Origin of the sequence: Vibrio sp. J1-1 (genome assembly GCF_021728395.1) — a bacterium.
In the GTDB taxonomy this organism is placed as follows: domain Bacteria; phylum Pseudomonadota; class Gammaproteobacteria; order Enterobacterales; family Vibrionaceae; genus Vibrio.
The window spans coordinates 173,015-213,913 of sequence record NZ_JAKKCM010000008.1; the positions used below are offsets into that span (position 1 = coordinate 173,015).

At 43.5% G+C, this 40,899-nt stretch carries 30 protein-coding genes and 1 pseudogene (1 of these 31 running past the window's edge); 14 read left to right on the plus strand and 17 right to left on the minus strand.

Features of this window, described 5'->3' with window-relative positions:
• The 10 genes from rlmKL to L3V31_RS14720 form a co-directional block, all read right to left on the minus strand.
• A protein-coding gene (gene rlmKL / locus L3V31_RS14675) for a bifunctional 23S rRNA (guanine(2069)-N(7))-methyltransferase RlmK/23S rRNA (guanine(2445)-N(2))-methyltransferase RlmL (RefSeq protein WP_237316873.1) crosses the window boundary here: on the minus strand, window positions 1–1,795 show its 5' portion. It extends 329 nt beyond the left edge of the window; 1,795 of the gene's 2,124 nt are visible here — the first part of the coding sequence; it begins with the start codon at window positions 1,793–1,795; its stop codon lies beyond the left edge, outside the window.
• Window positions 1,796–2,292: 497 nt separating this feature from the next.
• Window positions 2,293–2,835: a cell division protein ZapC gene (locus L3V31_RS14680; RefSeq protein ID WP_237316876.1), complete on the minus strand. Its 543-nt coding sequence runs from the start codon at window positions 2,833–2,835 to the stop codon at window positions 2,293–2,295.
• A gap of 166 nt (window positions 2,836–3,001) precedes the next feature.
• Window positions 3,002–4,012: a quinone-dependent dihydroorotate dehydrogenase gene (gene pyrD / locus L3V31_RS14685; RefSeq protein WP_237316878.1), complete on the minus strand. Its 1,011-nt coding sequence runs from the start codon at window positions 4,010–4,012 to the stop codon at window positions 3,002–3,004.
• Window positions 4,013–4,323: 311 nt separating this feature from the next.
• Window positions 4,324–9,165: an NAD-glutamate dehydrogenase gene (locus L3V31_RS14690; protein WP_237316879.1), complete on the minus strand. Its 4,842-nt coding sequence runs from the start codon at window positions 9,163–9,165 to the stop codon at window positions 4,324–4,326.
• Between the two features lie 201 nt (window positions 9,166–9,366).
• On the minus strand, window positions 9,367–9,585 hold the full coding sequence (locus tag L3V31_RS14695) for a DUF2835 domain-containing protein (RefSeq protein ID WP_237316881.1): 219 nt from the start codon (window positions 9,583–9,585) through the stop codon (window positions 9,367–9,369).
• Between the two features lie 60 nt (window positions 9,586–9,645).
• Window positions 9,646–12,252, minus strand: coding sequence for an aminopeptidase N (gene pepN, locus L3V31_RS14700; protein ID WP_237316885.1), 2,607 nt, complete (start codon window positions 12,250–12,252; stop codon window positions 9,646–9,648).
• Between the two features lie 229 nt (window positions 12,253–12,481).
• Entirely contained in the window at window positions 12,482–13,153 is a 672-nt protein-coding gene (locus tag L3V31_RS14705; RefSeq protein ID WP_237316887.1) for a hypothetical protein, read from the minus strand.
• Window positions 13,154–13,348: 195 nt separating this feature from the next.
• Window positions 13,349–15,355 carry a carboxy terminal-processing peptidase gene (prc, locus tag L3V31_RS14710; protein ID WP_237316888.1) on the minus strand — a complete coding sequence of 669 codons (2,007 nt, stop codon included), beginning with the start codon at window positions 15,353–15,355 and terminating at the stop codon, window positions 13,349–13,351.
• A 17-nt stretch (window positions 15,356–15,372) separates the two neighbouring features.
• On the minus strand, window positions 15,373–15,999 hold the full coding sequence (gene proQ, locus L3V31_RS14715) for an RNA chaperone ProQ (RefSeq protein ID WP_237316890.1): 627 nt from the start codon (window positions 15,997–15,999) through the stop codon (window positions 15,373–15,375).
• Between the two features lie 97 nt (window positions 16,000–16,096).
• On the minus strand, window positions 16,097–16,570 hold the full coding sequence (locus L3V31_RS14720; protein WP_237316891.1) for a GAF domain-containing protein: 474 nt from the start codon (window positions 16,568–16,570) through the stop codon (window positions 16,097–16,099).
• A 93-nt stretch (window positions 16,571–16,663) separates the two neighbouring features.
• Between L3V31_RS14720 and L3V31_RS14725 the strand changes: the two genes are divergently transcribed.
• The 4 genes from L3V31_RS14725 to rsmF all read left to right on the plus strand — a co-directional run bounded on the left by L3V31_RS14725 (window position 16,664) and on the right by rsmF (window position 23,955).
• The gene (locus L3V31_RS14725; protein WP_237316893.1) at window positions 16,664–18,460 is read left to right on the plus strand and encodes an ABC transporter ATP-binding protein; all 1,797 of its coding nucleotides are present in this window, start codon (window positions 16,664–16,666) and stop codon (window positions 18,458–18,460) included.
• A gap of 27 nt (window positions 18,461–18,487) precedes the next feature.
• Complete coding sequence (locus L3V31_RS14730) at window positions 18,488–19,735, plus strand: paraquat-inducible protein A (protein ID WP_237316895.1); 1,248 nt, start codon at window positions 18,488–18,490, stop codon at window positions 19,733–19,735.
• Window positions 19,728–22,376, plus strand: coding sequence for an MlaD family protein (locus L3V31_RS14735; protein WP_237316897.1), 2,649 nt, complete (start codon window positions 19,728–19,730; stop codon window positions 22,374–22,376). Before L3V31_RS14730 ends, L3V31_RS14735 begins: the two co-directional genes overlap by 8 nt.
• A 142-nt stretch (window positions 22,377–22,518) precedes the next feature.
• On the plus strand, window positions 22,519–23,955 hold the full coding sequence (gene rsmF, locus L3V31_RS14740; protein WP_237316899.1) for a 16S rRNA (cytosine(1407)-C(5))-methyltransferase RsmF: 1,437 nt from the start codon (window positions 22,519–22,521) through the stop codon (window positions 23,953–23,955).
• A 319-nt stretch (window positions 23,956–24,274) separates the two neighbouring features.
• On the opposite strand, the gene L3V31_RS14745 is transcribed toward rsmF, so the two are convergent.
• Entirely contained in the window at window positions 24,275–25,108 is an 834-nt protein-coding gene (locus L3V31_RS14745; protein WP_237316901.1) for a S1-like domain-containing RNA-binding protein, read from the minus strand.
• 184 nt (window positions 25,109–25,292) lie between these two features.
• Here L3V31_RS14745 and L3V31_RS14750 point away from each other — a divergent pair, with 184 nt between their 5' ends.
• Window positions 25,293–26,645: a hypothetical protein gene (locus L3V31_RS14750; protein ID WP_237316903.1), complete on the plus strand. Its 1,353-nt coding sequence runs from the start codon at window positions 25,293–25,295 to the stop codon at window positions 26,643–26,645.
• A gap of 16 nt (window positions 26,646–26,661) precedes the next feature.
• On the opposite strand, the gene L3V31_RS14755 is transcribed toward L3V31_RS14750, so the two are convergent.
• A complete protein-coding gene (locus L3V31_RS14755; RefSeq protein WP_065296860.1) occupies window positions 26,662–27,159 on the minus strand; it encodes a DUF4442 domain-containing protein in 498 nt (165 codons plus the stop codon).
• A 421-nt stretch (window positions 27,160–27,580) separates the two neighbouring features.
• Between L3V31_RS14755 and L3V31_RS14760 the strand changes: the two genes are divergently transcribed.
• Window positions 27,581–28,633 (plus strand): 3-deoxy-7-phosphoheptulonate synthase, encoded by a 1,053-nt coding sequence (locus L3V31_RS14760; protein WP_237316905.1) that lies wholly within the window; start codon window positions 27,581–27,583, stop codon window positions 28,631–28,633.
• 28 nt (window positions 28,634–28,661) lie between these two features.
• Window positions 28,662–29,144, plus strand: a complete 483-nt coding sequence (locus tag L3V31_RS14765) for a YajQ family cyclic di-GMP-binding protein (RefSeq protein ID WP_237316907.1) — start codon at window positions 28,662–28,664, stop codon at window positions 29,142–29,144.
• Between the two features lie 103 nt (window positions 29,145–29,247).
• Here the strand turns inward: L3V31_RS14765 and L3V31_RS14770 are convergent, their stop codons facing one another.
• Together L3V31_RS14770 and L3V31_RS14775 are read right to left on the minus strand one after the other, a co-directional pair.
• Window positions 29,248–30,168 (minus strand): bifunctional precorrin-2 dehydrogenase/sirohydrochlorin ferrochelatase, encoded by a 921-nt coding sequence (locus L3V31_RS14770; RefSeq protein WP_237316910.1) that lies wholly within the window; start codon window positions 30,166–30,168, stop codon window positions 29,248–29,250.
• A gap of 28 nt (window positions 30,169–30,196) precedes the next feature.
• Window positions 30,197–30,400, minus strand: a complete 204-nt coding sequence (locus L3V31_RS14775; protein ID WP_237316911.1) for a hypothetical protein — start codon at window positions 30,398–30,400, stop codon at window positions 30,197–30,199.
• A 228-nt stretch (window positions 30,401–30,628) separates the two neighbouring features.
• Between L3V31_RS14775 and L3V31_RS14780 the strand changes: the two genes are divergently transcribed.
• From L3V31_RS14780 to L3V31_RS14800, 5 genes are all read left to right on the plus strand, one after another.
• Window positions 30,629–31,657 carry an amino acid ABC transporter substrate-binding protein gene (locus L3V31_RS14780; RefSeq protein ID WP_237316913.1) on the plus strand — a complete coding sequence of 343 codons (1,029 nt, stop codon included), beginning with the start codon at window positions 30,629–30,631 and terminating at the stop codon, window positions 31,655–31,657.
• 228 nt (window positions 31,658–31,885) lie between these two features.
• Window positions 31,886–33,091 carry an amino acid ABC transporter permease gene (locus L3V31_RS14785; protein ID WP_237316915.1) on the plus strand — a complete coding sequence of 402 codons (1,206 nt, stop codon included), beginning with the start codon at window positions 31,886–31,888 and terminating at the stop codon, window positions 33,089–33,091.
• A 1-nt stretch (window position 33,092) separates the two neighbouring features.
• Window positions 33,093–34,190 (plus strand): amino acid ABC transporter permease, encoded by a 1,098-nt coding sequence (locus L3V31_RS14790; protein ID WP_237316917.1) that lies wholly within the window; start codon window positions 33,093–33,095, stop codon window positions 34,188–34,190.
• A gap of 23 nt (window positions 34,191–34,213) precedes the next feature.
• Entirely contained in the window at window positions 34,214–34,963 is a 750-nt protein-coding gene (locus L3V31_RS14795; RefSeq protein WP_237316919.1) for an amino acid ABC transporter ATP-binding protein, read from the plus strand.
• Between the two features lie 249 nt (window positions 34,964–35,212).
• On the plus strand, window positions 35,213–35,875 hold the full coding sequence (locus L3V31_RS14800; RefSeq protein ID WP_237316921.1) for a Bax inhibitor-1/YccA family protein: 663 nt from the start codon (window positions 35,213–35,215) through the stop codon (window positions 35,873–35,875).
• A 75-nt stretch (window positions 35,876–35,950) separates the two neighbouring features.
• Here the strand turns inward: L3V31_RS14800 and L3V31_RS14805 are convergent, their stop codons facing one another.
• Window positions 35,951–36,325: a chromosome partitioning protein ParB gene (locus L3V31_RS14805; protein ID WP_237316923.1), complete on the minus strand. Its 375-nt coding sequence runs from the start codon at window positions 36,323–36,325 to the stop codon at window positions 35,951–35,953.
• A 369-nt stretch (window positions 36,326–36,694) separates the two neighbouring features.
• Between L3V31_RS14805 and L3V31_RS14810 the strand changes: the two genes are divergently transcribed.
• Window positions 36,695–37,024, plus strand: coding sequence for a TusE/DsrC/DsvC family sulfur relay protein (locus tag L3V31_RS14810; RefSeq protein WP_065299691.1), 330 nt, complete (start codon window positions 36,695–36,697; stop codon window positions 37,022–37,024).
• On the opposite strand, the gene yccX is transcribed toward L3V31_RS14810, so the two are convergent.
• On the minus strand, window positions 37,025–37,297 hold the full coding sequence (gene yccX, locus L3V31_RS14815; RefSeq protein ID WP_237316989.1) for an acylphosphatase: 273 nt from the start codon (window positions 37,295–37,297) through the stop codon (window positions 37,025–37,027).
• 273 nt (window positions 37,298–37,570) lie between these two features.
• Here yccX and L3V31_RS14820 point away from each other — a divergent pair, with 273 nt between their 5' ends.
• The gene (locus tag L3V31_RS14820) at window positions 37,571–38,764 is read left to right on the plus strand and encodes a class I SAM-dependent methyltransferase (protein WP_237316925.1); all 1,194 of its coding nucleotides are present in this window, start codon (window positions 37,571–37,573) and stop codon (window positions 38,762–38,764) included.
• 66 nt (window positions 38,765–38,830) lie between these two features.
• On the opposite strand, the pseudogene L3V31_RS14825 reads toward L3V31_RS14820, so the two are convergent.
• Window positions 38,831–40,899 (minus strand): annotated as a pseudogene (locus L3V31_RS14825) (calcium-binding protein); the annotation flags it as partial.

Here is a 40,899-nt window from a genome sequence, read left to right on the forward strand (position 1 = left end):
GCTCGTAGCGATGCTGGCGCCCTACACAGCCGTTAAGCTGCATATTGTCTTTCGCCCAGTTCAGGTATGTGTTGGACATATCAACCGTTGTGGTTGAACGAGCTCCACCCACAGCAGCGTGGACGGTTGCACTACCTGTGTATGCAAACAAGTTTAAGAAATCTTTCCCTTTTGCCATTTCACCAATACGACGACGTGTGATCTTATGATCAAGGAAAAGACCCGTATCAAGATAATCGTGAAGATTTACGATCAGCTTCACACCATACTCATGAACTTCTAGCGTTTCAGATACTTGTCCCAGTTTCTGGTATTGATTGCGGCCTTTTTGCTTCTCACGAACTTTGAGTACGACTTTGTTCGCTTCCACACCCGTTACCTGAATGGTCGCACGGATAATGTCGGTTAGACGACGTTTGGCTTTTTCTTCTGGAATATTCTTAGGTGCTGCGTACTCCTGAATAACAATTTGAGCGCCATATACGTCAATTGCAACATTGTATTCAGGAAGATCGGCATCGTAGATACGGTAGCAATCTAGCTCCTCTTTACGAGCCCACTTACCAATTTTGCCGATGTTCTTTTTCAGGCGGTTAGAGAAATCTGGTGCGATTTGTACATTGGTATCCGCGCCTTTTACTTCATCAACACTGCGTTCTGTAATGCTGTAATTTTTCTGGTGACACTGTAACGCACCGTTATTCAACTTGAACTGTTTATCTGCACGCATGCGAAGGCAACTAAGCAATTCATCCGAGCTAGAGAAAATCGATGCTTTGCAGCCACCGAACTCAGACTTAAGTTGTCCACCAAATGCAGTATAAAGAGCAATCAAACCAGGCTCAGTACCCAAACGCTCACCATACGGAGGGTTGGAAACAATAACGCCATGCTCAAATCCTGCTGGACGAGTAATCGTTGCAGCATCACCTTGTGCAAACTCAATAAGCTCTTCAACACCTGCTCTGCGAGCGTTATCTTGAGCGACTTTCAATACTTTAGGGTCGTTATCAAAGCCGAAAAACTTTGCGTCAACATTTTTGACACCTCGACGAGCCTGAACATTAGCCTCAGATTTGATCTCAGCCCAAGTCTCAGGTTCGAAATCTTCTAATGACTCAAAACCCCATTGCTTACGCTTAACACCAGGCGCCATATTCGCAGCCATCATCGCCGCTTCGATAAGCAGCGTACCTGAGCCACACATAGGATCGAGTAACGGCTGGTGGCCATCCCAACCACAACGCATGATAATCGCGGAAGCTAATGTTTCACGAAGAGGTGCGCGACCTGATTCAGGACGGTAGCCACGCTGATGAAGCCCACTACCCACCATATCCACACCCAGCAGTGCTTTGTCTTTGTGCAAGCGAACGTGAACACGAATATCCGGACGTTCTTTACTGATGTTTGGACGAGGTAATCCTTTCTTTTCAAAGCAATCGACGATGCCATCTTTTACTTTCATCGCACCATATTGGCTATTGCGAATTTCACGGTTTGTGCCGTTAAAGTCGACAACGAAACGCTTTGAACTATGGAATTGATTCACCCAGTTAATGGCCATTGTAGAAAGGTACAAGTCCATATCATCGTTACAGGTGAATTCAGATAAAACACGTACAAATCGAGACGCCAAACGGCTCCACAAACAACAGCGATAAACTTGTTCGTTTGTCGCTTTAAATTTTACGCCTGCCTGTACTGGTTTCGCATTTTCGATGCCTAGTTTAGTCAGTTCTTCAACAAGCAAATTTTCCATGCCATTTGAAGTTACCGCGAGATATTGATTCATAGTGTTCTTTCGCTGATAAAAAATGGCTTCAATTATACCTGACTTTACGATCAATGCCTCGTTTTTAAAGGTATTTTCCCTTCCGTTAGCACAAACACTCACCAGTTAAGTGATCTGAAAGTTCCTACATTTTGCATTTTAATCAACTTTCATCTTGTCTTCCTTTCAACCATTAAGCGGTTCACACAGCGATAGTGAATACTTATTTACTCTTAAATTGGTATATACCAGGAAATGAATAGCGTTGTTATTTAATTACATTTTATCGAGATAGGGGAATAAATAGGTAAATGTTAAGCGCCAAGTTGCCTAACATTAAGAGAAACTAAGTTAAAAAAAGTGGGATAAAGGTGACCTACCTCATGATTAAGTGCACGAAAAATGTACAGTTACAGAGGTGTTTATGTGAAAAAAGTGAAGTGTTCGGATAAAAAAAATCGACCTGAAGTGGTCGATTAAGGCAAACAAAGGAACGAAATAAAGAAATGAAATCAGATTTAGCCAACCATTGCCATTGGTGCCATCACAAACAGGTGGCTTGCACACGCCATACGGTCATGCATCACTTTAATCGGTTGACCAAACGGTAGGGACTTGCTCCCATCAAGAACAAACTCTTCTTGCCCGACGTAAAGGCACAGGCTAGAGGTTTCACCAGGCTCTAGAACAATGAAGACACCTTCAGAGTATTGGTTGGTTAGGAAGACCATATCCCCTTCTTCTGGCTCGTATCCAGAAGACTGAGCATCGAAAAACCAACTTTTAGGTTGAACTGGCTTATGGAAGCGTTTCGCAGCTACGCAGTATAGGGTTAGCTCTGCCTGACGGTATTCACTGATGTCTAAACAGCGGATACGTTCATTAAAAGTCTGAAACGCGCTGGCATCATCGACAGTAAATTCGTTGTTTGAGAAGGCGCAGTTGACTAACAGCTTTCGGGTTAGATTGGTTTGGAAAATCATTTCCTCACCTAAATCCAGCATTAAGCAAGCTTTATGCTCGTCATAATACCAATTCCATTTGTCGCTGGGTTTAAGCATTGTTCCGTTCTCTCTTGACTAGTTAAATCAGTGGTAAAGAGGTAAGACGCTTAATTACCTACTCATGATTTTTAAATTTTACAAACGAACGGATAAAAAAAAAGAGGAAACAAGGTCCTCTTTTTTTGTAATAATCAATGTAAACTCAGCGAGTTGTTAAAGCATTTTACAGATTTCTAACAATATCTCGTAATAAGCCTGGACCGTGGTAAATAAAACCGGTATACACTTGAACCAACTGTGCTCCGGCCATCATCTTCTCTTTTGCCGCAACATAAGAATCGATACCACCCACGCCAATGATCGGAAGTTTGTCGCCAAGTGCTTCATGAAGTTTACGAACCACTTCGGTAGAACGAGACTGTACCGGACGACCACTTAAGCCCCCCACTTCATTCGCGTGTTTCATCCCTTCAACAACGGTTCGATCCAACGTTGTGTTCGTCGCAATCACACCATCGATGTTGTTTTTAATCAGCGATTCACAAATCTGAACGATTTCATCATCACTCAAGTCTGGCGCGATCTTCAGTGCCAACGGTACGTATTTATCGTGTTTTTCTGCTAGCTCAGCTTGTTTTGCTTTTAACTCAGCAAGCAACTCATCCAGTGCCTCACCATATTGGAGAGAACGTAATCCCGGAGTGTTTGGAGAAGAGATATTCACCGCAATGTAACCTGCGTATTCGTATACTTTTTCCATACAAATCAGGTAGTCTTCTGCGCCTTTCTCAATCGGTGTGTCTTTGTTTTTACCGATATTGATACCAAGTACACAGTCGAACTTCGCTTTCTTCACATTCTCAACCAAGTGATCAACACCAAGGTTGTTAAAGCCCATACGGTTGATGATGCCCTCTGCTTCCACTAAACGGAACAGACGCGGTTTATCATTACCAGGTTGCGGACGTGGCGTTACGGTACCGACTTCAACGAAACCAAAACCCATCGCATCAAACGCTTCGATACATTCGCCGTTTTTGTCTAAACCAGCAGCTAGACCTACAGGGTTACGGAACGTTAGTCCCATGCAATCTACTGGACGGTTTGGTAATTGTTGACGATAGAAAAGATCGAGAGGTGTGCCGTTAAAGCGTTGGAAATTCTTAATTGCAAGATCATGTGCCTTTTCGGCATCAAGTTGGAAAAAGCCAGTTCTGGCTAGACGGTAAAGCATTGTGCCTCCGAAAGAAAAAAGCCCCGTGTAAACGGGTCAATATTATTTACTGTTTTTAATCGTAATTCAATGAAAATGAACGAATTAAGTAAAATCATATTTCTCAAAATTAATTATTATTTAAAAACAGCCAGTTAAATTAGTTATTTGAGTGCAAAAATCATAATTATTTATGAAAAAGCAATCGATTTCAGCACATATAAAGTTAAATTAATAGTTACAGCGTAACCTTAGTTTTAGTAAGTTCTAGTAATCAGATACAAAAAAGCCCCGTATCTCTACAGGGCTTTGTCTAAAACGCTAACTCTCTCCTACTCGCTTGGTGAGCAGTTTAAGTTAAGTAATACTAATTCGCGTAACGCAACCGAGAATTTAGCAAACTCGTGTACTGAGCCAACTTTAAACTCGTTTAGGATACTTTCCCAACGTTGCAGTGAAGGCTCATTGGATTCCATCCAGTTATCAAGCGCTTCAATTACATCAAACTCTTCTGACGCACAGTTGCAATTCAGAACCTGAGCGGTTAACTGACGTTGCTGCCAATCTAAGTCTTCACGGAACGCAGCTCGAGCCAATGCTTGCCAGTTGTTGTCTGCAGCTTGGTTGTTGATTTGCTTCAAGAACCAGTGTAGCGATAGACGATCACCTAAGTTGAAGTACAACTTAGACGTTTGTTCAACCGTTTTGCCTGTTTCACTTGCCACTGCAGAAATATCCAGTGCAGATTGCAGACTTGATAAGCGAGCAACTTGATGAGCAAGTTTCTCTTCAACCCCTCTTTCCATCCAAACTTGTGCAAGTTCGTTGTGTTCTTCAACTTCTGACTCAACAAGCATGCTATCTAGTGTTTCGCTGATAACATTCACATCTTGTTTGTAAAGATTGATCAATTCGCCCACGCTGCATTTGACGCTACGATTGCGCAGTAGCCAACGTGCAATTCGACGTAGTGCGCGACGAACGTAGAACATGATTTCGTATTGTGCTTGCGCTGTAGCTACGTTATCCAGCTCACGAGTCTGTTTAAGAATCGATTCTAGCTCAAAGATTTCGCGTGCTGCACTATATGCATTTGCGATATCAACAACACTCGCACCGGTCTCTTCTTGCAAGCGCGTAACGAAGTTACAGCCCATCTCGTTAACCATTTGGTTAGCCAGTGCAGTTGCGATAATTTCAGCACGTAGCGGATGGTTCACCATTTGATCTTTATAGTTACGGCGTAACTGACTCGGGAAGTACGCAACGAGCTGCTTCGCATGGAACTCATCATTGGCGATTTCGTCAGTTACAAGCTGCTGTTTCAATACCATTTTGCCGTAAGCAACCAAAACAGAAAGCTCTGGACGTGTCAGACCCAAGCCCTGCTTTTCACGCTCTAGAAGCGTTTCGTCATCAGGGATGTATTCAAGCGCACGATCCAGGAATCCAGCTTTCTCCATAGTATGGATAAATCGAATCTGTTCTTTAACGATACCAACACCTTGCTGCTCAGTAACAGAGATTGACTCTGATTGGCAGTAAGCATCATCAAGAACGATTTCACCAACTTCGTCTTCCATAGACTCTAAGATCTGGTTACGTTGTTTAACAGTAAGATCACCGTTTGAAACCAAACCATTGAGGAAGATCTTGATGTTTACTTCGTTATCCGAACAGTCAACACCACCTACGTTGTCAACAAAGTCGGTGTTCACGCGGCCACCGTTGAGTGCGAATTCGATACGACCTTGTTGAGTCATACCCAAGTTACCGCCTTCACCAACAACCTTCGCTCTCAAATCACGACCGTCGATACGAAGCATGTCGTTTGCACGGTCGCCAACGTCAGTATGCGTCTCATTAGAAGCTTTAACGTAAGTACCGATACCACCATTCCATAGAAGATCCACTTTCATTTTCAGGATCATCTTGATCAGTTCGTTTGGCGCAAGAGAGGCTTTCTTAGTACCCAGCATTTTCTGAATTTCAGGTGTTAACTGGATTGATTTCGCACGACGAGAGAAGATACCGCCACCTTTGGAGATCAACTCTTTGTTGTAATCTTCCCAACTTGATCTTGGTAGATTAAACAAACGGTTACGCTCTTCCCAGCTTGATGCTGAATCTGGATTTGGATCAATGAATATGTGTAGGTGGTTAAATGCAGCTTGCAGACGAATATGCTTAGAAAGCAGCATACCATTACCAAACACGTCCCCTGCCATGTCACCCACACCAATTGCTGTAAAGTCAGTGGTTTGACAATCGATTCCCATTTCACGGAAATGACGTTTTACTGATTCCCAACCACCTTTCGCAGTGATACCCATCGCTTTGTGATCGTAACCGTTAGAACCACCAGAGGCGAATGCATCACCCAGCCAGAAATTGTACTCGTCAGAAACGGAGTTCGCTAAGTCTGAGAATGTTGCTGTACCTTTATCTGCTGCAACAACCAAATATGGGTCGTCTTCATCGTGACGTACAACACTTTGCGGATGAACCACTTCACCTTCAATGATGTTGTCTGATACATCAAGCAATGCACGAATAAAGCGTTTGTAACAACGTTGACCTTCAGCGAAGATCTCATCACGTGTGGTCAGAGATGGTTGACGTTTACAAACAAAACCACCTTTCGCACCAACAGGAACGATAACGGTATTCTTAACTTGTTGTGCTTTGACTAGACCTAGAATTTCAGTACGGAAATCTTCTTGGCGATCTGACCAGCGCAAGCCGCCACGAGCCACTTTACCACCGCGTAAGTGCACACCTTCGATGTCCGGCGCATAAACGAAGATTTCAAATGCTGGTACCGGTTGTGGAATCTCTGGAATTTCACTCGGTTTCATCTTCAATGACAACCAAGGCTTAGGCAGTTTGTTTTCGCCTGTTTGGTAGTAGTTAGTCCGTAGCGTCGCCATGATCATGTCCATGTAACGACGGATGATACGATCATCATCTAAACTTTCTACACGATCCAATTGCTCAGTCAGTTTCTTGATAAGATCGTTCTGACCCTTCTCGCTACCTTTGTGCTTAGGATCGAAACGCTTGGTAAACAGCGTAACTAGACCTGTTGCTAAGTCTGGGTAGTGGCTTAACGTATCTTCAATGTACTGCTGACTGAAAGGGAAACCAACTTGACGCATGTAACGTGCATAAGCACGAAGAATTGAGATTTCACGGCCAGTCAGGGATGCACCTAATACCAATCGGTTAAAGCCATCACTCTCTAAATTTCCAGACCAAATTGCTGCAAATGCTTGTTGGAATCGATCGCGCGCTTCACGAAGATCCACCGTTTTCTCACTCTTATGTAACATTGAGAAATCAAGGATCCAGAATGTCTGACCGTTCGTTTTCTCGATCTCATAAGGTGATTCACCGATCACGCGTAGACCCAAGTTTTCTAACATTGGCATTACGTCAGAAAGATGGATCGGCTCGTCTCGGTGGTAAAGCTTCAAGCGTACCGCTTTTGAATCTGCTGCTTCTTCCTGAGGGCGGTAGAACAACATCCCTAGTTTGTTGTCGTCGCTTAATGCTTCCAAACGCTCAATGTCTGCAACTGCAGAGCTTGGCATCATGTCTTCTTTATATGAACGCGGGAACGCACTCATGTATTCTTTTGAAAGTGGAAGACCTTTGCTTTCACCAAAGTTAGCGATGATGGATTCTTTCAGTCTGTCGTCCCAAGAGGTGGAAACTTCCATTAGGTTTTGCTCGATCTTTTTCACGTCTACGTCAATGTTGTTATTGTCTACACGAACAATGTAATGCGTTCTAGCCAAAGGACTTTCTGAGAAGTAAGTGGTGAATTCAACTTCTTGCTCGCAGCCGAAGTATTGCTTGAAAATACGTTGAGTCTGGCGACGCAATTCTGTGTTATAGCGGTCTTTTGTTACGTAGACCATGCAGCTAAAGAAGCGGCCAAACGGGTCTTTACGTACAAACAGACGTATTAAGTCGCGATCTTGCATTTGCACTACGCCCATACCGACTTCTAGCAACTCTTCTTCGTTTGCTTGCAGCAATTCATCACGCGGGTAGTTTTCTAAAATATTGTGCAGTGCTTTATAAGAGTATGAGCCGTGACGGTAACCACTTGCGGTAAGGATACGATCCACTTTTTCACGGATCAGAGGAATGCTTTGAACCGCTTGGTTGTATACCGCAGAGGTGTAAAGGCCAGTGAAGCGGTGTTCACCAATGACTTTGCCATTTTCATCAAACTTCTTGATGCCGATATAGTCCGTATAAGCAGGACGGTGAATACGACATGGTCGATTGCCTTTTGTCATGATCAGGGCGTACGGCTTTCTCGCTTCTAGTCTCGCTGAATCAGACAGTTCGGACAGTTTCACGCTGCGAACTCGCTTGTCGTCCGCAAACAGACCCAGACCTTTCTCTGTGGCAGGGTTTAGTTCTGTATCACCATTGTTTTCGACGAGGTCATACTCTTTGTAACCCATGAAGGTGAAGTTGTGCTCACCTAGCCAACGCAAAAATGCAATGGTTTCATCCATACGATCCTTTTGGATCGTCACGCGTTCTTTATTCTGCTCGAGTTCATCAGTAACGACTTTTAGTTTGTCGACCATCTTTTTCCAATCACCGACCACTAGGCGAGTATCAGAAAGGATGTCTAATAGCTCAGCTTTAAGTGCCTGCATCTCTTCTTTGCTAGTGAGACGGTCAACTTCGATATGGAACAAAGACTGAAGAACGCCACCTTCACCATTTACATCGGTGACATGGCCTTTTTTGTCTCGTTGTAACTGAGTTGGGTTGTTCAGCATCAGATGAGCAACCAAGTCTAGGCGCGCTAATGCCATCTTGATTGAATCCACTAAGAATGGACTGTCAGGAACAACAATTTCTACGATTGTGTGAGTTGATTGCCAACCTTGACGGCTGACAGTCGGGTTAAAGACTTGTACGGAAACGTCTTCAGGTTTTTTTTCGTTGATATGATGCCAAAGGCTGATTACGGCACCATAGAGATCGGATTCATTTCGCTGGATCAGGTCGTCATCGGAAATATTACTAAATAAGTGTTGAGCAAGTTTTGTTACAAGCGTCTGGTGAGAAAGCTCGAGTTTGTCTTGAATTAGTTGGTACACTTTTTCAAGCAGAACCGGCACTACATTTTCACGCGCGGTCATATTCACACTCCACAGAATAATTGTTGTTTTGTAGGGGGACTTAGTAAAGGGAAAACTTCCCTGAAACTAAGCATTGGTAATGCATACGACCCATTGTAAAAGGATAATTACAAATGTTTAACAACTATTAGTGGTGGTATGAGGTGAAATGTCTGATTCTGTGACTAAGATACCTATTTAAACACCTAGAAATACCTTACCTCACAGAGTTTCCAACTTAATAAACTTGTTATTTTGGTCAGTTGTTAGCCTAAACTGCCCTCTAATGCCTAATTGGGTAAGAAATGGTCTGAATTTAGCCGCTGGCAACTGAAGTCTTAAACCATTGTGAGTGACAACTTGGATCGCGTTTGAAACACCAGAATAATGTGAAAGAAATGTTTGATATGGGATATTGAGTGAAAAATAGTAGTACTTCATTAGATAAAAACGTAAGTATAAAAAAGGGTGGCCTCTCAGACCACCCTATTGGTTTGATGACTATTCGTCTAGTGCCTTAGTGACTTTTTCAAACAAGTCGTTGGCAAGATTATCCATCGCTTTGAGCTTTTCTAGCTCTGTACGAATTAGCGTTTGGCGACTTTCATCGTACTTACGGAACTTGAGTAAAGGATCAATCAGACGAGAAGCCACTTGCGGGTTGGTGTCATTCAACTGACGAAGAATCTCACCCGAAAACAGATAACCACTACCTGACTTATTATGGAAATGTACAGGGTTGGCACTCAAGAACGAACCAATCAAGCTACGAATGCGGTTCGGGTTTTTCAAACTGAATGCTTCGTGTGACATGGTCGCTTTCACTTTCTCAAGTGCATCTGCTGCCGGGTTGCTACCTTGCAGTACAAACCACTTGTCCATAACCAAACCATCGTGTTTCCACTTATCGCTGTAATCCGCCATTAGTGATTCACGACATTCAAGCTGTGCATTATTCGCAGCAGTCATAGCAGCAATGGTATCTGTCATGTTGTTCGCTGATTCATATTGCGCCTGAACAAGTTGGTTGCCCTTTTCAGTATGTGCCAGGAACTGAAGACACTGATTACGCAACGCACGCTTACCAATAGCATCATGCTCAATAGAATAATCTGCTTGCTTTAACGTATGGTAGGTTGCACTCAGTTCATCTTCTAATTCTTTAGAAAGTGACAGTGTAATGTTATTTAATACCGTATCAACTGCATCGATATCAATCTGTTGGTACCAACCAGTAATTTCATTAATCGAAGGTAGTGATAGCACTTGCGCAATGAAGGCAGGCTCAAGGTTCTCATCGAGCAACACGCCACGGAACGCGTCGATCAGCCCTTCAGAAAGTTCTACTTGCTCACCCGCTTGAACGTTAACTACATTTTGACGGATGTATTTCGCCAGTAACATTTGGCTTGCATCCCAACGAGCAAAATCATTCGTCGCATGTTTCATCAGGAAGATCAGCTCTTCATCACTGTAATCGTATTCTAGTTTTACCGGAGCCGAAAACTCACGTAGCAATGATGGCACTGGTTTAACATCGACATTCTCAAACACAAAAGTCTGTTTGTCTTGTTTGATATCCAATACATTGTGGACAGACTCACCATTGATAATTAATGGAATCACCTGACCTTTGTCATCGTACAGTTCAATATCAAATGGAATATGCAGAGCTTGCTTTTCCGATTGATCATGCGTTGCCTGAGTAAACTGCTCAACAATTAACGTGTAAGTTTTCGCATCAGCATTGTACTCGCTGTTTACACGTAATGTTGGGGTACCCGATTGGCTGTACCATAGGCGGAATTGTTGCAGGTCAACACCTGTTGCATCTTCCATCGCCGACACAAAATCTTCACATGTCGCAGCGGTACCATCATGACGCTCAAAGTAAAGCTTCATGCCTTTTTGGAAACCTTCCTCACCTAGCAATGTGTGATACATGCGAATGACTTCACTGCCTTTCTCATAAACAGTGAGCGTGTAGAAGTTGTTCATCTCGATAACTTTATCTGGACGAATTGGGTGCGACATTGGGCTTGCGTCTTCAGCAAACTGAGGACCACGAATAATACGAACGTTATCAATGCGATTAACAGCGCGAGAACCTAAATCCGACGAGAACTCTTGATCACGGAAAACCGTTAAACCTTCTTTTAGGCTTAACTGGAACCAATCTCGACAAGTTACGCGGTTACCTGTCCAGTTGTGGAAGTACTCGTGACCAATTACGGCTTCAATACCCAGATAATCGCGGTCTGTCGCAGTTTGGTCATTGGCTAAAACGAACTTCGAGTTAAAGATGTTCAGGCCTTTGTTTTCCATCGCACCCATATTAAAGAAATCAACAGCCACGATCATGTAAATGTCTAGATCATACTCAAGGCCAAAGCGTTCTTCGTCCCACTTCATTGAATTGATCAGTGACGTCATGGCATGAGGCGCACGATCTAAATTGCCTTTATCAACAAAGATCTCTAACTCGACATTGCGACCAGACATTGTGGTGTAGTTATCACGCAGTACATCAAAATCACCAGCCACCAGTGCAAACAAATACGCTGGTTTTGGGTGTGGATCTTGCCATTGCACCCAGTGGCGGCCATTTTCTGTGTCGCCTTCTGCAATACGGTTACCGTTGCTGAGCAAGTAAGGGGAAGTCTCTTTGTCGGCAATCACTTTGGTGGTGTATTTTGCCAATACGTCTGGGCGATCTAGGTAGTACGTGATACGACGGAAACCTTCCGCTTCACACTGAGTACAGAAAGCACCACCTGACTTGTATAACCCTTCAAGTGCTGTATTCGCTTCAGGGTCAATCTTGGTAATGATCTCAAGTTCAAATTCAGCTGGTAGGTCAGAAAGAACCAGAGAGGTGTCTTCCACTTCATGATGAGCCCAGTCTTCGCCATTCACTTTGACAGAACGAAGCTCCAACCCTTCACCATCTAATTCCAATGTTGTTAGTTTACCTTTTTGAATGACTTTTGATACCGCGGTAACAATAGTGTCGTTATCAAATAGATCAAACGTGAGATCAATGTCGGTAATAGTATGAGATGGCGCTTTATAATCTTTGCGATATTTAGCTTGGGGAGCTTGAGACATGTCCATAAATCCTTGTCTGTCGGAAAATAAAAACCACTTCTTTTAAAGACTAAAACGTCGAAGTGGTATCACTATATAAGCTATTAGTAGTGCTTGTGGTATCAAAATACAAGCCTTTACACCAAAAAATAGAGCTAATAGTGTACTAGCTCTACTTTATGGTTAACGTTCATACAACATAACTTGAGTTCACTAGGGTTACGTCACAGTGAACATTTATAGATGTTTATTATTGTGTAACCCGATTTAAAACCGCGTACATATCACCATTTGAGTCTTCTATCGTCAATTCGTTTTTATTGAGTTTATACCTAGTACCATGCTCACCGTTTTCATACAAAAGAACTAAATACTCATCTTCGGTATAAAAGACACCTTGTTTTATAGACTCTTTCCCGGCCTCATTTGAAACACGGAATAGAAAAACGAAGTCTGGTTGGAGAATCAGGTCCATGTGATTGATATTGCTTGCAGCCAGGCCATCGCCGGATACATAGGAGCTAGACCACATGCCTGCAAGTGCATTGGATAGACCTTTAATAAAGGTGACACCATTGAGGTCTAGTGTGTTGTGGTTATTCCGGTACGCATAGATTTGGGGCTCATCAGTATTTAGGCCGAGAACAATGGTATCTTCATTAACATTGTACATCCCTTCCCAGTGATCAACGGAATAGTCCTTCTTCTGGATATCAATGGAGAACATGTAGTCAGACCCCAAAGACAGTTTGATGGCGCGAAAGTTTTCCGTAGACTCGCCTGAGTTCTGATTCAGCAAATACCAATCCCCTATTAAGAACGGGGTGTCAAAATGACTTAATTCTTCTTCTCTTTCTCTGGTGTTGTCTGCGCTGAACACACTAAAGCAAAAAAAACTAAGTAAAATAAAGAACCACTTCATACTGGCATCCTTATCGTTTTCTTTTAGCTTAGGCTTTAGTCCTCTGTTTCGCGAAATATTTGAGGTTCATCACGTAAATTGTTGGTACGAAAAAAGCGCATATTTATCTCAATATGGCAGGGAAATACAGATAAAAAGATATAAAAAAAGAGCGAGTCATAAGGACTCGCTCTTGTAGTACTGAATGTTTAGTCGTTATGACTGATTGGTTGGTTTTAACATATCAATCATAATTGAGACAGATTCATCGAGATAAACGTCTGGGGCTTCGTAGTCCTTAGGCACATCATCTAACGACTTAAATACCTTTTTACCAAGCAATGCCTGACGTTCATTAATGCGCTCCAGACGAAGCTTGTCTTCAGAGTCTTGCTCCGCTTTGCGCACTTTTTCATTTAGCGACAAAAGGTTGTTGTCTTTGTCTTGACGATACTTCTCAATGTCTTCGTTGATGAATCGGAACTCCATTTCATCCGAGATGCGCTTGTTGTGTAGCTTTGTCAAACTCTCTACCAATGTATCGTTATTCGGATACATGGTGTAACTCGCTTTATCAATGCTATCCCAAGGTAGCGCATTCTCTTCAACACTTTCACCGGTTTCAGAAGCTTCGATTGGCGTTGGATAAGCGATATCCGGCGCTACTCCACGATTCTGAGTACTTCCACCATCAATACGGTAGAACTTCTGAATGGTGTATTGAACATACCCTAGCTCTTTATCAAAAAGGTCATAGATATGGTTCAACGAACGGTGCTGCTGAACAGTACCCTTACCAAATGAATTCTCACCAAGAATGATAGCGCGATTATAATCTTGCATTGCGGCGGCAAAGATTTCTGAAGCAGAGGCACTATAACGGTTAATTAACACCGTTAAAGGACCATCGTAACTGATTTGTCCATCAGTATCGGCATTGACCTTGATACGACCATAGCTATCGCGAACTTGTACGACCGGACCTTCTTTGATGAACAGACCCGTTAGCGCCGTTGCTTCTGTTAAAGCACCGCCACCGTTGTTACGCAAGTCGACAATAACGCCGTCCACATTCTTAGTTTTGAACTCCGCCAGTAATTTGTCAGTATCTTTAGACAAACCGACGTAAAAACTCGGCACTTCTAAAACGCCAATTTTCTTGCCGTCCTTCTCGATGACTTCTGACTTAACCGCCCGGTCTTCCAAACGTACTTTGTCACGAACAATAGTGACAATGTAACTCTTTGCTCCAGCACCTTCTGGCAAGATCTGAAGGTTAACCTTTGTTCCTTTTGGACCTTTGATTAACTGCACAACATCGTCTAAACGCCAGCCAATAATATCGACAATTTCTTCGCCATCTTGACCAACACCAATAATACGGTCACCTTCACCAAGCTGCTTACTGTTTGAAGCTGGGCCGCCAACAACGAGCGAACGAATAACGGTGTAATCATCCGTCATTTGTAGAACGGCACCAATACCTTCCAGTGAAAGGTTCATTTCTGATTGGAACTGCTCCGCGTTGCGAGGAGAAAGATAGCTAGTATGAGGATCAACTTGTCTTGCGAAGGCATTCATATAAAGCTGAAATGCGTCTTCGTTATTGGTTTGAGTGATTCGCTTCATCGCATTGTTATAACGCTTATCTAAAACTTCTTTTATTTCTGGCCACTCTTTGCCAGTCAGTTTCAGATTGAGCGCGTCATACTTAACACGTTTACGCCATAACTCATTAATTTCCGACTCATTTTTCGGCCATGCAGCTTCTGAACGATCAAGTTCGATCTCGTCGTCGTTATCAAATTTGATTTCTTTGTCGAGCAAGGTCAACGCATAAGCAAAACGTTCGAAACGTTTCTGCATGGACAGATTATAGACATCGAATGCGATCTGGTTATTGCCAGCTTTAAGCTGATCATCCAGTTCTAAAGACCATTCTTTGAAGGAGTCTATATCGGCTTGAGTGAAAATATTTCTATTATAATCAAGCATTTCCACATAGCGTTCGAAAATCGCTTTAGAGAAATCGTCATCGAGACTGAAATGCTTGTAATGAGAGCGGGTGAATCGAGAGGTGACTCGCTTGCTGGCTGTTTCGTGCTGAACTTCTGGAGTGAGCACCGGCAAGTCATCTTTGTGTAGTTTGGCTTCTAGAGCCTGAGCTGATGCTGCTAGCAATAAGCTAGCAGCGATCAGGGTCACTTTTGAACGGCAATTCATGCGTAGGAGTATCTCCCTTATGCGCGCAAGTGCTCCGCTTTTACAACCATTTGTAGGCCGTTAGCAAGTTGAACACGTACATCATCCTTATTGATTTCAACAATGGTCGCAGCCATGTTTCCTTTACCCATGTTCACATTTATTGCGTTGCCTACTGTGATTTCGTCAGCATTTAGCGCGCGTGTTTCTACAGGCTGAGTTGGTTTCTGTGCTTTTGGTTTATTAGTACGACGAGGCTGTTGAGGCTTTTTAGCCGCTGGTTTTGCTTTCGCCTTACCCTCTTCACGAGCTTTCTGTGCTTGTTCTTTACGACGAGCTTGAACTTTCGCTTTGCTTTCTGCAAGTGTTGCTTTAGCGTGTTCTACGTGTTCTTCTTCTAGCTCACCACATGGATTGCCATCCAGATCAACACGTACCGCACCTGGTTTTACACCATGTAGATAACGCCATGATGAAGTGTACTGTCTTAACGCTGCACGAAGCTGAGTTTTGCTTACTTTTTCGTCTTCATTTAGACGTTCCGCAAGATCTTGAAAAATACCAATTTTCAGAGGTTTTGCTTCACCTTCTAAAGTAAAGCACTTAGGGAAACATTCAGCAATATATGCGATAACTTCTTTGCTGTTTTTTAACTTTTCAGTCATGAGGGTTCCTGGTTTGAGCGGCTTTCCGCAGAGCATTAAGAAAAATATTCTCGTATTATAGTGACATGCCAAGGAAAAACCACACTCATGGACGAATTTATGCGTTGTTCGCGTGTGAATTAAGCAGCTTTTCTACTTCTGACATAAAATGAGTAAGCCCTGCTTCATCTGTTTCATTAAATCGACCAATACTTGGACTATCGATATCTAACACTCCTGCCACTTTTCCATCAATAGTAAACGGAATCACGATTTCCGAATTACTTGCCGCATCACAAGCAATATGGCCTTCAAACGCGTGAACGTCGTATACTCTTTGTATAGTGTTAGTTTTTGCTGCGGTACCACAGACACCTCGCCCCATTGGGATGCGAACACAAGCTGGCTTACCTTGGAACGGCCCTAAAACCAGTTCGTCCCCTTTAGTCAGGTAAAAGCCTGCCCAGTTGAGATCTTCTAGCTCCATAAATAGAAGCGAGCTCAGGTTTGCCAAGTTGGCAATAAAGTCTGGCTCTGACTCAATGAGTGCAGTGGCTTGCTTGGTTAGTCTTTGATACTGTTCTATGTTCATATTAACTTCCTACTTACTTTATAACGCTTCCATTCTTATGGGATAACGCTAAAATGCTGACCTACTTTATAATAGGACTTATTCTCAATTACAATGATTAAGAAAGATGACACTATTAGCCGTTCTTGGTTGATAACACAAGTAAAAAAGCACAAGTCCAAGCTAATCCTGGCGAACTTGATTGCTGTTTTGGCGACCTTGATTAGTGTTCCAATCCCTCTTCTCATGCCGTTAATGGTGGATGAAGTCTTATTGGATCAACCAGCCAATGGCATAGCCGCAATGAATGCTACTCTTCCAGAAGCGTGGCACACACCTATTGGCTATATTTTCTTTACGCTTTTTTTAGTCGTGCTCATGCGAGCTGCGAGCCAAGCACTCAACATCGTTCAAAGTCGTCAATTCACGCTGATATCGAAGACCATCACCTTCGAAATGCGCAGCAAGATGATCGACAAATTAGGCAGAATCAGTATCCGTCAGTACGAGACCAAAGGCAGTGGCGGTATCAACGCTCACCTGATTACTGATATTGAAACCATTGATCAATTTATCGGCTCAACTCTGGCGAAGTTTGTTATTAGTTTACTGACCGTAATAGGAACTGCAATCGTTCTTCTTTGGTTAGACTGGCGATTGGGCTTATTTATCTTGTTGGTTAATCCGGTCGTTATCTATTTTTCGCGCAAACTCGGCAGCATGGTCAAGCACCTAAAGCGTAAAGAAAACCACTCTTTCGAGCTGTTTCAAACACGTCTGGTCGAAACGTTAGATGGTATTTATCAGCTGCGAGCCGCCAATAAAGAACGAGAATTCCTCCAACAACTGAAAAATAGTGCCGATCAAGTCCGTGTCAATGCTGATAAGTATGCTTGGCAATCTGAAGCGGCTGGTCGTGTGTCTTTCTTACTTTTTTTAATTGGCTTTGAATTATTCCGTGCAGTGGCAATGTTGATGGTTCTATTTAGTGACCTGACCATCGGCCAAATGTTTGCAGTGTTTGGCTACTTGTGGTTCATGTTGTCCCCTGTTCAGGAGCTACTTGGTATCCAGTTCTCCTGGTACAGTGCCAAAGCGGCATTAAAGCGCATTAACGATCTACTTACTCTAGAAGAAGAAAACAGGCCGCCTTCAAAAGTAAATCCTTTTACTGATGATAGAGAGGTAGATGTAAAAGTAGAGAATGTGAACTTCTCTTACAACAATGAACACAATGTACTGGAACACCTCTCTTTGCATATTCCTGCGGGTAAAAAGGTGGCTTTGGTGGGCGCCAGTGGTGGTGGTAAATCGACATTGATTCAGCTACTGATAGGAGTTTATCATCAAAATTCAGGACAGATTCGTTACAATGATGAGCTCACAGACGAGATAGGCTTTGAAGTAATCCGCGATAAAATTGCCGTGGTATTACAGCAACCTATATTATTTAACGATACCTTAAGGCATAATCTGACTCTCGGGGGTAACTTCGATGAGATGTCATTGTGGCGTGCGCTAGATGTCGCTCAGCTACAAGATGTCATTTCTCAGTTAAACCACGGGTTAGATACACAAATTGGCCGCAATGGTATTCGATTGTCAGGCGGGCAACGCCAGCGTCTCGCGATAGCCAGAATGGTATTGAGTAACCCTCAATTTGTTATTTTGGATGAAGCAACGTCCGCGTTAGATACAGCGACAGAAGCTGCTCTGCACAAGGCGTTAACAGAATTCTTGCGAAGCCGAACAACGTTAATTGTCGCGCATCGTCTGTCTGCTGTGAAACAAGCCGATTTGATCTATGTGCTTGAAGATGGAAAAGTAACACAAACCGGGACCCATGGAGAGTTAGTTGAGCAGGAAGGCTTATATCAAACCTTATATGGTGGCATTCAGTCCCACGCTTAAAACAGTCTGTTTAGAGAGGTCGTTGTGATGACCTCTCTATCTAAGCACGCCATGAAACCTAACCGAGTCCGCTTGTGCCAGGGTTGCGAACTTCCTGTCGATCTCGTCGAGTTGCCTCAAGGTAGGCATGCTTACTGCCCTCGTTGCGGTACACAATTGTATCGTGGTGGACAACACAGTTTGTCGGGTAACTTAGCCATCGCCGTAACCTGTATTCTTTTATTTATTCCTTCCCACTTTTTTAATTTCATCAGTATCAGGCTGTTTGGTGTCATGATTCCCGCGACTTTACCATCGGGAATGATTACCTTAATGGAAGAAGGCTTCGTACTTCTATCACTGCTGATACTATTCTGTAGCTCTATAGCGCCGCTTACCGTCTGTGTATCGGTAGTCACCGCTCATATTTCAATCCATAAGCGTTGGTTTAATGGGCTACGAGTTTCTCTTTGGCTTATTCAGCACCTCAAACATTGGGTAATGCTCGATGTGTTTCTGGTCAGTATCGCCGTGGCCTGTTTCAAACTGCAGGACTATTCGGATATTTTTGTTGGCCCCGGTTTAATTGGCCTTGCTTTACTGCAAGTATTTACCGTCCTGCTTGTTTCTAGAATCAGCGTGCGTCGCTACTGGGAAGTTTGGCAACCAGAGGTCACTTACTCGTTTGAACACAAAGATGTGCACTGCCATGAATGTCACTTGTCGCAACCTGAGAATGACTCTTGCCGTCGCTGCCAACACGAGCTCTACCATCGTAAACCGCATTCAATTCAAAAAACATGGGCTTACCTGATAGCCTCAACCGTGGCGATTTTCCCTGCGAACCTTATTCCTATTTCAATTTTGATAACCAACGGCCAGCGGCTTGAAGACACGATTTTTTCCGGTGTTGCGTCATTGATTAACAGCGGTATGTACGGCATCGCTGCAATTATTTTTGTCGCCAGTATTGTTGTGCCTGTGATCAAAATTCTCAGCCTCGCCTACATCATGCTGTGCATCAAATTCAAACGTTCAGTGTTCAAGCGTCAACGAATGATGATTTACTTCGCAGTAAAGTGGATCGGTAAATGGTCTGTCATGGATTTGTTTGTTATTTCAATCATGATGACCTTGATCGATCGTGGTCAGATACTCGACTTCACACCGGGGCTTGGCGCTGTCGCCTTCGGTTTAGTCGTGGTGTTTACTATGTTAGCAGCAGACAGTATCGACCCAAGGTTAATCTGGGACCAGCCCCAAAAACAATCAGAAAAAGAGTCAATGAATGAGTGATCAGAACAGTTCTCAAACGTCATACGTGCCAGACATTAAGAGGAGTAAAGGCATATCTCCCCTGTGGCTGCTGCCGATTTTGACAATGGTTTTAGCCGGCTGGTTGGTGGTGAAGTCGATTCACGATGCAGGTCAGCGCATTCAAATCTACTTTTCCGACGCGGCAGGTTTAGTCGCAGGCAGAACCACCATCCGTTATCAAGGTATGGAAATCGGTATGGTTCGCGACATTAATCTGACCGAAGATTTGGGTAGCATTTACGTTGATGCCGATATCTATCCTGAAGCCATCAAACTGCTCAATGAGAACACGCGTTTTTGGCTTGTAAAACCAACCGCTAGCCTCAGTGGTATCTCCGGCTTAGACGCGCTCGTTTCAGGTAACTACATTTCTATTCAACCAGGCGATAGTGACGAGTTAGAAACCGTTTTCCATGCCCTAGACACTGTTCCGACGGATCTGCGCGTGACTCAAGGTTTGAACATTAAGCTGACAAGCCGGGATTTGGGTGGCGTCTCGATTGGCTCACAAATCGTTTATAAGAAAATCCCTATTGGTGCGGTATACAGCTATCAGTTGGATGATGATGCGAAATCCATCACAATTCAGGCAAACATTCAGGAACAGTATCGCCATATCATTAATGATCGCAGCCGTTTCTGGAACGTAAGTGGCATTGGAGCAAACATTGGTTTTAGTGGTGTCGACGTTCGTTTAGAGAGCATGAGCGCCCTCATTGGAGGCGCTATCGCGGTGGATTCGCCTGATGATGGTGAACCTGTAGGTGAAAATACTCAGTTCCGTTTATACAAAGACTTGAAAACAGCTGGACGAGGGATTGCAGTTAAAATTGTACTACCAGATGATAACAAAATTAGTGCTGCGGGTGCCCCTATCATGTATCGCGGGCTCGAAATTGGTCAGGTGACCGACTTAAACCTTTCTGAAGGCCGTGAAGTAATCATAGCCTCTGCAGCTATACAACCAGCATTCAGTGACATGCTTACAACCGGAACTCGATTTGTTCTTGAAGAGGCAAAGGTTTCTCTTTCCGGTTTCGAAAATATCTCTAACCTGGTGCGCGGTAATTATCTGACGATTGTTCCCGGTGAAGGCGAACGCTCTCGTCAGTTCACCGCTATCCGTAAAAATGTATTCAATCAACAACAAGAAAAATCGATAGCGATTAGGCTTATTTCTGATAATTCATTTGGTTTGGACAGTGGCGCGAATGTGCTCTATAAAGGCATTGTGGTTGGCTCAATTATTAAGGTTGGGTTAGTCGAAGAAGGTCAGCAAGCACAACATGAAGTATACATGGATGTACTCATTGACCACGAATACAAGCACTTAATTAAATCAAACAACCGCTTCTACGTCACAGGCAGTGCTTCGGCTGAGCTAACCGAATCTGGACTCAGCGTAACCGTACCGCCAGCGAAACAATTGCTTACCGGCTCGATCAGCTTTGTCAGTGCAGGCGCAACGAGCATTCAGAAAGAATATCAACTGTTCCAAAGTGAATCGTTGGCAGAATTGGCGCAATACAACCGCCGTGGCTCTCAAATTCTTACCCTATTCGCACCTGAATTACCTTCGGTTTCAAAAGGCAGCCCTCTACTCTACCGTAACCTTCCAGTAGGTAGCGTCTCGGATTTCCATTTGGTTGATGGCGGCGTGGTTATTCACGTGAGTATTGAAAACCGCTTTGCTCACCTTTTAACCTCTCAAACTGTGTTCTGGAACCGTTCAGGTATTGAGATTGATGCATCCCTAGCAGGCGTGAGTGTTAAAGCTCATCCTTTAAAATCGGTCATCCAAGGTGGCATTGCCTTTGATTCTGTTCCAGGCGTTGAAAACAAAATCGGTGAACGCTGGAAGCTATACGAAGACCAAAAAACAGCACGTAAATTCGGCCGTGTTATATCTCTGACAACAGACGGTACCCAAGAAGTCGTGAAAGGAATGCCTGTCACATACCAAGGTGTGACTGTGGGTGAAGTAACTCTTGTCGTACCGAACTTCCGACGCAATTTGGTGGAAGTAACGGCGCGTATATTACCAGAGTACGTATCTGACATTGCCGTAGAAGGTTCTCGTTTTTGGCTTACTGAGCCTGAAATTGGTCTTGGCGGGGTAAAAAACCTTGGCGCGCTGGTTTCAAAATCCATCAGTGTGAACCCCGGCAAAGGTAACGGAGCCTTTAGTTTCAAGTTAGAAAAACAGTTTGATCAAGTCCATGGTGTGATGTTCACGCTTCAAAGTGAACAACGCGGCTCAGTACAAGCAGGAACTCCTATTTTGTATCGTCAAATGGAAGTTGGTCAGGTGACCGATGTCCGCTTGGGAGAGTTCGCCGATCGCATTGTCACAACAATCAAACTAAAACCGGAGTATGCATACCTTGTGCGTCAGAACAGTGTGTTTTGGAATGTGTCTGGTGTCGATGTCTCGATAGGTCTTACCGGTGCCAATATCAAAGCTGGAACCATTGATAGTATTGTGCGTGGCGGGATCGCCTTTTCAACGCCTGAACAATCACAAATACTGCCTGCCGCCAAAAATGGCCAGACCTTCTTCCTCTACCCTCACGCAGAAGAGAGTTGGCTACAGTGGCGAACGGCAATTCCTAAGCCATAGCTATAATTCCGATGCCATAGTTATAAGGTTATCAAAAGAGCAGCACTGGCTGCTCTTTTTTAATCCCCACGTCCGGTCGCTATTCGTTTCTGCGTCGCTTTCGTATATTATTTGCGACAAATTCTGCTAACGAGATTCCACATTGCATCCTAATGTATACATCCCAGACGCGTTTCTGGAAAAAATCCAAACTATCCTACCTGCTGGTCTTAACATGGAAGACTTTATTTCTTCCTGTCAAAAGCCATTACGTAAAAGCATTCGCGTCAACACACTAAAGATAAGTGTCGAATCATTTATCCAACGAGCAGAAGAGAAAGGCTGGAAACTTTCACCAGTGCCTTGGTGTGAGAGTGGTTTTTGGATTGATGCAGATGAATCACAGGTACCGTTGGGAAACACTGCAGAGCACATGTCTGGATTATTCTACATTCAGGAAGCGAGCTCGATGATGCCAGTATCTGCCCTATTCATGAACGATGAAGCTTATCATGCTGTTCTTGATACCGCAGCTGCTCCGGGATCAAAAACGACACAAATCGCAGCGCTGATGAACAATGAAGGCGTACTGGTTGCTAATGAATACGCAGCGAGCCGTGTGAAAGTACTGCATGCAAATATTGAACGATGTGGTGTGCGTAACACCGCGCTCAGTAACTTTGATGGTCGAGTGTTCGGAGGCTGGTTGCCAGAACAGTTCGATGCCGTTTTGCTGGACGCACCTTGTTCCGGAGAAGGTACTCTGCGTAAAGACGAAGACGCAATGAAAAACTGGTCACAACAATCAGTATTAGACATTGCGGATACGCAAAAAGATTTAATTGAAAGTGCCTTTCACGCATTAAAACCCGGTGGTGTACTGGTTTATTCAACCTGCACGCTAAGCACGGAAGAAAACCAGCAAGTCTGTCAACACCTAAAAAACACCTTTGGTGAAGCTGTTGAGTTTGAGAGCCTGGAAAATCTATTTGAAGATGCTAAAGCCGCTCTTACTGAAGATGGTTTTTTACATATCTTCCCTCAGGTGTACGATTGTGAGGGCTTCTTCGTCGCACGTATTCGTAAGCACTGTTCAGTGGAAGCGCCGAAGGTGAAAAAGCGCATGGGCAAATTCCCATTTACCAAAGCGTCGAAAAAAGAATCGACTGAGATTGCTCATCAGCTTCACAAAGCATTAGACATTGAGCTCCCAGATGACAGTGAGGTTTGGCTACGCGATAAAGACGTTTGGTTATTCCCGAATGCACTTGAGCCAATGATTGGTGAACTGCGCTTCTCACGAATGGGGATAAAAATCGCCGAAGCACACAAAAACGGATACCGTTGGCAACATCAGGTTGCTACTGCTCTGGCAACAGGTAAAGAAAGTAATGCTATCGAACTGACAATAGATGAAGCTCGCGAGTGGTATATGGGACGTGACGTTCGCCCACAAAATATTCCTGAAGGTACCAAAATCGGTAAAGGCGAAGTTTTTGTCAAATATCAAGGTGCCATCATTGGCTTAGGAAAATGGGTCAGTAACCGAATAAAAAATGGTCTTCCAAGAGAATTAGTACGAGATAAAAACTTATTTTAATATTTTTGCTATAGCGATAACTTAACGATAAATAAAAGAAAAGCCATCGTAAACTCGATGGCTTTTTTTATTATGAGTATGAAAGCCGCCCAGCGCTCTAGCGTTCCGAGTGGCCTGTACTAAACTAAATATATCAACTCAGAGCATTATTACTGCGTCTTCCATATAACTGCACAAATAAGCGCTCAAAAATAAGCGAATAATAAGGTTTTAGCGTAGGCTCCTCGGAGCCATTTCCCCTAGGCCCAAAAAATGGAAGCGTTTGGGCCGCTTTTTTTCTCATTTCGAAAAGTTATATTGTAAGTACACTGCCGCCTCGCTATGCCAGGCGAATACCGTCTTTTTCGATAACGATTTTACCTTGCTTGAACAGACCACCAATGGTTTTTTTGTACGTACCTTTACTGGTGCGAAACGCTTCAAAAATCGCTTCTGGAGAAGATTTATCATTAAGAGGAAGAAAACCGCCCTTCTTCTCTAACTGCTCCATGATCTTGCTTGAAAGGTCATCCATCTTAGCGACCCCCACTTTTTGTAACGCCAGATCAATTTTGCCATCTTCACGAATTTGCTTAATAAAACCTTTCAGCTGTTTGCCAATATACAATTTGCCGAAAACATCTGAAGGAAAAATCATACCCCAGTGTTTACCGTTTACGATCGCTTTGTAGCCAAGCTGACTGCGCTCAGCAATGATCAAATCGACTTGCTGGTTAATTTCGTAGTTGGCTGGTGTTTTATCCAGCCACTTGTTGAACTTCGTCGTGCCAACAATTCGACCCGACGCTTTATCGGTATACACGTAAACCAAGATCGTTTGACCGGCAGAAAAACGCGTGCGCTGTTCGCTGAATGGAATGAGCAAATCTTTTTCTTTGATACCCCAATTAACGAAAGCACCCGTATTGCTGACACCTTCGATCTTCATCAGGCCCCATTCACCCACTTGAGCAATTGGTGTTTCAATGGTCGCAGCCAGTTGGCTTTCTGAATCAAAGTACAAAAACACGTCGATTTTATCACCAATTTCTGTGCCCTCTGGGACATGTTTGTTTGGCAGCAAAACAGAACCGTAATCATCACCATCCAGAAATACGCCAAAATCAGCCTTTTTAATGACTTCTAGGCTGTTAATTTGACCAATTTTAATCATTGATTTTGTCTCTTTTTAAATTTACCTGGAATTATACCTAAACTAACAAGAAAATCAGAGAGAAAAGCACATCGCTCTGTTATGCTGTTATTGTCTACCCCAATCATTCTCTTAGCAATCTGGTACTTATATAAACCGCACAATTTTCGGGGTAAGAATGCTTTAGCAAAGTCAGGAGCTTTTTTTGGTCACCCTTGATAAACAAGACTCAATCACATTAAAAATCAGCCATGAGCTAGCAAAAAGTAAAAGTGTCGACCTTGATATTTACTTCTTTGTCCCTGGTGAGCTTGGCTTAAACGCCGACATCATCAGTGAATCAGAGTTCTACTACACGTCTATCACACAACAGCGCTCCTATTACAGTAAGGAGATTCTGCTTCCTTTGGTTCACAGCCGACTAGCAAAACGAGGACATCTCTCAAATCAACAATACCGCGTGAGCTTGAGTTTATTCGCCTATCAATACGTCATCGCACTAGATAAAGCCGTTGCCAGTCTGAATAAACTAGAGAGTAACTCCGCAACGGAAGATGAAGTAGATGAAGTTATCGAATTGGCTATCGCGATTTTAAAACGCCTGCGACGCAGTATTCCTTTTGAAGAAAACCTAAAACGCTACTACGTTAACATCGATAACTATTTGTCTTGGTACACAGAGCAGAAATTCTTGTCACTCGTTGCTCATTTACCGCGAGAAGGCGATTACAGTACGATAAAAAAACGGCTGATTACCCTGTGTGAAAAAGAGCAAGCGCACCGTAAGTTAAATAAATATAACTCACCCAACGTCGTCGAAGATGTGACGCGGCTCTCCAACAAAATGCGCCTGTTGAGACGTCTTATTGAACACCCTATCGTCTTACGTGAGCAGACGGTCTCGATGGGGAAAAATATTAAGCGGGCAATAAAAGGCATTGCAACAGGTTTAGTGATGGTAGTCGTGACATCGACTGTGATCCTCGCACGAGACTACCTAGGAGAGATTTCAGCATCCTTCATTATTGCGATGTCCTTCATCTATGCCTTACGCGAAATTTTTAAAGATGATCTTCGCGATGCCATGTGGCGCTGGATACGCAAAGGAAAGCCCAAATGGCGTAAGAAGTACATTGACCCGACCACCAAAAAAGTCGTCGGTAAAAAGTTAGAGTGGCTTGACTATAGAACGCTATCTAGCCTGCCTGACAAGATTCAACAGATCCGTAAAAAACGCGTCGTCCAGCGAGAAGAGAAGATTCTTCACTATCAGGAAAAGACGGAAATGGCGACATCGATGTTTTTAAGTGGCTATGAGCAAACGCGCGAAACCCTGAACATTAGCTTAAGACCCATTATTAGATTAATGGACAAAGGGTCAAACCGCGTATATCGCTTAAACGAAGGGCAAGTCACCAAAGAATCGGTTGAGAAACGTCACCTCATCAATGTGATCGTCAAAGAAAACAACCACACTGATGAACCCGTTTACTATCGTTGGAAAGTGGTATTAAACCGGTCAAAGATAGTGTCGATTGAAAAAATCGAATTGAACTAGCGAAAATAGTTAACGATTAAGCAGCCTTCTTTTTTTGTTGTGCTGCTTTTTTAATAGAAAGCGTCAGGTAAAACTCTGCCATTGGCTCGTCGCCATGAAGAGACGGACAAAGTGCAGTAATTTTCACATCACGATTGATACGCTCACCTGTCTCTAACGTGTAATCCAGCATTTCGTCGATTAAAGGACCATCATCACAAACAAAATGAACATCGGCTTCTGGTCGTTTTAAAAACTCCGCCTTTACGCCTTTAAAGGCCAGAGAAATCGGCTCTCCTTTCTCCTGAGCTTTACTCATCGCTAAAAAAGCCCCCGCAACATCTGCCCCAACCGCTAACGCACCGAAATACATGCTGTTAAGGTGGTTTTTTGTTCTTTTTCGGAGTGGGATTTTCACTTCAACATGCTTATCGTCAATATCAATGATTTTGGGACGACAAAGCCAGATCAATGGAACTTTAGTGAAACCGAATACTTTCAAGTAGAGGTTTGCGCGACGTACTGCAGATAACATTTTGGTCTCCTTACCAACCTAATCTGACCAGTTAATCAACTATACACATGGATGTCAAAGATATGTTAACTAATTATAGATCTGTATACTAAAATCAACGTCATAAACAGTCCAATAGTGACACTGTCACTCGGTCGAGCTATCGTTTCTATACTGGTTAATTTCACCTGACTTTATCGATAATTAAGACATTGAGGACTATTGCTGTTTTCCCGCTTTGTTCACCACCGCAATGATCAGTGGCGAATAATGACGTAACTATCTCGTGATAGTATGCTTTCAGGTTGTTATAAAAAAGTAAGAACCGTATAACCGTTTCATGCTATTTGGGATTTAGAGGCGAAGAATCCCGCGAAACAGTTTATTCCTGCCAGTAATTCCGTTATCTTTACCCCTTCGCAACAGAGAATAAAGCTATAAGATGCCTATAAAAACAGATGAATTGAGAACCCAGCCTTTGGGTCCAATGCCTACCCCAGCGGAGCTAGGTAGTGAATATCCTATAACGGATGACGTTGCAGACCGTATTGCTCAATCTCGCCGTCAGATTGAAAAAATCTTAACGGGGGAAGATAAGCGTCTTCTTGCGATCGTTGGCCCTTGTTCTGTCCATGACACAGAAGCCGCGATTGACTATGCAACGCGCCTAAGCGCAATCCAGGATAAGTACAAAGATGAGCTATTTATTGTCATGCGTACTTACTTTGAAAAACCGCGTACAGTTGTGGGTTGGAAAGGCTTAATTACCGACCCAAACCTTGACGGTTCTTATGCGTTAGAAGCTGGCCTTCATAAAGCGCGTAAACTGCTACTGGATATCAACAAGCTTGGTCTTGCCACCGCTACTGAGTTTCTTGATATGATTACCGGTCAATACATTGCGGACCTAATTACTTGGGGCGCTATCGGTGCGCGTACCACTGAATCTCAAATTCACAGAGAAATGGCATCTGCACTTTCGTGCCCAGTTGGCTTTAAGAATGGTACCAACGGTAATGTGAAAATAGCGATTGATGCGATTCGTGCATCTAAAGCATCACACTACTTCTACTCTCCAGATAAGCATGGTCGTATGACGGTTTATCGCACAAGTGGTAATCCATTCGGTCATATTATTTTACGTGGGGGCGAAAAAGGTCCAAACTTTGACGAAGCTTCAATTAAGCAAGCTTGTGACGCGCTAGCCGAATTTGATCTACCGCAACGCCTAATTGTCGATTTCAGTCATGCTAATTGCCAAAAGCAACACAGAAAGCAGCTAGATGTTGCTAAAGATATCTGCCAACAAATACAGGCTGGCAGTACACGCGTTGCAGGCATTATGGCCGAGAGCTTCATCATTGAAGGCAACCAGCCAATGACCGACATCAATAACCTGACATACGGGCAATCAATCACTGACCCATGTCTGAGTTGGGAAGACACAGTGACTATGCTAGATATGCTGGCAGACGCTGTAAAATCCTCTAAGTAATTAATAACAAGATAATCAAGGAATCTTCATGCCATCGTTTGATATTGTTTCAGAAATCGATACGGTTGAACTACGTAACGCCGTTGATAACGCTAACCGTGAATTGTCTACTCGTTTCGATTTCCGCAATGTAAATGCGAGCTTTGAGCTAGTAGAAGAAAATGTGAAAGTGTCCGCTGAAGGTGAATTTCAGCTTAAACAGATGCGTGAAATTTTACGCGGTCACCTAGCAAAACGTAATATCGATGCCAATGCTATGGATTCTCAAAAACCTGAAGCAACGGGCAGAAACTGGCATCAGAACATCGTGTTCCACCAAGGTATCGATACGCCAACCGCGAAAAAGCTGGTTAAGTTAATCAAAGACGCGAAGCTGAAAGTACAAGCTTCAATCCAAGGCGATAAAGTACGTGTTACGGGTAAAAAACGTGATGACTTACAGGCAACCATGGCAGCTATTCGTGAAGCAGAGCTAGGTCTACCTTTTCAGTTCAATAACTTCCGTGATTAGTGCTCATTAATGATTAAAACCTTGCGTAATAATCATTAACACTGCAAATACTAAACGCCGACGAGTGATCGTCGGCGTTTCTGTTTGTGCTAATGAGGGGCTTTTAGATCACGAGATCTTGTCCCTGCAACAGCAAGAACTCACTGGTGCCTTCTGGGATAAACACACAGACACGTAAGTTTTCTTGTTTTGCCTTCGCAAGCATGTCTGATAACTGAGCGGCGTTTTTGAACGACTCCCTTTCTGCGTCTCTTCTCACTAACTCCATTGCGTCTGATTGACATTTTGTTGAGTACAACGCCAGCTCCGCTTGTTGCATGTAGCGAACCGCTTTTATTGGCAACATCTCAACATCTTTACCGACGTGAATCCAAGTGCAACTGCCCTTTTCTTCAATTGGATCTTCCATGGCTGCTTTGTAGATATTTTCTAAATCTCGATTATCACGCGCGTTTTCAACGTCAGGATTCGAAAAGAATTGCTCCCAAAATTTACGACGTAAATCGACACTTGGTAACGCCTCTTTAATAGAGTTACGTTTTGAATTCGCAAACTCAGCCATCAGACCCATATTCTGTGGAAGGATCATCTCTAACTTCTCACGAATATTGCGAATCAAAACAGGTGACGCACCACCACTCGAAATGGCGATCTGAATACGTCCACGATTGATCATCGAAGGAGTAATGAAGTCGCAGTAAGGCTTGTCATCAACCACATTCACTAAGATTCCCTGTGCCTTAGCGTCTTTGTAAACTTGATGATTCAAATCTGGATTATCCGTTGTCGCCCAAACCTGAATAAAGCCCTTTGTGACAATGTCACTTGAGTAGAAACGCTGAATCCATCTGAGTTGATGCTCTTTCGCCAATTTAGCGAGAAAGTCAACTAAGGTAGGCGAAACGACTGTGATATCCGCCCCTGCCTTGATTAAGGCCTCAACTTTTCGGCTCGCGACTTCACCGCCGCCAACAACGAGAACTGGTTTATTGATTAAGTCTAAGAACAGAGGAAAATATCGCATCTCAACCTTTGATTACATTAATTAACTATTAAAACCATGCTACCAAAAATGGGGCATGGTCATCACCTTGTTTTGTTGACACAAATAATTTTTGTTCGAATTTTAACTGCACATAGCCGAGGTCAGCTAATGATAGTTTTAATAACGACGTTTTATTCTCTATTTGCGCCTGTTTGTTCGTTGAATGTTCTGATGCACCAACTTGAGCACCAGTTGCACTATTTACAAACAATTAACATTTCGTCATTCTAAAACCTGAGGAATTTTGTAGGTTCTCTTAAAATTCCATTTAAATTATATAATTGAGAATTCACAGATCCTTTTCTACGCTTATATTTGATTGGTTACTCGATTACCGTTTCTTCGAAAATCAATCACGTAGAACATAACACAACACAAAATTGGACACGCTAATTTTAAGTCACATTGATTTAACATGGATCATACAGGAAGGACACAAATGGCAAATAAACTAACAATTCTTGCTTCCGTCGTAGCGGCTTCTACTGCAATGATGGCAACATCAGCACAAGCTGCAGACTCTACTTTGGACAAAGTAACAAAACAAGGTTTTCTTACTTGTGGCGTAAGTACTGGTCTTCCGGGCTTCTCAAACCCAAACTCAAAAGGTGAATGGGAAGGTATCGACGTAGAATATTGCCAAGCACTGGCTGCAGCCGTTCTTGGGGACAAAACGAAAGTGAAATACGTACCTCTAACTGCAAAAGAACGTTTCACTGCACTCCAATCTGGTGAAATCGATGTCCTTTCGCGTAACACCACCTGGACGCTCCACCGCGATACCGCTCTTGGCCTAAACTTCGTTGGCGTTAACTACTATGATGGCCAAGGTTTCATGGTGAAAAAAGAGCTTGGCCTATCAAGTGCTAAGGAACTTGATGGCGCATCTGTTTGTGTACAATCAGGTACCACTACCGAGCTAAACCTTGCAGACTACTTCCGTAATAGTGGCATGAGCTACAAGCCAGTCGTATTTGATACAGCCGCTCAAACTTCAAAAGGTTTCGATTCAGGTCGATGTGACGCGTTAACAACGGACCAGTCTGGTCTGTACGCGCTGCGTTTGAACCTGCAAGACCCTTCATCGGCAGCCGTTCTTCCTGAAATTATTTCAAAAGAGCCATTAGGTCCTGTTGTGCGTCAGGGTGATGATCAGTGGTTTAACATTGCCAAGTGGACACTATCCGCAATGATTAATGCGGAAGAGTACGGCATTACCTCTAAAAATGCGGATGAGATGTTGAAATCTAAAGATCCAAACGTCAAGCGTATCCTTGGTGTAGACGGTCCTCAGGGCAAAGGCTTAGGTATTCGTGATGATTGGGGCTACCAAATCGTTAAACAAGTGGGTAACTATGGTGAGAGCTTCGAGCGCACTGTAGGTAAAGGGTCGCCTCTTGAAATCTCTCGTGGTGTGAATGCACTATGGAACGCGGGTGGATTCATGTACGCATCACCAATCCGATAGAAACGAGTAATCAGGGCGACTCTACGTCGCCCTTTTTCGTGACTATAGATCTGGATGAGTAAGGAATGCTCATTAGCTGGTGAAAGCTACGCCCAGTACGAGATGGATTTTGGCAAAAATTTAACGCTAATGATCTATAAAGTGCAGAAGCTCAAGGCTTAGCTCGTAGCAAAAAGTACTTACTCATACAGACGGATATCTATAACTAAGGTTTGAGGTTAACGCTGTATGGAACCGACTAAAGATGCATCGCTAAGTACGATGTCCAAACCAAGTGGAAGTAAAAGCCTGATTTATAACCCTGCTTTTCGTTCTGCTATTTTTCAGATAATTGCTGTAGCTGCATTGGTATTTTTCTTTTATACCATCATCAACAACGCATTAAATAACTTAGACGCCCGAGGCATTGCTACGGGTTTTGATTTTCTTAATCAGGAAGCTGGCTTTGGTATCGGTCTGACGCTGATCGATTATAATGAAACCTATTCTTATGGCCGAACCTTTGTCATTGGTTTACTAAACACCGCACTGGTCTCAGTTTTAGGTATTATCCTGGCAACTGTGATTGGTTTTACAATGGGTATTGCTCGTCTCTCGTCTAACTGGCTAGTAAGCCGCTTAGCGGCGGTATACATTGAGACGTTTCGAAATATTCCCCTTCTTCTTCAAATCTTCTTTTGGTATTTCGCCGTTTTGCAGGCACTACCTTCAACAAGACAAAGTATCAGTCTTGGCGAAGCTATCTTCCTGAACGTAAGAGGACTCTATCTCCCTGCTCCAGTATTGGAAAACGGCAGTAGTGTTGTTATCGCTGCGTTTATTATCGGGCTCGTTGCGACTATCTGTATTTCTATATGGGCGAAGAACAAGCAACGTCTAACTGGTCAGCAAACACCTATGGGAAGAATTGCACTAGGTTTAGTGGTTGCTTTACCTTTGGTCGTTTATTTCCTTGTTGGTATGCCTATCTCTCTGGAATATCCAGCGTTGAAAGGCTTTAACTTCCAAGGTGGGGTCAGCATCATTCCTGAGCTAGCGGCTCTGCTGGTCGCGTTAAGCGTTTATACTGCAACATTTATCGCTGAGATCGTGCGTTCGGGTATTAACGCTGTGAGTCATGGTCAGACCGAAGCGGCCATGTCACTGGGCCTGCCACGAGCCAAAACGCTAAAACTTGTGGTCATTCCTCAAGCGCTGCGAATCATCATCCCTCCATTAACCAGTCAATATTTGAACTTAACCAAAAACTCTTCATTGGCAATGGCAATAGGCTATCCGGATCTCGTGTCTGTGTTTGCTGGCACAACGCTAAACCAGACAGGTCAAGCCATTGAGATTATCGCGATGACAATGGGCGTTTACTTAGCGTTAAGTTTAATTACTTCCGCGTTAATGAACCTATACAACCGTAAAGTAGCACTGGTGGAGAGATAATATGAGCACACATCAATTTCAGCCTGATCTCCCACCGCCAGCGAATATGGTCGGTGTGGTAGGTTGGATGCGTAAAAACCTATTCAATGGACCAGTAAATTCCATTGTTACCATTATTCTCGCCTACTTAGCGTTTACAGCTTTATGGAACATCATCGATTGGGCGTTCATTAACGCGGATTGGGTAGGAACAACACGTGATGCTTGTAGCCGCGAAGGCGCGTGCTGGGTATTCATCAGCGTACGTTGGGATCAGTTCATGTATGGCTTCTACCCTGAGGCTGAACTGTGGCGCCCTCGCCTGTTTTACATCTCGCTGGCCATCCTGACCGCGCTTGTTGCCTATGAGAAAACACCAAAGCGCATGTGGATTTGGCTGTTTTTAGTCAATGTTTACCCATTCCTGATTGCGGGTCTTCTTTACGGTGGTGTGTTTGGACTTGAAGTTGTTGACACACATAAATGGGGTGGCTTACTGGTAACCTTAATCATCGCACTTGTCGGTATTGTTGTCTCACTACCGATTGGTGTTGTCTTAGCACTAGGCCGTCGCTCTGAGATGCCAATTATTCGCAGCATGTGTACTGTCTACATCGAAGTATGGCGTGGTGTACCGCTCATCACTGTCTTGTTCATGGCGTCGGTGATGTTGCCACTGTTTATGTCAGAGGGTTCGGAGACAGACAAACTCATCCGTGCACTTATCGGTGTGGTGATGTTTGCCGCAGCCTACATGGCAGAGGTGATTCGTGGTGGTTTACAAGCGATTCCAAAAGGGCAATACGAAGCAGCAGATGCACTTGGTTTAAGCTACTGGAAGAAAACAGGGTTAATTATTTTACCTCAGGCACTGAAGATCACGATTCCTTCTATCGTGAATACCTTCATCGGCCTGTTTAAAGATACCAGTCTGGTACTGATCATCGGTATGTTTGACGTACTGGGCATTGGGCAAGCAGCAAACACCGACCCTGAGTGGCTCGGCTTTGCGACGGAAAGTTATGTATTTGTCGCGTTAGTGTTTTGGGTATTTTGTTTCGGCATGTCACGTTATTCGATATGGCTCGAAAACAAACTGCATACCGGTCACAAACGATAATTCATTAAGATCAAGGACGTATTATGACGCAACAACAAGACTACATGATCCAGTTGAAGGACATGAACAAATGGTATGGTGAGTTTCACGTACTAAAAAACATCAACTTAAACGTTAAAAAAGGTGAAAAAATCGTTATTTGTGGGCCTTCAGGTTCAGGTAAATCGACCATGATTCGCTGCATTAACCGTCTGGAAGAACACCAAGCGGGTAAAATTTTCGTTTCCGGTACCGAGCTTACTGAAGACTTGAAAAACATTGAGGCTGTTCGTCGTGAAGTTGGTATGTGTTTCCAGCACTTCAACCTGTTCCCTCACCTGACGGTTTTAGAGAACTGTACGCTTGCTCCTATTTGGGTTAAGAAAATGCCTAAAGACGAAGCAGAAGCTATTGCAATGAAGTATCTGGAACGCGTTAAGATCCCTGACCAAGCGGATAAATACCCAGGCCAACTCTCTGGTGGCCAGCAACAACGTGTCGCAATCGCTCGTTCTCTGTGCATGAACCCAAGAGTGATGTTGTTTGATGAGCCAACATCCGCTCTCGACCCAGAAATGGTGCGCGAGGTGCTGGATGTTATGGTTGAATTAGCAGAAGAAGGCATGACCATGCTGTGCGTAACGCACGAGATGGGATTTGCAAAAGAGGTAGCTGACCGAGTGATCTTTATGGATGCTGGTGAAATCATCGAAGAAAATAATCCGAAGGACTTCTTCGAGAACCCGCAATCTGATCGTACACAAAACTTCTTATCGCAAATTCTACATCATTAATTGTTGCGTTAAACCCATTCAAAAGGCACTGGCTTCAATAGGAACTGTGCCTTTTTCAATACTTGGTCAGTTATGGTAATGTAATCACATTCGCTATTTCTGGCAGTAATATTGTGTTACAAGTTCTCGCATACATAACATCTTATTTCTATTATTATTTTGTCATAGCGATACATGGTTAGGGCTTGATTTTTTGAACTTTCAACCCCATAAATGTACTTATAAGAAAGTCTCTTATCGAGGAAGAATATGAACAGTCCAATGTTTACCCGCACTTCAACACAAGAAAGTGCTCTACAAACCAATAAAGTATTGCGTAATACTTACGCCCTACTTTCTATGACGCTTCTTTGGTCAGCCGTTGTGGCTGGCGTATCGATGGCGTTTAACCTACCACGTCCGGGCATCATCCTTATGTTGGTTGGTTTCTATGGTCTGCTTTTCTTAACTGAAAAGAACCGTGACAACAGCCTTGGATTGGTTTTCACCTTCCTGTTCACTGGTTTCTTGGGTTACACAATTGGTCCAATCCTGAACATGTACATCGGTGCAGGTATGGGTGACGTTGTACTGACCGCTCTAGGTGGTACGGCGCTATCATTTATGGCAGCGTCAGCATACGCATTAACGACTAAGCGTGACCTATCTATGATGGGTGGCCTGATGTTGTCTCTGTTTGTGGTCCTTGTCGTCGGTATGATTGCAAGCATCTTCATTCAGTCAACGATTCTACACTTGGCAATGAGCAGCTTGTTCATCGTGTTCTCAACCATGGCAATTCTGATGACGACTCAAGGCATCATCCGTGGTGGTGAAACGAACTACATCTCTGCGACAGTGACGCTATACGTATCAATCTACAACATCTTCATCAGCCTACTAAGCATTCTAGGCATCATGAATGACGACTAATCAGTCAGATTGAATAGAATCTAAAAAGCCCGAAGGTACACACCTTCGGGCTTTTTGTTTATTCACGTCTTGCTATTACACTTGCTCTAATTCGAGCTCGACGACTTCATCCGCTTCAGGGTTTTGCCTAAAGCGCCTTACTTGAATAGTCTGCTCACCCATCATGATCTTTTTAGCGATTCGGTGCATACCATCAAACACTCTATAATCGCTGGTCAATATGACGGGATATGACAAATCAGCTTCATTTATTCGCTTGCAATGCAAGGCAATTTCACGACACGTTGGTAGTGGCCCATTAACGTTAAACCATGTCACTTCATCTGGCCCATTAATTTGGTCAATTGGAATCTCTTCTACTGGCAACGATTCTGCTAGCTGCCAAATTCTTTCTATAAACCAAGTTGATTTCACGCTGTCATTGATTTCAATGTACCTTTGTTTCGACATAACTGACTCCCTGTCATCATTATTCACTTAATTTCATCAAAGATAATACTCAATCAGAGCAAGCACAACATTGTAACTCACTCAATTTCAACAGAAACTGCCAGTACTCTCCGATTTACACGAGTCAGAACAGCAGAGAAAACGAACCAAAAATGAATATCCATGCAAATACATCTGTATTTACCCCGAGAATTTTCTAACACACTGAATGAATACCTAATATTTTGAATAAACAAATAAAAAGCAGTCTAAGTCCGAATTTGTATGCTTTTACTTCGCTTGGAAGAATGGTGAGATTATTTAGTTGAGAAGTTCCACGCCTGTACGCTAATCTATAAACATCAAAGATTACTTAACGGATAGAACGTTATGTTCGTTTACAACGGCAAAGAAATTGAAACCGATGCTCAGGGTTACTTGTTGGACCATACTCAATGGGAAGAAGGCATGATTGAGTTATTGGCAGAAGAAGAAGGCATTGAGCTAACCGACGCGCATTTAGAAGTCGTCCACTTTGTTCGCGACTTTTACGAAGAGTTCAACACCTCCCCAGCAGTAAGAATGTTGGTTAAGGCGATGGAAAAAGCGCACGGACCAGAAAAAGGCAATAGCAAATACCTGTTTAAGCTCTTCAAAAAAGGGCCTGCAAAACAAGCGACCAAGTTGGCTGGCCTCCCTAAACCAGCGAAATGCCTATAATCATAAAATTTTGAAGCCGCGGTATGGTTTATACGAAGCGTTTTCATGTGATACGCTCTCGACAGTTGCCGTCCGTGGCCCCTCTTTCAACCACTCAGTAAACTCATCAATTTGCGTTTCAGTCCCACAGGCGACTACTTCTACATCACCATTGTTTAGGTTTTTAGCGTATCCAGTCAAACCTAGCTTCAATCCCTGATGTGAGGTTTGATACCGAAATCCCACGCCTTGAACAACACCTTTTACTACATACTTTTCACACTTTAGATTCATCGTCATTTCGCTTCTTCTAATGGCTGTTATAGACCCATCGAGCCTTCATAAGCGTAGTGGGTTCTAGAACAATTATGGAAGAAAATCTGACAGGCGGGATTGATAAGTCTCTCATTCACTTAAATTTCAAATAGAGTTAGCTCAATTTTATCTACGCACCATTGAGTGACACGGTAACATAAAACAAAACCAACTGAATCCCAATGGTTATTGCTTTTACCAGCAACATCCCGGACAATACGCCCCTTTCAAAATTCAACAAGAGCTAAAGAAATGACAGCTGCTATCTATTTGGTTAAAGGTCGTGAGAAATCGGTTAAGCGTAAGCACCCATGGATCTTCTCCCGAGGCATCAATAAAGTTGAGGGCGAACCCGCGCTTGGCGAAACCGTTGATGTATTCACTCACGACGGTAAATGGTTAGCAAAAGCGGCATACTCACCGGAATCTCAAATCCGAGCTCGTATTTGGAGTTTTGAAAAAGAAGAGATTAATAAAGCGTTTTTCGTTAAACGTTTTAAAGATGCACAGCTTCTGCGCGAAGATATAATCGAGCGAGATGGATTAACGGGCTACCGCTTAATTGCAGCGGAGTCTGACGGCTTACCGGGCGTGACTATCGACCGCTACCAAAACTTCTTCGTTTGTCAGCTACTGAGCGCTGGTGCGGAGTACAACAAACAAGCAATTGTTGCTGCCCTTGTAGAATGCTTCCCAGATTGTAATGTTTACGAACGTTCTGATGTGGCGGTACGTAAAAAAGAAGGTTTGAAAGAAACCACTGGCGTTCTACATGGTGAAGAGCCACCAAAATCTGTGGTTATTGAAGAAAACGGCGTCAAGATCAGTGTAGATATTGTTGGTGGCCACAAAACGGGGTTCTATCTGGACCAACGCGATAGCCGTCAGCAAGCGATGAAATACATGAAAGATAAAGAAGTCCTAAACTGCTTCTCTTATACCGGCGGCTTTGGGCTTTATGCGCTTAAAGGTGGAGCGAAGCGTGTTATTAACGCGGACGTTTCTCAGCCTGCTCTGGACACGGCTAAATTTAACGCCGAATTGAACGAGTTCGACATCTCTAAGAAGCGTGCTGTGTTCTTAAATGCAGACGTCTTTAAGTTGCTGCGTGAGTACCGTGACCAAGGTACTAAATTTGATGTGGTGATAATGGACCCACCAAAATTTGCCGAGAGCAAAGCGCAACTTAATGGTGCATGTCGCGGTTATAAAGACATCAACATGCTAGCGATGCAAATCCTAAAGCCTGGTGGTACTCTACTTACTTACTCGTGCTCTGGCTTAATGGACCAAGTGCTGTTCCAAAAAATCATCGCAGACGCGGCAGTTGATGCGAATCGCCAAGTTAAGTTTGTTGAGCGTTTTGAACAAGCGGCAGACCACCCAACGGATACCGCTTACCCGGAAGGTTTCTATCTAAAAGGTTTTGCTTGTAAGGTGCTTTAGACCTGTAATACAAACGCTAGATCAAAAAACGGAGCTTTCGCTCCGTTTTTTAGGACTTAACATTGGCTATTCTCGTAACTGCTCCAAATTACTAATCAAGCTATTTGCGATATCCGCAGCCGATGCGCCGTCAAAATTGACCTCCAAATCCATCCCACCTTTATGAATCATCAAGGTTGAATTAGGGCCTTTCTCAGTCACTGTGATGCTAATATCATCGACTTGTCCGCTGTAATCACCCGACCCTAAATCATCAAGTAATACAGAGATATCGCTCTGACTCACATCTTCAAACAAATCAGCAAAATCAAGCTGATCGCCAGTTTCGAAGTCGGTAACGGTGTCCGTAGCGGACTTCATTTCTGTCCACTTGAAGACATCATCACCTTCACCACCCGTCAAGATATCATCGCCTAAACCACCGATTAAGATATCACCGCCGCTGGTGCCGACTAGATCATTATCTCCATCGTCCCCCAAAATGATATTGGACTCGGCATCTGCCGCCGCTGTCAATGTGAGTGACTGAGTATTATAGTCAGCCGTTGCTACTGAGTCAGAAGTGACGTTATCAAAGTTAACAGATACCGTCGCTTCGTTGCTGAGCGCTCCGTCTGAGTCTATTGCTTGATAGGTAAAGTCATCGTTCACGTCAGTAAAACTGGTAATTTCAGTTCCAACCAAAGTAAAACCCGCCTTGTCACTCGAACTACTGGTGTCTGGAGTAAGTCGAATTTCATCAAAGCTACCATTAGCCATTGCAACTGTGATAAATCCTTCATGATTACTTGTATAAGTAATATCAGTTGAGTAAAACTGCTGAACATCAACAAGAGCACCATTTAGGAAGATGTACGCCGTTAACCATGCAGCACCACTGTTGAAGCGGTCATTCAAACTGGCTAAACTCAGTTTCGCTTCGTTTGCTGATAAATCTTCATCCAGTTCTAGCGTAATATATTCACTAGTACTGATTTCATCCCCCTGACCCGTTTCACCCGGAGAAACAACAACTAACCCAACCTGTTGATTCGCAAAGTCGACTGAAATCTGAGCGTCGGCATCAAAGATGATGCTATTGCCAATGACCGTTATCTGACCACCAGTGAAAGTTAAGTTCGAATTAGGTGGAGTGTAGGAACCAACCAAGATATCTTTCCCTTGATCTTCAAGAAGATCAGCTGAATCAAAGCTCTGCTCATCAAAGAAGTCTTCAGTCAGACGGTACTTAATATCTGTGTTTTCATACAACTTGTTTGGACCATCCAGAAACTCTTGGTTGATTATGACTTCAGTACCATTGCTATCCACATAGTAGAGCTCGCCATGTTCAGGTAATGAGGTTATGACTATTTCTATATCAGCATCATTTTCTGGCCCATCAGTGCCATTGTATTGATGGGTATCATCTTCTAAGTCTTCAACACGCTGTTCGCCAGCGCTTGTTAGTTCATCAAATTCGACATCCTGAACGGGGAACATACCTTCTTCAACATTGAGAGAGATGATGAAATCACGGGCTGTCGGAGGTGTGTTATCGTCGTCAAGTATCGTCGCACTGGCCACGTTATTATCAAGATCAACTACTGTAGTAGAAGTATCAAGAACCTCAATACTGAAAGTCTCATCCTCTTCATAAACATCATCTTGCTTCGTCAGTACGCGCAAATTAATCTCAGTCTGACCAACCTCAAACGTTATATAGCCACTGGTAGGTACATCTTGCCATATTCCATCTTTGTCTTGATATTGGTATCCGTCAAAATCATCATCTACCGTATCAACATGGTTGAACTGTAGTTTTGTTGTAACTTCAGTTTCAGCTGCCATATCCAACTTAACAGTAAACAACGCAGATTCCCCCTCATTCACCTCACCACCACCTTCAATCCGGACGGTTGGACGGTCTTCGTCATCAATGATACTGCCGAGACCTGAGTCTGTGAGCTCAAACGCCTCGCCGCCCACTTCCGCTTCGGCGACCACATTCAGCTTAAAGCCTTCCACGCCTTCAAAAATGTCGTCGTCTTCCGTCGCCACCTGGACAGTAAACTCGGTCACGTTACCCGGCAGCGTGAAACTGCTCTCACCGGCCTCAAGCACGATCTGTTTATCTTGCCCGTCTTCCACGTAAT

What these genes read in the sequence shown, in the direction of transcription:
- L3V31_RS14680 (WP_237316876.1), bottom strand. Translation starts at nt 2,835, where the DNA reads ATGCTTAAACCCAGCGACAAATGGAATTGGTATTATGACGAGCATAAA.
- pyrD (WP_237316878.1), bottom strand. Translation starts at nt 4,012, where the DNA reads ATGCTTTACCGTCTAGCCAGAACTGGCTTTTTCCAACTTGATGCCGAA.
- L3V31_RS14690 (WP_237316879.1), bottom strand. Translation starts at nt 9,165, where the DNA reads ATGACCGCGCGTGAAAATGTAGTGCCGGTTCTGCTTGAAAAAGTGTAC.
- L3V31_RS14695 (WP_237316881.1), bottom strand. Translation starts at nt 9,585, where the DNA reads ATGAAGTACTACTATTTTTCACTCAATATCCCATATCAAACATTTCTT.
- pepN (WP_237316885.1), bottom strand. Translation starts at nt 12,252, where the DNA reads ATGTCTCAAGCTCCCCAAGCTAAATATCGCAAAGATTATAAAGCGCCA.
- L3V31_RS14705 (WP_237316887.1), bottom strand. Translation starts at nt 13,153, where the DNA reads ATGAAGTGGTTCTTTATTTTACTTAGTTTTTTTTGCTTTAGTGTGTTC.
- prc (WP_237316888.1), bottom strand. Translation starts at nt 15,355, where the DNA reads ATGAATTGCCGTTCAAAAGTGACCCTGATCGCTGCTAGCTTATTGCTA.
- proQ (WP_237316890.1), bottom strand. Translation starts at nt 15,999, where the DNA reads ATGACTGAAAAGTTAAAAAACAGCAAAGAAGTTATCGCATATATTGCT.
- L3V31_RS14720 (WP_237316891.1), bottom strand. Translation starts at nt 16,570, where the DNA reads ATGAACATAGAACAGTATCAAAGACTAACCAAGCAAGCCACTGCACTC.
- L3V31_RS14725 (WP_237316893.1), top strand. Translation starts at nt 16,664, where the DNA reads ATGATTAAGAAAGATGACACTATTAGCCGTTCTTGGTTGATAACACAA.
- L3V31_RS14730 (WP_237316895.1), top strand. Translation starts at nt 18,488, where the DNA reads ATGACCTCTCTATCTAAGCACGCCATGAAACCTAACCGAGTCCGCTTG.
- L3V31_RS14735 (WP_237316897.1), top strand. Translation starts at nt 19,728, where the DNA reads ATGAGTGATCAGAACAGTTCTCAAACGTCATACGTGCCAGACATTAAG.
- L3V31_RS14745 (WP_237316901.1), bottom strand. Translation starts at nt 25,108, where the DNA reads ATGATTAAAATTGGTCAAATTAACAGCCTAGAAGTCATTAAAAAGGCT.
- L3V31_RS14755 (WP_065296860.1), bottom strand. Translation starts at nt 27,159, where the DNA reads ATGTTATCTGCAGTACGTCGCGCAAACCTCTACTTGAAAGTATTCGGT.
- L3V31_RS14760 (WP_237316905.1), top strand. Translation starts at nt 27,581, where the DNA reads ATGCCTATAAAAACAGATGAATTGAGAACCCAGCCTTTGGGTCCAATG.
- L3V31_RS14765 (WP_237316907.1), top strand. Translation starts at nt 28,662, where the DNA reads ATGCCATCGTTTGATATTGTTTCAGAAATCGATACGGTTGAACTACGT.
- L3V31_RS14770 (WP_237316910.1), bottom strand. Translation starts at nt 30,168, where the DNA reads ATGCGATATTTTCCTCTGTTCTTAGACTTAATCAATAAACCAGTTCTC.
- L3V31_RS14780 (WP_237316913.1), top strand. Translation starts at nt 30,629, where the DNA reads ATGGCAAATAAACTAACAATTCTTGCTTCCGTCGTAGCGGCTTCTACT.
- L3V31_RS14785 (WP_237316915.1), top strand. Translation starts at nt 31,886, where the DNA reads ATGGAACCGACTAAAGATGCATCGCTAAGTACGATGTCCAAACCAAGT.
- L3V31_RS14790 (WP_237316917.1), top strand. Translation starts at nt 33,093, where the DNA reads ATGAGCACACATCAATTTCAGCCTGATCTCCCACCGCCAGCGAATATG.
- L3V31_RS14795 (WP_237316919.1), top strand. Translation starts at nt 34,214, where the DNA reads ATGACGCAACAACAAGACTACATGATCCAGTTGAAGGACATGAACAAA.
- L3V31_RS14800 (WP_237316921.1), top strand. Translation starts at nt 35,213, where the DNA reads ATGAACAGTCCAATGTTTACCCGCACTTCAACACAAGAAAGTGCTCTA.
- L3V31_RS14805 (WP_237316923.1), bottom strand. Translation starts at nt 36,325, where the DNA reads ATGTCGAAACAAAGGTACATTGAAATCAATGACAGCGTGAAATCAACT.
- L3V31_RS14810 (WP_065299691.1), top strand. Translation starts at nt 36,695, where the DNA reads ATGTTCGTTTACAACGGCAAAGAAATTGAAACCGATGCTCAGGGTTAC.
- yccX (WP_237316989.1), bottom strand. Translation starts at nt 37,297, where the DNA reads ATGAATCTAAAGTGTGAAAAGTATGTAGTAAAAGGTGTTGTTCAAGGC.
- L3V31_RS14820 (WP_237316925.1), top strand. Translation starts at nt 37,571, where the DNA reads ATGACAGCTGCTATCTATTTGGTTAAAGGTCGTGAGAAATCGGTTAAG.